General features: G+C 56.4%; 31 protein-coding genes, 1 pseudogene and 1 riboswitch. Of the genes and pseudogenes, 11 read left to right on the forward strand and 21 right to left on the reverse strand.

Annotated elements, in window-relative coordinates:
• The first annotated feature begins 300 nt into the window (after positions 1–300).
• Positions 301–645, forward strand: coding sequence for an MGMT family protein (locus DW082_RS04700; protein ID WP_228385786.1), 345 nt, complete (start codon positions 301–303; stop codon positions 643–645).
• Positions 646–789: 144 nt separating this feature from the next.
• Here DW082_RS04700 and DW082_RS04705 read toward each other — a convergent pair whose 3' ends face one another.
• From DW082_RS04705 to DW082_RS04760, 13 genes are all read right to left on the reverse strand, one after another.
• Positions 790–2,583: a family 78 glycoside hydrolase catalytic domain gene (locus DW082_RS04705; protein ID WP_259335509.1), complete on the reverse strand. Its 1,794-nt coding sequence runs from the start codon at positions 2,581–2,583 to the stop codon at positions 790–792.
• Positions 2,583–3,488 (reverse strand): alpha-L-rhamnosidase N-terminal domain-containing protein, encoded by a 906-nt coding sequence (locus DW082_RS14955; protein ID WP_259335510.1) that lies wholly within the window; start codon positions 3,486–3,488, stop codon positions 2,583–2,585. Before DW082_RS14955 ends, DW082_RS04705 begins: the two co-directional genes overlap by 1 nt.
• Before the next feature lie 36 nt (positions 3,489–3,524).
• Positions 3,525–4,496 carry a sugar phosphate isomerase/epimerase gene (locus tag DW082_RS04710; RefSeq protein WP_055204971.1) on the reverse strand — a complete coding sequence of 324 codons (972 nt, stop codon included), beginning with the start codon at positions 4,494–4,496 and terminating at the stop codon, positions 3,525–3,527.
• 215 nt (positions 4,497–4,711) lie between these two features.
• On the reverse strand, positions 4,712–6,010 hold the full coding sequence (locus tag DW082_RS04715; RefSeq protein WP_118457583.1) for a PAS domain-containing sensor histidine kinase: 1,299 nt from the start codon (positions 6,008–6,010) through the stop codon (positions 4,712–4,714).
• A 10-nt stretch (positions 6,011–6,020) separates the two neighbouring features.
• A complete protein-coding gene (locus DW082_RS04720; protein WP_055204975.1) occupies positions 6,021–7,379 on the reverse strand; it encodes a sigma-54 dependent transcriptional regulator in 1,359 nt (452 codons plus the stop codon).
• A gap of 85 nt (positions 7,380–7,464) precedes the next feature.
• Positions 7,465–8,946, reverse strand: coding sequence for a TolC family protein (locus tag DW082_RS04725; protein WP_055204977.1), 1,482 nt, complete (start codon positions 8,944–8,946; stop codon positions 7,465–7,467).
• A 123-nt stretch (positions 8,947–9,069) separates the two neighbouring features.
• Positions 9,070–10,329, reverse strand: coding sequence for an FtsX-like permease family protein (locus DW082_RS04730; RefSeq protein WP_118457585.1), 1,260 nt, complete (start codon positions 10,327–10,329; stop codon positions 9,070–9,072).
• Positions 10,330–10,363: 34 nt separating this feature from the next.
• Positions 10,364–11,596, reverse strand: coding sequence for an ABC transporter permease (locus DW082_RS04735; protein ID WP_259335511.1), 1,233 nt, complete (start codon positions 11,594–11,596; stop codon positions 10,364–10,366).
• Positions 11,597–11,613: 17 nt separating this feature from the next.
• Positions 11,614–12,282, reverse strand: a complete 669-nt coding sequence (locus DW082_RS04740; RefSeq protein ID WP_081032600.1) for an ABC transporter ATP-binding protein — start codon at positions 12,280–12,282, stop codon at positions 11,614–11,616.
• A 21-nt stretch (positions 12,283–12,303) separates the two neighbouring features.
• Complete coding sequence (locus tag DW082_RS04745) at positions 12,304–13,518, reverse strand: efflux RND transporter periplasmic adaptor subunit (protein ID WP_228385785.1); 1,215 nt, start codon at positions 13,516–13,518, stop codon at positions 12,304–12,306.
• A gap of 153 nt (positions 13,519–13,671) precedes the next feature.
• Positions 13,672–14,946 (reverse strand): MBL fold metallo-hydrolase, encoded by a 1,275-nt coding sequence (locus DW082_RS04750; protein ID WP_259335512.1) that lies wholly within the window; start codon positions 14,944–14,946, stop codon positions 13,672–13,674.
• A gap of 34 nt (positions 14,947–14,980) precedes the next feature.
• A complete protein-coding gene (locus tag DW082_RS04755) occupies positions 14,981–15,682 on the reverse strand; it encodes a hypothetical protein (protein WP_101572778.1) in 702 nt (233 codons plus the stop codon).
• A 49-nt stretch (positions 15,683–15,731) separates the two neighbouring features.
• Complete coding sequence (locus tag DW082_RS04760; protein ID WP_259335513.1) at positions 15,732–19,898, reverse strand: response regulator; 4,167 nt, start codon at positions 19,896–19,898, stop codon at positions 15,732–15,734.
• Positions 19,899–20,356: 458 nt separating this feature from the next.
• Between DW082_RS04760 and DW082_RS04765 the strand changes: the two genes are divergently transcribed.
• From DW082_RS04765 to DW082_RS04810, 10 genes and pseudogenes are all read left to right on the forward strand, one after another.
• On the forward strand, positions 20,357–20,788 hold the full coding sequence (locus tag DW082_RS04765; protein ID WP_118457589.1) for a hypothetical protein: 432 nt from the start codon (positions 20,357–20,359) through the stop codon (positions 20,786–20,788).
• A 10-nt stretch (positions 20,789–20,798) separates the two neighbouring features.
• Positions 20,799–21,449, forward strand: coding sequence for a hypothetical protein (locus DW082_RS04770; protein WP_118457590.1), 651 nt, complete (start codon positions 20,799–20,801; stop codon positions 21,447–21,449).
• Between the two features lie 89 nt (positions 21,450–21,538).
• Complete coding sequence (locus tag DW082_RS04775; protein WP_118457592.1) at positions 21,539–23,293, forward strand: O-antigen ligase family protein; 1,755 nt, start codon at positions 21,539–21,541, stop codon at positions 23,291–23,293.
• Between the two features lie 581 nt (positions 23,294–23,874).
• A riboswitch (cobalamin riboswitch) is annotated at positions 23,875–24,083 on the forward strand.
• Positions 24,084–24,182: 99 nt separating this feature from the next.
• A complete protein-coding gene (locus DW082_RS04780; protein WP_153498267.1) occupies positions 24,183–24,416 on the forward strand; it encodes a cysteine-rich CWC family protein in 234 nt (77 codons plus the stop codon).
• Positions 24,413–25,951, forward strand: coding sequence for an acetyl-CoA carboxylase biotin carboxylase subunit (gene accC / locus DW082_RS04785; protein ID WP_101572761.1), 1,539 nt, complete (start codon positions 24,413–24,415; stop codon positions 25,949–25,951). The genes DW082_RS04780 and accC overlap by 4 nt, the downstream gene beginning before the upstream one ends.
• A 10-nt stretch (positions 25,952–25,961) precedes the next feature.
• Positions 25,962–26,489 carry an acetyl-CoA carboxylase biotin carboxyl carrier protein subunit gene (locus DW082_RS04790; RefSeq protein WP_101572762.1) on the forward strand — a complete coding sequence of 176 codons (528 nt, stop codon included), beginning with the start codon at positions 25,962–25,964 and terminating at the stop codon, positions 26,487–26,489.
• Positions 26,482–28,014, forward strand: coding sequence for an acyl-CoA carboxylase subunit beta (locus DW082_RS04795; protein WP_118457594.1), 1,533 nt, complete (start codon positions 26,482–26,484; stop codon positions 28,012–28,014). Before DW082_RS04790 ends, DW082_RS04795 begins: the two co-directional genes overlap by 8 nt.
• Before the next feature lie 14 nt (positions 28,015–28,028).
• Positions 28,029–28,775, forward strand: a complete 747-nt coding sequence (locus DW082_RS04800) for a carbonic anhydrase family protein (RefSeq protein WP_101572766.1) — start codon at positions 28,029–28,031, stop codon at positions 28,773–28,775.
• 112 nt (positions 28,776–28,887) lie between these two features.
• Positions 28,888–29,271, forward strand: a pseudogene (locus DW082_RS04805) (YncE family protein); the annotation flags it as partial.
• 179 nt (positions 29,272–29,450) lie between these two features.
• The gene (locus tag DW082_RS04810; RefSeq protein ID WP_118457596.1) at positions 29,451–32,720 is read left to right on the forward strand and encodes a glycosyl hydrolase; all 3,270 of its coding nucleotides are present in this window, start codon (positions 29,451–29,453) and stop codon (positions 32,718–32,720) included.
• A gap of 158 nt (positions 32,721–32,878) precedes the next feature.
• Here DW082_RS04810 and DW082_RS04815 read toward each other — a convergent pair whose 3' ends face one another.
• From DW082_RS04815 to DW082_RS14265, 8 genes are all read right to left on the reverse strand, one after another.
• A complete protein-coding gene (locus tag DW082_RS04815; protein ID WP_055205007.1) occupies positions 32,879–35,440 on the reverse strand; it encodes a glycoside hydrolase family 3 protein in 2,562 nt (853 codons plus the stop codon).
• A 105-nt stretch (positions 35,441–35,545) separates the two neighbouring features.
• Positions 35,546–36,952 carry a D-xylose transporter XylE gene (xylE, locus tag DW082_RS04820; protein ID WP_118457598.1) on the reverse strand — a complete coding sequence of 469 codons (1,407 nt, stop codon included), beginning with the start codon at positions 36,950–36,952 and terminating at the stop codon, positions 35,546–35,548.
• Between the two features lie 73 nt (positions 36,953–37,025).
• On the reverse strand, positions 37,026–38,339 hold the full coding sequence (gene xylA, locus DW082_RS04825) for a xylose isomerase (RefSeq protein WP_216645973.1): 1,314 nt from the start codon (positions 38,337–38,339) through the stop codon (positions 37,026–37,028).
• A 38-nt stretch (positions 38,340–38,377) separates the two neighbouring features.
• Complete coding sequence (locus DW082_RS04830; protein ID WP_101572772.1) at positions 38,378–39,883, reverse strand: xylulokinase; 1,506 nt, start codon at positions 39,881–39,883, stop codon at positions 38,378–38,380.
• A gap of 13 nt (positions 39,884–39,896) precedes the next feature.
• Entirely contained in the window at positions 39,897–42,368 is a 2,472-nt protein-coding gene (locus tag DW082_RS04835; protein ID WP_118457600.1) for a glycosyl hydrolase family 95 catalytic domain-containing protein, read from the reverse strand.
• A gap of 57 nt (positions 42,369–42,425) precedes the next feature.
• Positions 42,426–43,172, reverse strand: coding sequence for an NrtR DNA-binding winged helix domain-containing protein (locus tag DW082_RS04840; RefSeq protein ID WP_055205003.1), 747 nt, complete (start codon positions 43,170–43,172; stop codon positions 42,426–42,428).
• A gap of 352 nt (positions 43,173–43,524) precedes the next feature.
• On the reverse strand, positions 43,525–44,832 hold the full coding sequence (locus DW082_RS04845) for an MGH1-like glycoside hydrolase domain-containing protein (RefSeq protein ID WP_182424092.1): 1,308 nt from the start codon (positions 44,830–44,832) through the stop codon (positions 43,525–43,527).
• 109 nt (positions 44,833–44,941) lie between these two features.
• A complete protein-coding gene (locus DW082_RS14265) occupies positions 44,942–45,325 on the reverse strand; it encodes a hypothetical protein (protein ID WP_147386965.1) in 384 nt (127 codons plus the stop codon).
• Between the last annotated feature and the right edge of the window lie 183 nt (positions 45,326–45,508).

Raw genomic sequence — 45,508 nt, forward strand, 5'->3', positions numbered from 1 at the left:
GGCGGCCGTCCGCAGGCGATCGCTTCCCTTTTCGTACGGACCGGTCTTCCGTCCCGACCTTCGTTCGCGTATGCCGTTCGCTGCGGGATGTGCGAATCGGGGTATATCGGAGCATTCCATCGGAAAAATGTTTGTATATTACCGTTCGGATGTGTATTTTTATGACGATTGATCTGATTTTGGAAAGTCATCGAGCGGTGTGCGTATCCGCCGCCCGGCGGTTTTCGGGGAATGTCGGTTCGAAGCGGTTCGCCGGAATTTTGAGGCGGCGAATCGCCGTCGATTGAACGATACGGAAAAATGATGCAGCAATCCGATTTCAGCGAGTTGAGGCAGGCGGTCTGTCAGATCGTCGCTGCGGTTCCCCGGGGACGGGCCACTTCCTACGGGGCCGTTGCGCGCGCTTTGGGCCGTCCCGGCTGGGCGCGGCTGGTCGGGCGTATCCTGGGAAGCTGCGGCGAAGCCCGCATTCCGGCCCACCGGGTCGTCGACAGCCAGGGACGGCTTTCGGGCAGTCATGCTTTCGGCAGCCCGTCCCGGATGCGTGAACTGCTCGAATCGGAGGGCGTGCAGGTCGCCGGCGACCGGATCGTCGGTTGGAGGAAGGTTTTCTGGGACCCCTGTAAAGAGATCGAAATGCCTTAAATGTCCGGTAACAGGTGCAATCTGCTTTGCCGGTCGCCCGGTGCGTAAAAAGTCCGGATCCCCGTTTTACCCTCAAGGTATACGGGAATCCGGAATCTTTCGGTCCGGCCGTTCGCCGTTTTCCGGCGCGATCTCCGGCCCGGCCTATTTTTTCAGTGTTGACCGGAAACGATAGTCCCCCGATCCCACTTCGAAGACGCCGCAGCCGTCCTGTTCTCCGAGGAACCGTACCGATGGCGCTTTCGCCGCGTTTTTACCGCTCTCGGTGATGCTTCCTACGCGCGAAGAGGGCACGTACACCGTAGCGACCGAATTGGCCGGAATCGTTACGTTCAGCGACAACACCCCGTTCTTTTTGCTCCAACCGCTGCGGATCATCCCTTTTACCGAGTTGAACTCTCCTTCGGCGAATTCCAAGTCGTCGACTACATAGGGGTGAATGGTGAACCGGTCGAAACCGGGATGTTCGGCGTCGGGCACGATTCCCAGCAGGTATTTGTAGAACCACGAGTCGATCGAACCCATCATCGGGTGGTTGTGCGAGTTCATCTCGTCGCCGGTGGCGTATTCCCATCGCTCCCACAGCGTCGTCGCGCCGTTCTGGAGCATGTATCCCCAACTGGGATAGGTCGTCTGGGTCGCGATTCGGTAGGCGGTTTCGGCGTGGCCGTAGCGCGTTAGCATCTCCATCAGGTATTTCGTGCACAGGTTTCCCGTCGTGAGGTGGTAGTCGTGTTTTTCGACGTCGTCGGCCAGATTTTTCACGACCCGCGGGATACGCGTTTCGTCGACGATACCCAGAAACAGCGCGAACGAATTGGCGGCTTGGTTATTGGCCGCATATCCGCCGGTCTGTTCGTTCCAGTATGTCCGGTTGAACGCTTCGGCCGTCCGTTCGGCGAGCTGCGCGTAGCGGGCTTTGTCGCTGTCGCGGCCGGTCAGTTCCGCCATTTTCGAAAGCATCGAGGCGCAGTAGTACAGGTAACCGGTCGACATCAACTGGCCCGGAGTGTCCCGCGATACGGCCGATCCGGGCGCTGCGGCGAACTGGGTCGGCGGCGACCAGTCGCCGTAATAGCTATAATCGACGATCCCGTCTTGGGTACGCGATGCGAGGTAATCGACCCATCCTTTCAGGCCGTCATAATGGTCGCGGATGATGTTCCGGTTGCCGTAATATTCGTACGATTTCCACGCGAGCAGCAGGTAGCTGGCCGATACCGGGTCGGCCGGCCGCGCTCCGAAGCGGTACGGGGCTACGCAGGTGATCGTCCCGTCTTCGTGTTGCGTATCGGCGATGTCGTCGATGAATTTGGCGTAGAAACGCGAGAAGTCGAAGTTGTACACCGCCTGTTCGATGCGGACGGTCAGGTCGTTCAGCCAGCCCATCCGTTCGTCGCGCTGCGGACAGTCGGTCGGCACGCCGTGCAGGTTGCTCGCTTCGGTGGCCACGACCATCCGGTGTATTCGGTTCAGCAGTTCGTTGCTGCAATGGAATTTCCCGACCGGAGCCACTGCATTGCGCACGATTTTTACCCGGATGTCCCCGACTTTCGGAGCGTGCGGCAGGCCTTCGACCTGGACGTAACGAAATCCGTGGTAGGTGAATTTAGGTTCCCAGGTTTCGACGCCTTCGCCCTTGAGGATGTAGGTGTCGGTCGCCTTCGCATTCCGCAGGTTCTCCTGGTTTACGAGTCCGTCGTCGTACAGCGTTTCGGCGAATTTCAACGTGATTTCGCGGCCCCGCTCCCCTTCGACGGTCAACGAAGCCCATCCGGCGAGGTTTTGTTCGGTATCGAAAACGTAGACTCCCGGCTTCGGTTCTGTGATGATCTTCGGGGTCAGCGTATCCACTACCCGGATGGGTTCCATTTTTTGCGACACCATTTTCCCGCCGGGCGAGTCGGCGATATGGGCCAGCCCCCAGTCCTTGTTCATCAGCCGGCCGGCACGAAGGGCTTGTAGATGTCGGGCGCTTCGAGGCGCGCGTCGTACAACTCGCCGTCGAAGACCGTCGAATAGACGGTCGGGCCGGTCGTTACGGCCCTCAGGTGGTTTGCCGTCAGCGTCGTTGCGCTGCCGTCCGTGTAGGCGATTTCCATCTGCATCCGCAGCTTCGGCATCCCGTACCAGCCCGGGGCGACGGCTACCAGCAGCACGTTCTCCTGCGACAGGTAGTCTTTTACGTCGTAGGAGGCGTAGTAGACCCGCTTGTCATAACTGCTCTGGGCCGGGTCCAGCACATGGTCGCCGACCTTGCGGTTGTTGATGTACATTTCGTAGTAACCCAACCCGGAGATATACAGCCGGGCTTTTTCGACCTCTTTCTGCTGGCAGAACGTTCCTTTGAAATAGATGATCCGGCCGGGTTTTCCGGGTACGTACGCGATCCAGTCCGATACCCAATCCTTTTCGTCGAGCAGTCCCATTTCGAACGATCCCGCCGCCGACCAGTCGCTTTGTCCTCCGTCGGTTGTCCAGACGCGTACTTTCCAGTAGTAGCGTTCCTTGCTCGAGAGTGCGGGGCCTTCGTAGCGGATGCCCGCCGATCGGGACGATTCGATTCGGCCGCTGTTCCAAACGCCGTTGTCCTGTGCCAGTTCTTCTTGCGACCGGGCGACGACGATCTGGTAAGCGGATTGTAATACGCCCCGCCGTTGCGATTCGGTGCGCCAGCTGAACTGCGGCGACCGGACGTCCAGTCCGATCGGGTCGGTCGCGTATTCGCAGCGCAGGCCTTCGATCCGCAGGTCGGCGGCCGGAGCTTGCCTGCCTGCCGCCTGCATCATTCCGAGGCATCCGGCCAGCAGCAGGCCGATGCCGTAAAGCAATTGTTTCTTCATTCGGTTATTCTTCAATCGTTTCGGATATTTTACCGTTTAGCCGAACAGCGCTTTGCGCATGAACCGAGAGGTCGCTACCGCGTCGTTCAGCTTTACCAGCCGGTCTATTTCGTCGAAATGATCGTCGACGATCGCTTCGAAACGCCTTACCCATTCGATGCTCTCGGCGATCGCGTCGACGGCGTTTTCGCGGTACGGGTACTGGTCCATCGACAGCCACCCGGCGTAGCCGGTTTTTTTCAGCCAGTAGATTAGGTCTACGTAAACGGTGCTGTGGACGCTGCCCACGATCATATCGTCGTCCCATGCGCCGTGGTTGTCGTTGAAATGCATGTGGAACAGCAGGTCGCCGGCCCGTTTGGCCAGTACGACCGCTTCGGCTACGTTTTCGCCGGCTACGAATCCGTGTCCGGTGTCGATCGTGACGCCGACGTTCGGACATTCGGTCTCTTTGGCCGCCAGGATCGTGTCGCTCATGCGGGCGTGAAACGAAAAATTGCGCGGCTCTTTGGGCTTGTATTCCAGCGCGAACTTCAGCGTCGGGAACTCTTTGGCCAGCCGGGCGGTTCCTTCTTTCAGCCACTCCCGTTTCTGGTCGTAGTCGGTGGTCAGCAGGTAATCGTAGCCGTCCTGCGCCATCCACATGTTCAGGATGCCGCAGTTCATTTCGAGGGCCACTTCGCTCATCTGGCGCAGGTAGTCCTGCGTTTTTTGCCGGACGGCCGGATCGGAACTGGTCAGCGTGCCTTTCCCGTATGCCTTGTCGCCGAAAACGTCCGGGATGATCGATACGCACTGTACGCCGTAATCGGCGAAGCGTTTTTTCATCTCTTTGACGTTGTCCGGGCCGATGTCCCATGTGCCGACCAGCTCGATTCCTTCCACATGCGGGATCTTAACCGCCTGCGACAGCATTTCGAGGGTCGAAGGATTGTCTTTGTAACTTTTGCAGAAACGGTCGCAGGTATTGCCCAGGTTGCCTAAAATTACCGAATACTTGTTTTTCATAGGTTTTAAATTTAGTAGTTTTTATAGGATCCGATGTACTTCGGTTGTAAAATCCGACCCGGAAAAAGGTCGCTCCGGGTCTTGTAAAATTATAAAATAGATGGAATAAAACCAAATCCCGTCCGGCGCGATTGACCGCGCCGCAAGATTTGCGACTGTCGGAGCCACCCGCTTCGTTCGCAGGGGGGGCTCCGGAGAGATGTGCGTCCGGGCGGTCAGACCGATATTTCGAATCGGGTGCACCCGTTTTGCGAGGTGAGGCTGAATGCCATGCGGTGGTTGTTCAGCACCTCGCGCACGAACATCAGGCCGATTCCCTGACCGGACGGTTTCGTTGTAAAAAAGGGCGTGAACAGTTGCTTCCGAATCTCTTCCGGGATTCCGGGGCCGTTGTCTTCGACCGTTACGGACGGAGGATCCGCAGTGGTGACGATTCGGATTCTGCCGTCGTGTCCGATCGCTTCGTAAGCGTTTTTTACGATATTGACCAGTACCTGTTCCAACTGGATGCCGTCCGCCCGGATGATCGTGTCCGGATCGGCGAGCGACAGCGACAGGGAGATGTTTCTTTTCCGGCATTCGATCCGGGTCAGGGCGTCGACCGACCGCACCAGTTCGTTCAGCGAAAGGTCGGCTCGCACGGGTTCGGGGATTCGTACGACGTCCGCCAGTTTACTGGTGAATCGGGCCAGGTTCCCGCAGCGCTCGAACGAGGCCGAAACCGCCGGAAGCACGTCCTGCCAGTCACTGTCTTGGGTTTGCCGCAGAATGTCGGAGACGACGTTCAGCGTGGCCCCGATCGCTCCGATCGAGTTGTTGACTTCGTGCGACATCATCCGTATGATCCGTTCGTAGGAGGCCTTTTCGATCCGCATCAGCTCGCGGGTCAATTCCTCGATCAGGATGAAAGGGTGGTCGAATCCCCTGTCTGCGAACGACGAACGGACGCAGCGGTAAATGGCTTGTCCGGGGATGTGCACGATCAGGTCGTCCCCCGATTCCAACCCGGCCAGGTCGGCGGCCAGTTTGAAATCGGATTCTCCGATCTTTTTCCCTTTGACCGTCTCGATATCGTTGATTTTCAGTAGTATAAGTCCCGCCGGATTGATCTCGGAAATGCGTTCGTCGAAGTCCAGGATGACGACGCCCTGCGGAGAGGCCCGGATCAACAGGTCGAGGAAGCGGTTGGTCTCGCGCACCTGCAACCGTTCGTTTTTCAGTTCGGTCATCATGCGGTTGAAAATTTCGATCAGCCGGTTGGCTTCGTCGTTGCCTACCAGGCGCAGCCGGTTCGAAAAATCCTGTTCGTTGAGCAGTTCCATTCCGTTCAGCAGGATATGGTAAGGCTTTATCAATCGCCGGTAAAGGGAGACGAACAGGATCAGGGACAACGCGGCAATCCCCTCCATCGTCCAAAACAGGGCAGGGTGCGTGTCGGAAAACAGGATTCCGGTCGTAATCAGCGATCCGAAGACCAGTGCGGCCAACAGCCAGAAAAGTCGTTTCGATTTCATGGCGACGGACTTATTCCGGCAGACGGATGCCGTATTTTTCCAGCCGGCGGTAAAGCGCCTGCCGGCTTAGTCCCAGCGCCGTCGCGATTTTGGTGTGGTTGTTCCCGAATTGTTCGGCGGCTTTGCGGATCATGTTTTTTTCGATTTCCTCCAGCGAATGCACCGAATCGAACGCGGCCGTTGCGGACGATATTTCGGAGTATTGGGCCTTGAAATCCCGATCGGTCAGGACGTTTTTGTCCGATACCAGGATCGTCCGGTCTACCAGGTTTTTCAGTTCGCGGATGTTGCCGGGGTAGGGAAGTTTTTGCAGGTAGTCGATCGCTTCGGCCGAAACTTCCACCGCACGGATGCCGTTCAGTTCCCGCTGAAGACCGACGAAGTGATCGACCAACAGCGGAATATCGTCCGGACGCTCCCGCAGGGCCGGCATACGGATCGTGATCAGGTTGATCCGGTAGAACAGGTCTTCGCGGAACGAGCCGTCGCGCACCATCTCCTGCAGGTTGCGGTTCGTGGCGCTGATGATTCGGGTATCCACCTGTTTTTGTCGGCTGTCGCCGAGCGGCTCGAAAGTCTGATCCTGCAATACCCGCAGCAGTTTTACCTGGCTGACCATGTCCAGCTCGCCGATCTCGTCGAGAAAAATGCTCCCTTTGTCGGCCGTTTCGAAGCGACCGGTACGGTCGTAAAAAGCATCGGTGAAAGCGCCTTTTTTATGGCCGAACATTTCGCTTTCGAACAAGGACTGGGAGATTCCGCCCAGGTTGACTTTGACGAAAGGCGACTTGCTGCGCTTGCTGTTCTGGTGGATCGCTTCGGCGATCAGCTCCTTGCCCGTGCCGCTTTCGCCGGTAATCAGTACGGGCGCCGTGGTGCGTGCGATGCGCGAAGCCGTGTCGAGCACTTGCGTCAGCAGCGGCGACCGGCCGATGATGCGTTCGCGTCGGAATACCGTCTTCGCAGTGCTTTCCGCCGGGCGGGCCTGTTCTTTACTCTCTTCGTTGACCTGGATCGCCGTTCGGATCGTATTCAGCAGTGCGAGGTTGTTCCAGGGTTTGGTTACGAAGTCGAAAGCCCCGGCCCGGATGCCCCGGACGGCCAGGCCGATCGATCCCCAGGCGGTAATCAGGATGACCGGGACGTCCGGACAGAAAACTCTTGTTTTCCGCAGCAGTTCGAGTCCTTCTTCCCCCGTCGTGGTTTTCGAGTAGTTCATGTCCATCAGGATCAGTTCGGGGCATTGCCCGCGCACGAAGCCGAGCGCTTCGTGCGGATTTTCCGCCGAAGCGACTTCGTAGCCGGCGCGTTTCAGCACCAGGGACAGTGAAGAACGGATGGTCGCGTCGTCGTCGCAAATCAGGATCATACGGTTGTTTCTCGATTAAAAATTCAGGTAAATATAATAATATTCGACGGAGTATCCGACCGAGGAACGCAATTTCCGGGTACCGTTACCCGGGGTCGTATTCCGCCGTCAGCGGCCGGCCGCCGATAAAATCGTACAGCGTGAGGCTGCGTATCTGGTAGTAATAACTCCAGAGCCAGTGCATTTGCTCGATGTAATTCAGCAGCGCCGCGTCTTTCGACGAACGCGCGTCGTTCAGGTTGAGGATGTCGATTTTTCCCTGCACGAAAGCCTCTACGGAGGTGTCGTACCGTTTTTGCGCGAGGTCGGCCCGCTCCCGAGCCAGTTGCAGTTGGCGGGGCTGGTTATTGAAGTACTGTACGCGCAGGAAAACGTTCTGGCTGAAATCCATTTTCTCTTTCTCGATCCGGGATTCGGTCACTTCTTTGTCGGCCCCGGCTACCAGGACTCTCCCTTTTCGCTTCCCCCAGTCCAGAATCGGGATGCTGACCCCCACCGAGATCACCTGGTCGTTGCGGCGGTTGTGCGAACTGTACGCCCGGTAGAAGGCGTCGGCCGTTCCCGACAAGCCGAACGAAGCGAACAGGTTGACGTTCCACCGGTCGGCTTTGGCCTGGCTGACGTTGCGCGACGCTTCGAGCATCCTTTTTTGGATGTTTTGCGTGAACGGGTTGTTTTGCAGGGCCAGTTCGACCACTTCGCGGTAGCGCAGGGTCGGGATACGTTCGGCGATGAACGACGGAACGACGGCCTGCAATACGACGCTTTCGTCGATTCCGAGGAACGAACGCAACTGGAACATCCGGGCTTCGAGCGATATCTGCGCGTCGGTCAGGGCGGACTGCGCGTTCAGCAGGGTCTGTTTCATCTGCATCAGGTCGATCTCCGACTGGCGGCCGATACGGTGCTGGGCTTCGGTGATTCCGTAGAGACGTTCCGCATTGTCCAGGTTCTGCACCGAAATGTCGAGGTTGGTCTGGCCGGCCAGCAGGTCGAAATAGTACTGGATCACCGTCAGCGTCACTTCTTCCCGGTCGCTGATGCGCTTCCGGGAAGCTTCCCGGTATTTCACCGGTTCGATCCGTTGCAGCCATTTGATACGGTTGAAGCCGAACAGGGGTTGTTCGAGCGTAATGGTTCCCGGGATCGACCGGTAGTGGGTGTAGTCCCCGTCCCCGTATTGGCGCAGCCGCTCGAAGCTGCTCCCTACGGTGATTTTTCCGCCTGTCCACGGGATGTTCTGCGTGACGGAAATCCCGGCGTCGATCCGGTTGTAATTGTTTTCGACGTAGTTCCAGCTTCCGTCTTCGTTCTGCCTCGTATTGAAGGATTTGGAGTAGTACGGAACGGTTCCGCTCAGGACGACTTCCGGCAGCAGTTCCGTCCGGTAAGTCCGGTAGGCCCAGTAAGCGGACAGGTATTCGCTTTCGGCAGCTTTGGCCTGAACCGAACGCTCTTTTCCCAACCGGATGGCTTCGGTCAGTTCGAGCCGTACCGTATCTTGCGCATGGACCCGGGCGAGGCAAAAGCCCAGAATCGGGACGATGATACTGTATATCCGTTTCATCTTTTTCCGAATAAATGTGTTTGTGTATTTTCCGGCCGGATTGTATGCGTTGCGCCTTCGCGGATTTCCGGCTTGGGGAATGGATCGTCCGCCGAGAAAACGCGGCGGACGATCCCGGTTGCGTTATTCTTCCCGCAGAACGTCTGCCGGCGGGACTTCGGACGCCTGTCGGGCGGGATACCATACGGCGAACACCGAGACGATCGCGAGGAATACGGACGTCGCCGCGAAATTGATCGCGTCCTGCTCGGCTCCGATACCCCATGCCGCACGGTTGGCGATCGGAATTCCGATCGCTTCGACCAGGTCTGTTTTCGACAGGTTCAGGCATACGGCCGTGCCGATTACGCAGGCCATGCTCAGCAACAGCAGGGTTTCGGAGACGATCATACGCCTCACCTTTCGTTTGGACGAACCCATCGCCACACGCAGGCCGATCTCGCTGCGGCGGGCCTGTACCCGGAACCAAAAGCTGCCCAGCAGTCCGAGGAATACGTTGATTACCAGAAATCCGATGATGGCGTATACGCCTTTCATGTGGTAAAACGTACTTTCGTCGCTCGCTTTTTTCTCGTTTTCGATCGGGGTGACCGACAGCAGGAAGTAGGGACCTATGGTGAATTGCTCGCGCATGTCGCGGGTAAACCTTTCCGCGAAATCCGTTTCGGCTTCGGGTCGTATCCGTACCATGATGTCCTGTGTGGGGTCGGCGCGTTCCGGGGTCAGCGGATGGAATACGAGCGACATCGGATTGCTTCCGTAACGGATGATTCTTACCGGTTTCGTGATTCCGGTCACATGCAGGGCGAACGACGAGTCGCCCCACGACGGAAGCACGGTATGTATTTCGGAGATCGGTTCGTGGAACTCCGTGTAAGATCCGAACAGCCTGCCTTTTGCATCGAACGGCGAGATGACCGCCGCTTTCGGATCGGTGCCGTCGAACAGCTTTCCCTGTTGCAGGTCGATCCTGAAAACGTTGAAAAAGTCGGATGTTACATGCACTTCCTGCGTATTGCATATTTTTCGTCCGCCGACCGTATCGGAATTGACTACGAATCCATTCTGCGCGTAACTGCCTCCGTAGGGAAGACTCCAGCTTCCGAATGCGACGGTTTCTATGCCGGGATAGCGTTCGATGCGTTCCTTTAAGGTCCGCAGCGTGGCGTACCGGTCGGTTTCGGGCAGGTCGGCCCGTTTGCTCAACTGAATGCGGTAGGTGTGCCGGACGTTGATTCCGTTTTCTGCATAGTAACTGCGGTACAGCGAGAAGCCGTAATCGCAGCAGAACCAGAGTATACAGAAGACGACCGTGTATTCGAGCAGTAGCCATGCGTTGCCCCGGCGTTCGTTCCAAATGATTTTGAAAATATGTCGTGTCATTTTCTGTTGTTTTGATGGAGTGAATCGACGATGTTCATCCGCGATGCCCGGTAAGCCGCGCGCCGGCCGAAATCAAATTCAGTACGAGGCATACGACGAAAATGGCCAGAAACGTGGTGCCGGAGACGAGGGCGTTCAGCGGAAGGCTGCCGTCGGCCGGGATGCCGAGCAGCCATTTGCGCATTCCGAAAACGATCCCGTAAGAGAGTCCAAGCCCGATGATCCCGCCGATCAGCGTGGTGATTAGGTTTTCGTACAGCACCTGGATCAGGATGACGTGCCGTTTGGCTCCGAACGCTTTGCGGATACCGATTTCAGCCATCCTTTTGCGGATGCGCGAGAGGCTGAATCCCGAAAGGTTCAGGGCGGGAACCAGCAGCATGACGGCGAACAGGAAAACGGTTCTGCGGCGCGTTTTCCGGGCGTAGTCGCTTATCTGTTCCGAAGTAGTTCCCCGGGCGCTGACTGTCGCCAGTGCCCGGTGGTCTCTGGGACCGGCAAAGTCCACGAATTTCGGCGATTTCTCGAAGTCGAGTTTCCGTTTGGCCTCGTTTACTTCTTCCCGTATTTTCGGGAAGTCGGCAGTGTTCCGCGCCAGCAGCATGACGTCGTAGTAACTTCGTTCGTAGCCGGGACTCGCAGTGTAGGGAATCCATACTTCGCTATAAGCCTCCTGGAACAGCGGAGATACGTTCCGTACGATGCCGGTTACCCGGTAGGAGTTGAAATCGATTTCGATGTTTTTCCCGATCGGATCCTCCCCTTTGAATAGCATTTTGGCCATGGTTTCCGACAGCACGGCTGTCCGGATTCCCGATTCGAAATCCTCCCGGGCATACGGTTTTCCTGCGGTGAACGTATGGGTATAGAGTTTCCAGTAATCGGCGTCAGTTCCCCGGACGGACTGGTACAGGGCATCTTTTGCCCCTTCTCTTTTTACGACGGCGACGTTATTGACTGTTGCGACGACCAGCTCCGGAGTTTTCATCGCGGGGACGATGTAGTTTTTCAGGGCGTCGTAGGGAAGGCCGCCGTAGCTCTGATAACTCTTGTTTCCTCCGCTGGTATCGCGTACCGCAAAGGAGACGAGGTACAGCGTGCGGTCTCGAAAGGCTTCCGGGGCGACCGAGGCGTTTTTGATTTGAAATGTTACGATCATCGTCATGATCATCATAATCGCGAGCGCCGTTCCCAGTATCGAGATGACGCTGATGAAGGGATTCTGTTTCAGCATCCCGACGGCTTGTCTGAAGTAGGTCTTGTACATAGTTCGCTCGTTTGGGGTTATTCAATGCGCCGTCCGTCGAAGAAGCGGACGATCCGCTGCGTCTTTCGGGCCATGTGCTCGTCGTGGGTCACCATGACGATGGTCGTCCCTTCCCGGTTGAGTTCGAACAGCAGGCGCATGATCTCTTCGCCCGTTTTGCTGTCGAGGTTGCCGGTCGGTTCGTCGGCCAGGATGATTTTCGGATTGCCGATTAGCGCCCGCGCGATCGCCACCCGTTGGCACTGTCCGCCCGAAAGCTGCGAAGGGAAGTGTTTCGTCCGGTGCGAGAGCCCCACTTTTTCGAGTACGGCCCTGGCCGTTTCCCGGCGCGATTTTTCGGTCGATTTGCGGTAGAGCAGAGGCAGTTCGACGTTGTCCAGCACGTTCAGCGAGTTGATCAGGTGAAAACTCTGGAAGACGAATCCCAGCGTTTTATTTCGGAACTCCGCCATTTCGGCGTCTTTCATCCGGCCCGTGGCGGCGCCGTCCACCGTGACGGCGCCTTCGGTCGGCACGTCGAGCAACCCGATGAGGTTGAGCATCGTACTCTTGCCGCAGCCCGAAGGCCCCATGACCGAGAGAAATTCGCCCGCTTTCACTTCGAGATTGACGTTTTCGAGCGCTACGGTTTCGACCTCTTTGGTCTGGTAGATTTTCGTGACCCCCTGCAAGTTGATAATTCCCATTTCGTGTTCGTTTTAGGTGAGTTAGTTTTTGCGTATTTTGAGCGTTTGTTTATCTTTATAGCGTTCCATGTCGGAGAGGATGACCCGGTCGCCTTCGTTCAGGCCGTCCGTGATTTCTACATATTCGTAACTGCTTTCGCCCAGCGATACTTCCCGTTTTTCGGCGCGTCCTTCCCGTACGATCCAAAGGTCGTAAAGTCCCGGCCCGTATTTGAAGAACGTACCGTTCGGGATGCGCAGCACGTTTTGCCGCAATCCGTATAGGACGTGGATGTCGACGCTGAGACCGCTCCGCAGGCCCGGGTGGTCGGCCTCGTCCGGAACGACCGTGAAATAGACGATGCCGTTGGTAACCGAAGGCGTGACCGTAACGACGGTTCCCCGGAGTTCGGTATCCCCGGTTTTGATGACAGCTTTCGCCCCGACGGACAGTTTTTCACGGTGTTGGTCTCCTATTTCGCAGTCGACCTTGAGGCGGGTCAGGTCGGAAACGACCGCGACCTGGGTTCCCTGGGGTACCTGCGATCCGATCTGCCGGTTAATGAAGGTCAGGGTCGCTTTTCGCGGCGACAGTATCCGGGCGTCTTTCAGCAGACGTGCTTTCTCTTCGAGCGTTTTGTCCAGGATGCCCAGTTCCAGTTCTTGCACGCGGAGTTCGGCTCGGGCGTTCTTGTGTTCGTTTTCGATCTTTTGTTCCAGTAGTTGTAGTTCGAGCTTCGTCTCTTCGTAGTTGAGTTCGGCGCGGCGGATCTTGTCCGGCGTGCCGGCGCCGATGCTGTCGAGGTACCGTTCGTCCTGTAGATCCGTATACAACTGTTTTGCCTGCATACTTTTTACCCGGCGCTGCATTTCCAGTTCGGAGATCGTGCCGTTCAGCCGGACGCGGGCCTGTTCCAGTTTGCTTTTCATCATCTCGCGTTCGTCCAGTTTCTGCCGGTATTCCGTTTCTACCGAGGCGAGTTCCAGTTTGAGGAGAGGGTCTCCTTCGTCTACCGAATCCCCCGGATTTTTATATACTTCCAGAATCCGGGTATTGATCGGGGTGACGATGATCTCCTCTTGCAGCGGCATCAGTTTGCCCGATGCGCTGACGCTGATCTCGATCGGGCCCCGGTCGACTTTTCGGATGAAAAGTTCGTTCTCATGCAGGTCGTTTCCCAGTACTCGGGACAGAATGAGCAGCGCGGCCGTCGCCGCGGTTCCCGTGACGGCGAGCCGCAGCAGTCGTTTCAGCATTTTTTGTTTTTTTACTTCGGCAGGTATTTCCCGATCCATATTCTGTCTTTTGTACGGGGTGTGACAGCAATAGGAATGCCTGGAATGTTGTGTTTTGTTAGTCAGTTTGTTGTCTTTTGTGCGGGTGTCCGGAAACGGACATAAGCGTCCGTTTTACATGATTTTTAGGACAAAAAGGCGCCGGGTAGGATGTTCCGGGGATGAGGTTGAGCCGATCTGTTTCGGAATCCCGGGGGAATCTTCCGTTCCGCATTGCGGCATACCTTGTAGATGGAGCAGGAAGGGTAAAGCGGGCCCCGGCTTCGAAAGACCGGGGCCCGCTTCGAAACCGGATGCCCGGTTCGCTCCGTCCTTACCACCATTTGCCGCTCGTGGCGACCGTATCGCGAAGACTCGTTTTTTCACCGATCCGGGGCGTGAGAAGTCGGTACGGCCGGCGGCCGATGCTTTGCGGATGTTGTCCAGCGGCTCGTGCCACGGGTGTTTGCACAACGCATACTTCGAGTTGTGCACCGTAAGTACGGTTCGGGGTTTCAGATCGTCGATCGCCCGGACCAGTTCGTCGGGCATCAGGTGGATGTAACGCCAATCCCGGTCGTATTGCCCGTTCTCCATGACGGCCAGGTCGATGCCGGGGAATTTTTCGCCTATCTCCGCGAAATGGGTGTCGTAGCCGCCGTCTCCCGACAGGTAAATCCGCTGCGGGCCGTCTATCATGAACGAGGCCCACAGCGTCCGATCCCTTTTTAGTATCCGGTTCGAATAGTGCCGGGCGGGCAGGCAGTGTATCGCGAGCCGGTCGTCCGCATACAGCGTGTCGTACCAGTCCATTTCGGCAATGCGCTCCGGCGGGAATCCCCAGTATTCGAAATGTTCGCCTACGCCCAGGGGGCAGACGACCTTTCCGACGCGGTTTTTCAGCCGTTTTACCGTGTTGTAGTCCAGGTGATCCCAGTGTTCGTGGGTGACGATCAGGAAGTCGACGTCGGGAATGTCGTCGGGCGTATAGACGTCCGTGCCTTTGAACGGCCGGAACATGAGCGACATCGGGGGACGGTTCGTCAGTACCGGATCGACGAGGAACCGCTTGCCGCCGCTCTGGATAAAATAGGACGAATGCCCGAACCATACGACCGTTTCTTCGTTCCGGTCGAGCCCGTGCAGGTCGGTTTTTACGGTCGGTAGGTCGTTTTCGGGTTTCAGATCGCGCCGTTTACCGAACAAGAAATGCCATATCCCGCTCAGGCCGCCTTTTTCCGCCGTCGTAATGGGCGTCGGGTGGATGTTATGGAATTTGCCGTCGCGGTAGTTCGGCGAACGCCCGATGCGTTCCAGTCGTTCGCCTCGCGGCGCCCGGCCGAAGGAGGGGTGGTTCAGTACGGCGGCGGTCGTTCCGGTCAGTACCGCGAGTATAATCAAGAAGATCATCGGTTTTTTCGTCGAATGGGAAATATTCGTTTAATTAGTACGGATCGTATACGACGCCTAAATTGCCGTCCAGGTCGTAACAGTAGAATTTTCCGTTCCGGATTACGTAGAATTCATCCGGGGAATCCGCCGCATGATATGTTTTGGCGCCGTTCCTCGTCCGAACTTCCAACTCCTGCAAGCTGTGGGAACCGTCCGCGAAAGCATTGTCGAGATAATGTCTGCCGCCTTGTTCGTAAACGGTATAAACGCTGGAAAACTGATCCCTGAAACGGCCCAGTACCGTTTTGTCGTCCGAGTCGGACGGCTGCTTGCGTCTGTCGGCCGTTTCGGTCTTTTGCTCCGGCTCGTTCAGGGAATCGACCGAAGAATCGGCCGGAGGCGCATCGGTTTCCTGTCCGTTTCGAGTCTCTTCCCCGGATTTCAGCCTGGTGACGACCGAGTCCCCGTTCATCGAAGTCGCCGCGTAAGAAGGGGCCGATCCGTATTCTTTGTATTCGATGAACAGAGCGGTGTATTTTACGTCGGTGTTTTTCCGGATATTCGACGCGATCAGGCTCAGCCGGGCGGCGTCGTACTGCTGCCCGTCGGTCAGTACCTCGTAAAAGATAAGATTTTCGTATGTTCTCGTGCTCGCCCTGTCTGTTTTATAGGCGGGGGTTTCCATCCTCGTGATGTCGCAGGATTGCAGCAGAAGTCCGGACAGGATGCTGAGACAGCATGTAATGTTTTTCATAGGCGAAACGGTGTTTTGTTTTTTTGCGGGCGGCCGGTCCCGCGTCGGTTTAGGGTTTATGACAGTATTTTCGCAGTACGGCCATGAGTTTCGTCTTGTCGATGGGTTTCAGGAGGTATTCGTTGCATCCGGCTTCGAGCGCTGCCAACTGATCCGTGTCGAAAGCGTGGGCCGTCAGGGCGACGATCGGGATCTCCGGATCGAATTTCCTGATTTCCGCGGTCGCCGTCAGCCCGTCCATCACGGGCATTCTCATATCCATCAGCACCAGGTCGGCCCGCCCGCTCCCGGCGATTTCCACGGCTTCCCGGCCGTTCTTCGCATGGATCAGGTCGAAGCGCTTCTCCAGCAGGGCCGAAACCAGCCGGTAATTGCTCGGAATATCCTCTGCGACCAGGATCGTTTTACGTTCGGGGATATCCGGCGTTTCGGTCAGGGAGTCCAATTGCTTCTCAAAAGGCTGGACTTCGGCATTGCAAGGCAACACGGCCCAGAAAAGCGATCCTTCGCCGTAGCGCGATTCGTACCCTACGTAGCCTCCCATCGATTCGGCGATCGCCTTGCAGATCGAAAGGCCCAGACCCGTTCCCTGGGCGAATTCGTCCAGCTTTTCGAAACGGTGGAATACTTTGTGCTTTTTATCTTCCGGGATTCCGATGCCGCTGTCTTTCACGTAGAGCCGGATGCCTTCGTCTTTCGATTCGTACCCCATCTCGATAAATCCTTTCCGGGTGTATTTGATCGCGTTGGTCACGTAGTTGGTCATGATTTGGGCGATACGGTTCTTGTCCAGCCTGACTTTACAGCCGGAGTAGGGGTTGCTTGCTATCAGCCGTACGCCGGGATTGGTCATGCGCTGTTTCATCGAGGTCACCATGTCGTCGAAATATTCCGACAGGTCGAAGTCCTCGTATTGCAGTTCGACCGATCCCGATTCGATTTTCGACAAATCCAGAATATCGTTGATCAGTTTCAGCAGCAGTTCGTTGTTGATATGGATGATTTTGATGTATTCCTCCTTCTCCTGCTGTTCGGTCGTTTCCATCAACAAGCCGGAGAATCCGACGATGGCGTTCAGCGGCGTACGGATCTCGTGGCTCATGTTGGCCAGAAAAGCCGATTTCAGTTTGTCGGACTGCTCAGCGAGCGCTTTGGCCTGTTTCAGTTCTTTGATCATCCGTTCGCGTTCGGTCACGTCGTCTATGCGGACTACGACTCCGTCGATCGTCCGGTCGCTTCTGAATACGGGAGTTGCGAATACTTCGACCGTATGTCCGTTGTCGAACGTGAATTTGGCCTGTTCCATCTGACGCGAGCGCATCGAAAGCTGCATGACGCAGTTTTCGCAGGGCGACGTGCGGCCGCGGGTGCTTTGGTAGCAGATCGTGCCTTTCCGGTAGGCTTTGTGCGACAGACTGGCCGAACACATCGAGATATTTTCCCATTGGACGATGTAATCCGTAGAGATGTACGCCAGGCCGGAGTTGGCGTTGTTGAGCACCATTTCGTTTTGTCGGATCAGGTGGTTCAATTCCTCGCGGTTCTTCAAAAGGGTCAATTCGGTCTGCTTGTGTTCCTCGATGTTGATCGTCATGCCGAACATATAGGTATATGGGATATCGTCGCGCAGGGTCGTTTCGAGCATGCCGCGCGTTTGCCACCATTCGTAAACGCCGCTGTTGCGGAGATCGGCCCGGTACTCCACGTTCCATTCGTCGGTCTCGTTACGGATCAGCCTCTGGATGGACTCCATAAAGAGTTTTCGTTCGTCCGGATGAATGAAACGTATGAATTTTTCGAGTGAATCGGAGTGTAAAATATCGCGTCCGAACTTGTCGGAACCTTCGCCGAAACTGATCTTGTCCTTCTCCGGTTCGTAGAACCAGGTGTACGCATTCATCGCCTCCATCGTGATGTTGAGCACTTTGGCGCGGCGTTCGAGGTCGTTCTGCAGGCTTTGATCCCAGCGGACGTTCAGCAGCAGGCGCCTGCCGTCGTCGTAAACGACGCTTTTGCGGACGAGCGTGTCGTAGACGCGTCCGTCTTTCAGTTCGATATGCTCCAATCCGAAATAGGGCTTGCCGGTGGCGAAGACCTCCTTGTCGGTCTTTTCGATACGGGCCACCTTGTCGGGATCCATCACGTCGTAAGTGGTCGTATCCTCGCTGGTGCCGAACAGGCGCTTGCTCTCGTCGTTGCAGAAAACGTAACGGAAATTGTCGTCGACGTCCTTGATGTGGATCGAGACGGGGATGCTGTTGAGGATGGTTTCCTGCAGTTGTTTCTTTTTTTGGAGTTCCGTATTGTTTTTGCGCGTGCCGATGAACTTCGTCGCCTTCCCTTCTCCGTCCTTCTGATAAGAGGAGCCGTTGATGGTGCAATATTGCCATTCGTCGGGGTATCCGGGAAGTTTGATCCGGACGTCGAACTTGAAAGAACAGGCTTCCCCCGCGCACATCTTTTGCAGGGTCTCCAGGGCGGGGGCTTCGTCTCCGGGATAGATGCAACTCAGGTAGTCGTCGATAGTGAGCGGTCGGGCATGATCGTAGCCGTTGAGCGGTTCGTTGTCGCTGAAAAAGAGTCTTTGCCGTACGTCGAACTCCCAGAGCATGATGTCGGCATCCTGCATTGCCAGCTCCATCTTGCGTTTGTTTTGGCGGAGTTCGTCGTCGGTATGTTCCTGTTCAGTCACGTCGCGGACGATGAAAACGTAATTTTCGATTCGTCCGGAAGCGTCGATCACGGGATGTCCGTCGCATTCGATCTGCAGGACGCCCTCCTGCGAAGTAGCGTAGAAGCCGGCGTCTTTCACCGCGTCGAAATGGTAAGCGAAGGTCGCATGGGTATTTATTCCTTTCGTCACGCCTTCTTTTATTTCGATGGGCAGGTTCGGATTGTCCTGGATGTTGATCCGCGAGAGGTCGAAATTTTCTTTGTCGAGCCCGAAGATCCGGTAATCGGTATCGTTCAGGAACAGAAGCCGCCCGTCCGTTCCGTAAACCTCGACGCCTACGGGCAGCGAGTCCAGAATGGTTTTGGTTTGCCGGTACAGGTTTTCATACTCGTTCCGCAGCGACACGCGTTCGGTGACGTTTTCGATTTTCAGTACGACGCCTTCCGCCGTTCCGTTGCCGGCGACGACCGGACTGGCCGTCATGTCGATCCATATCCGCGATTGAATCCTCTTTTCGATGCGCTGCACGGTTTTTTCCCGGAATGCCGCTTCGACGAATTTCCGGGTGTGCGAATTTTGCATCCGGTGTTCGTTTTTGTAGCACGGCTCGCCGACCTCGAAAAAGCGGGTGCCGTCGTCGAATTCGGGCGGCAGCACATGGGCGGTGTTTTCCCAGGCCACCCGGTAATCGGGCGTGATGTAGACGAAGCCGCAGGCGGCGTTGTTCATGATCAGCGCATTCTGTTTGAGCAGCTCCTCGCGGCCGTTTTTATCGGCCAGTTCCCGCGTAACGTCTTTCTGCGAGCCGACGATAACCGAAACTTTTCCGTCGGGCGCGTATTCCTGCGCCATGGCGTGTACGTTGATCCAGATTTGTTTGCCGTGGATGTCGGTGATCGGCAAAGTCGCTTCGGCCCGGTCGGTTTCCCGACCGGTTATTTTCCCGAACAGTTCGGATACCCGGTGGCGGTACTGCGGGTCGATCCGGGCGAGGAACTCGTCGTAAGTCAGGCGGTCTCCGATCACCTCGTTATCGTGTTTGGTCGAAATAATCCCTTTTTCCACGTCGAAACTCCAGGAAGTGAGCCCTCCGACCGTCATGGCCAGCGAAAGTTCGTTCCGGATCATGCGTTCGGTTTCCAGTTGTTTTTTGACGGCCGGGGTCGTGTTGCGCACATAAGAGATGACATGGTTTTCGCCGAGCGGGGCGACTCCCGATTCGATGTATTCGCCGTCCACTTCGTATTCGAATCGCCCGGGTTCTCCGGTCGCCAGCACCCGGTCGAAAATTTCGTTGAACTTCACGAACTGGTCGTGCAGCAGGGAGGATTCGTCGTTGATGTAATCCATGATATTGCTGCCTATGTACGACTCTATGCGGTATTTCTCGATGGATACGGAAGACGGATGGTAAACTTCGATGAGATTCTTGTTTCGGTCGTACAGAAAAGTCGTCAGCGGCAACGTTCCGAGAATGTACCGGTATAATTCCGCGGCTTGTTCGGCCGGGAGGGATTCGTTTAAGGGTTTGGAGATCTTCATGGCGCAGGGAGCTGAAAAAACGGTTTTGTCGGCACGGCTGCGGATCTGTTCTTCTGCGGGGGAAACAGATCCCTTCGCCCGGCTGCGAAATCGACGAGTCTATTCATTGGGCATGTTATCATGCCGTTACGTTTGTTTTTGTTATAATCCGAGCGTAAAGATAGTTTTTTAAAATAGACTTTTCAAAACCAGAATTTATTAAAAACATAAAAGAAGGAAAAGAAATATACTTATCCATATCAGTCAATATCCGTGAGAAAGTACAGAGATTTAATGATAAAAAGAAATTGTTATTTGCAAAACATCCCCAATTTGCTTCATTAACAGAAAATGCGAGAAATAATTATTTTCGAGTTTGTCTTCGGAATTCATTAAATGTAAATAAAAAACTATTGGAATTAGGCATTAATATAAATCACCCATTAACCAAAGGAGGTGTATCCGAAAATTATGGCAGTATGGACGATGTTTTGAAGTACCTCGCTAATTGGATGGAAAAAAGCGACTATGTAGAAATCGTTGTAATTAAATATGCTGATGGTACGATCGCCACATATGTCGATGACAGAAATACGGCTACGGAATTTCACTTACCTTTAGAAACAAAAAACAATGATGGCAAACGATATTTTCCTGCGGGAGGCAGTAATTCACCGGTTACTTATATAGCACACACACATAAAAGCGGCTCTGAGCCTCAGGGGAAAGACGAGTCGACAATTCGTGCCGGCATAACATCGGCTATTTATTATGATGGCGCTTTTCATGAATCGGTAATTAATGAAAAAAATAATATCAATCACCGTTTTTTCATGCTTTGTCATGTCAGGCGGTTTTGCTCAACAGAGCACATTATTTCGGAAAACGATCGAGAACAACAGCCGCGATGATACTGAATTTATGGAAAAAGGTTACGAAATGGCAATACCGAACGGCTCGTATAACTTCGACAGTAAAACGGACATCGAGATGCTTTTTTTCGGAGATCTCAATGCCAGGATCGAATATTTTCTGTCTCCTTCATTCGAAAGTCCGGACGGATTGCGAATTTTAAAGGATTCAACAAACAATGCGTATTTGCTGGAGGTAAAACGTATCGCGAACTGGAAAGAAGTAGAAAATCGACTGTCTGAAAAATATCCTTCGATAGGCATTCCGGGCGAGATATATTTCTCAACACCGGAAAACATACGAAAGTTAACCCGAGAGCATAACAACGCCATGTATCGCAAAAGAGAGAAAGAAAGGCTGAAACTCTATGCGGTCGAAACACAAACGTTTCCGATAAGTCATCGGTTCGCAGAAGCGTTGTATGCCGGGTTCGTCACGTCGATAGAAGGCTTTGCTATGAAAGGAAGACCGGCAATGACAGGCGACGGTTACAGTGTGACTTTCCGCTGCGTCGTCGATGACGATGTTTGGACATTGACTATCCAAAATCCTCGGGTGGAAAACATCCTCGAACTGTCCGATCTGTGCAAACGAATCATCGAAGACGCGGAAGCGGGCCGATTCGACGAATCGAAGTATATCGGATCGTTAGAGAATTAATGCGCTTGTCAAAAACCCGGACGAGCGGAGCGGTCGCCGAATCGCTCCGCTTGTTTTACACTTAAATTAATATCTAACCGGCAATCCGGATGAACGGCCACGGCATTTCAGAATACCCGGCGAAGACGCGAAAATACGGAGTCTTCACCCTGTCCTTTATCATCGTGATCGGGATGGGATTTTGCTACGTCGATCTGTTTACGGATGCCGGGTGGAAATCGAAATGGTACTGGCTTTATACCGCCGTATCCGTCTGCGGCCTATCGTTCTTTCTTACCGGAGCGGGGCGCCCGGAAACCGGGAAAACGTTCCGGATCGGGCTGCCGGACTGCCTGCTGGCGGCGCTCGTGCTGTACTGCCTGTCCAGGGCCGCCGCCGGGCAATTCGCGGAAGCTTTCCTGATGCGGTGCACCGCGTTCCTGCCGATCTACTGTCTGGCCGGCCGCGTAGTCCGGAACCGGTCGTTCGAACCGCTGTCGGCAGCGGTTGCGGCATCCGCACTGCTCCTGGCCCTGTACGGCATCGCGCAGTACGCAGGGCTGCTGCCGGCCGGAAAAACGTTCCGGGTAGTCGGAAATTTCGATAACCCGGCGGGTTACGCCTCGATGCTGGCGCTGAGCGTCCCTTTCATCCTGTATTTCGCCTTATCCGGCCGACGCCGGATGCGGTATGCGGTCGGCGTCGTCTGTGCAATCGTCGTCGGGGCGATCGTCTTGTCCGGTTCCCGCACCGGAATACTGGCCGTCGCAGCGACCGGTCTTCTGTACGCCGTAAGGCGGCGCAGCGACTTCCTTAGACGCACGACGGCCTGGAAGAAAATCGTACTGGCAGCAACGGCCGTTTCCGTCGCGGCCGGATTGTATTTCATAAAAAAAGAGTCGGCCGACGGACGGCTGCTCATCGGCCGATGCACCTGGGAGATGATCCGCGAAAAACCGCTGACCGGACACGGATACCGGTGTTTCGAAGCCGGGTACATGCTCCGGCAGGCGCGTTATTTCGAACGGAATCCCGAAAGCGGATTCGCTCCGCTGGCCGACAACGTAAAACACCCGTTCAACGAGTTTCTGCTGTTGACCGCAGAATTCGGAGCCGTCGCCCTGCTGCTGACGGCGCTGTGGATCGCAAGCCTGATCCGGGCTTATCGGAAAAACCCGAACGACGAATCGCACACGCTCGCGACGGCACTGTCGGCCGCGGCGGCGCTTTGCTGTTTTTCATACCCGCTCTCGTATCCGTTCACCGGGTCGATCGTCGCACTCGCGGCAGGCGGCCTGACGGCCCAGTCGCGCCGAAGTTGCGAACGGTTCCGCGCGCGGCGGGCTTCCGGAATCCTCGCCGCGCTGTCGTCCGCCGCGCTGCTGGGATTTACTGCGAAAGAAATGTATTACGAAAACCGATGGCACCGCGTGCAGAAAACCGCATCGTCCGATCGCCCGCCGCTGCCGGAATACGAGCGACTGTACCCGTTTTTGGATAAAAACGCTTATTTCCTCTACAATTACGCAGCGGAATTGAATGATGCGGGCGAAGCGGACAAAAGCCTCGAAGCGGCGACGGCCTGCGAAAAAATGCTGAACGACTACGACGTGCAGATGTTGAAAGCCGATGCCCACAAAAAGCGGCGCGATTTCCGCCGGGCGGAAGCCTGTTACCTGCTGGCGTCGCGAATGTGCCCCGGACGATTCATGCCGCTGTACGAACTGGTGAACGTATACGACAGCACGAACCGGCCGGACAGGGCGCAGGCTCTGGCGGCGGAGATCGCAGACAAACCCGTAAAAATACCGTCGGGACTCGTCTCCGCAATAAAAATAAAAATGCGGGAACGAGTCGGCGACTAATGCTAATTGCTGTTTCCTTCTTGTAGCCCCGCGCGCGCAGTCTCGAATGGCTCCGGAGTAGGCCGGAATGACAACAACATCAGAATCGGAGATACCGACGAGCTGTTCTACAGGAAAGACAAGAATGGATGGATTTCGCTGGGCAGGCAAAAGGCCCGGGATATCAAACTGACTTTCCACGACATACCGAACAAGGCCCTCTTTCTCTTACTGTATCTCAGCCCGGACAAGGAAATCGAATATTTACGGTCGACCGGGACGAGAAACAGATCTGGTAGTAATTCCGGAAAACGACCGCCCGGCAAACCGGATACGATCCGCAGGGAAAAAGCATTTTACGTTTCACGCGCGGATTCGTGCCGGCCGGAATCGATGAAAAATGCCGAAAGGCTCTCTCTCAGGAAATGTAAGTTATAATCAGGACGGCTCTCTCGCCCAAACCGGAAAATCGTTCTTTCATCGTCTTTACCCAGCGACATCCGTAGTTGACTGCAACACACAAACAACTAAATACAAAATATTTACAAAATAAAAAGAACGAAATTACAACGAAACAGTTGGAAGTAATGAAATAAATGTTTTAACTTTGACGGCGAATCGGTTCGCCTTTTTGCACTCAGAGAAAGGCGATAAAAGGGAACCGGGTGCGAATCCCGGACAGTCCCGCTGCTGTGAAACTCCGAACAACGTCCTGAAACGATCTGAATGGCCACTGGCGGCAAACGATAACGTCGGGAAGGCATCAGGACGGGAGTCAGTCAGAAGACCTGCCGGTTCAGGTGATGTTTTACCGTCCCGAGGGTTGGATGTTAAAACGTGGAAAGTTTAATCATTTTTTTTAATCCGGATCGTTCTGCTGAATGCAGACCGTTTGCGGTGTGTGATAACGATGGAAAAAGTTTGTCCTCGTTGCGGAACACGTTTTGCATGTTCCCTCGATGCTGTTATGGATTGCCTCTGCGCGGGCGTGGCTCTGGATGACGCCCAGCGTCGGTTCATAGCGGATAATTACGACGATTGCCTATGCAACGACTGCCTTCGCATACTCAGGGAGACCTTCTACTCGACAGGGATCAATCCCCGGTATGCTCCTATTGTAAAACCTAAATCATATAGCGAATGATCGAAAAAATCGTTATAGCCAACCGAGGAGAAATCGCCGTCAGAATCATCCGTTCCTGTCGCGAAATGGGAATCCGTTCGGTAGCTCTTTTCTCCGAAGCCGACCGCATGTCGAAACACGTCATGCTGGCCGACGAAGCGTATCCCATCGGCCCGGCTCCGTCGAAAGAAAGTTACCTCGACGTCGATAAAATCATCGAAACAGCTCTGAAATGCGGTGCGGACGCCGTCCATCCGGGATACGGTTTCCTATCGGAAAACGCCGGATTCGCACGAAAATGCGAAGTGGCGGGAATCACGTTCATCGGCCCGCGTGCGGAGACGATCGAACGGATGGGCGACAAGATCTCGGCCCGCCGGTCGATGACGGAAGCCGGCGTGCCCGTGGTGCCCGGCATCCAGCGCCAACTCGAATCGGCCACTGAAGCGGAACGGATCTGCCGAGAAATCGGCTTGCCGGTCATTCTGAAAGCGGCTTCCGGCGGCGGCGGCAAGGGTATGCGCCTGATCCGGTCGGAAAGCGAAATCGGCGAGGCGTACGCCGCCGCTAAATCGGAAGCTCTGTCGTCGTTCGGGGACGAAACAGTCTACATCGAAAAATACATCGAGGAACCGCACCACATCGAATTCCAGATACTGGGGGACGCGCACGGGAATATCGTCCATCTGTACGACCGGGAGTGTTCGGTACAGCGCCGCCACCAGAAAATCGTGGAAGAGAGTCCGTCGCCGTTCCTGACCGACGAACTGCGACAGGAAATGGGAAAGACCGCGGCGGCGGCGGCCCGGGCAGTCGGTTACGTCGGGGCGGGAACGATCGAATTTCTCGTGGACAAAAACCGCAACTTCTATTTCCTCGAAATGAACACCCGACTCCAGGTCGAACATCCCGTAACTGAAGAAGTGCTGGGCCTCGACCTGGTCAAAGAACAAATCTACATCGCCTCGGGCCGCCCGCTGCACCTGCGACAAACGGACATCGTCCAGCGGGGGCACTCCATCGAGTGCAGGATTTGCGCCGAGGATGCGGACAACGGCTTCATGCCTTCGCCGGGACTCGTCAAACAGGTTACCGAACCCAACGGGCTCGGAATCCGCATCGACAGTTACATTTACGAGGGTTACGAAATTCCTGTCTACTACGATCCGATGATCTCCAAACTGATCGTCCGGGCGACTACGCGCGAATACGCCGTCCAGCGTATGCGCGCGGCACTGGACGAATACAAAGTTACAGGCATCAAAACCAACATCTCTTACCTGAACGCCATCATGCATACGCCCGACTTCGTCCGGGGCGGCTACGACACGGCGTTTCTCGAAAAAAACGAAAAGATCATACACCGCTACTTACGGGAACCTTTCCCGGCCGGAGCGGATGACAGACTGGTCGAAGACCTGGTGCTGATCGCCGCACAGATCGACTATTTGGTCATGCAACAGGAAGGCGGAGGAAGTTCACCCGCGGCGACGGACACCGGCACGCTGAACCGTTGGCGCGAATTCGGCAAACGCAAAGGCGTAATGGGAATTTAAAACGAAACGTATGGAAATACATATCGGAGAACGGGTCGCCGAAGTGCAACTCGTCGAAAAAGAAGGGAATCAGGTACGCATCGCTGTAGACGGGCAGATGTACGACGTCGATATCGTGATTGCCGACAACGGGGTTTGTTCCGTCATCTTCAATGGACAGTCGTACAACATGGAGATCGTCCGTTCCGACAACGGCAAGCGATACAAAGTGAACCGGGGATTCAATTCGTACGATGTCGGGATCGTCGACGCCCAGGAGAAATATCTCCGTTCGCGCCGCAAAGACGACGGGCGCCAGGACGATACGATCACGGCGGCAATGCCAGGCAAGATCGTAAAAATAAACGTCGCCGCGGGCGACCGGGTAACCGACGGAGATACCCTGATCGTATTCGAAGCGATGAAAATGCAAAGCAACCTGAAGGTAGTCGGCGATTGCACCGTCCGCGAAGTGCTGGTCTGCGAAGGTGATCCGGTCGCTACGGGCCAACCGCTGATAAAACTCGATATTTTAACCAACGACCAAAACAATGAATAACGATAAGATCCTAAAAGATTTCCTCGCGAAAGACAAAGCCGCTGAACTCGGCGGCGGAACCCGAAAAATCGAAAAACAACATCAGGCCGGCCGAATGACCGCCCGCGAACGCATTGAGACGCTGCTCGACAAGGGCACCTTCGTGGAATTCGATAAATTCGTCACGCACCGCTGCACGAACTACCACATGCAGCAGGAGAAAATTCCGGGCGACGGGATCGTCTCCGGATACGGCAAGGTCGACGGGCGTCCGGTGTACGTCTACGCCTACGACTTCACGGTCTTCGGTGGATCGCTGAGCCTCACCAACGCCGGCAAGATCGTAAAAGTGCAGACGATGGCCCTCAAGAACGGGGCACCGATCATCGCGCTGAACGATTCCGGGGGCGCGCGCATTCAGGAGGGCGTCGACAGCCTGACCGGTTATGCCAACATTTTTTTCCAGAATACGATTGCATCGGGCGTCATCCCTCAGATCTCAGCAATCCTGGGCCCTTGCGCCGGAGGCGCATGTTACTCGCCGGCGCTGACCGACTTTATTTTCATGGTGAACGAAAAAAGCCACATGTTCGTCACGGGCCCCGACGTAGTGAAAGCCGTCACCCATGAAGAAGTTTCCAAGGAAGAACTCGGGGGCGCTTACACACACAACAGCAAAAGCGGCGTAGCGCACTTCCTGGGTAACTCAGAAGAAGAAGTGCTGATGGGCATCCGCGAGTTACTGAGTTTCCTGCCGTCCAATAACCTCGAAGACGCGCCGGCACGACCAGCCGTGGACGATGTCCGCCGGGAAGACGAACGCCTGACGGATCTGATCCCTTCCGACCCCAACGTACCTTACGACGTGAAAGAACTGATCGAATCGGTGGCCGACGACAACTATTTCTACGAAATCATGCCGCATTTCGCCAAGAACGTGGTGATCGGCTTCGTCCGCATGGGCGGGCGTACGGCGGGAATCGTAGCCAACCAGCCGGCATTTCTGGCCGGGGTGCTCGATATCGACGCATCGGACAAGGCGGCCCGGTTCATCCGTTTTTGCGACTGTTTCAACATCCCGATCATCACGCTGGAAGACGTCCCCGGGTTCCTTCCCGGCTGTACGCAGGAACACAACGGCATCATCCGCCACGGAGCGAAAATCGTTTACGCCTACGTCGAAGCCACCGTGCCGAAAATCACGCTCATTCTTCGCAAAGCTTATGGCGGAGCCTACATCGTCATGTCGAGCAAACAGACCGGTTCGGACGTGAACCTCGCCTACCCGATGGCCGAAATTGCCGTCATGGGTGCGCAGGGAGCGATCAACATTCTCTACCGCAACGCGGACGACGACCGGAAAGCGAAAGAGCTCGAAGAATATGCCGCGAATTTCGCCAATCCGTATCAGGCTGCCGAGAAAGGATATATAGACGAAATCATCCTTCCCCGCCAGACCCGTTTCAAACTGATCCAGGCCCTGGAAATGACCCAGAGCAAACTGAGAACCAATCCGCATAAAAAGCACGGCAACATGCCATTGTAGTTGCCAAAAGCCGAATGAACGGGAAAACAGACCACCCCGACAGAATACTTTCGGAAACACGTAACGGAGACTCCTGTCCGTTCGAAGACCGGAGTGAACCCGCGCACGGACATGTTTCGTCCCCCGCGGACCGCGACAACGAGGCCCTGGCTTCGGAAGAACAGGCGAAGCTGACGCCCGGTACAGTCGTCGAAATTTTAAAGCAGGGCAACAGGGATTTTGCCGGTGGAGCCCTAACGGTACGGAACAATACGAAAAGGATACGGGAAGCCGCCTTGTGGCAATATCCCAAAGCGGTTATCCTTTCCTGTATCGATTCCCGGATTCCGGTGGAAGACGTATTCCATCGCGGTATCGGAGAGCTGTTCGTGGTGCGGATTGCCGGCAATTATGTCAATGCGGATGTGTTGGGCTGCCTCGAATTCGCCTGCAAGGTATCGGGCGCGAAATTGATCGTCGTATTGGGTCACGAACACTGTGGCGCCATAAAATCGGTCATCGACCATGTCCAGCTCGGTCATGTCACCGCCATGTTGTCGAACCTGCAACCCGCCGTAGCCCGCGCCAACGAAACATTCCGGGGAGAAAAAAATGCATCCAATCCGGAGTATGTAAAAGAAGTGTGTATTCGCAATATACAACATGCGGTTCGAGGAATCCGCTCGGGAAGCGATATTCTGAAAAAAATGGAAGACAAAGGAGAAATCGGAATCGTCGGCGCCATCTACCACATGAAAACGGGAGCCGTTACTTTTTTATGAGATGTTGCGCCCGCGTGTTTATCGAACGTTTATCGCAGGAGCCTGTCGTCAACACATGCCGTACAGGCAACCCCGTCCGGGATTATCCGTTCCCTTTCCGTATCCGTAAAAAACGGACCGCGTTACCGACGTCCTCGACCTGCTGCCGAACAGCAACATGACCCTGTGCGGCGATTCGCTCTACGTTTACAGCACCGAATGGAGCTGGATCACCAACAAAAACACGATCACCTACGCCATCGTCGATACGAAAACCAAGCGGGTCGTTTCGCGCAATTTCATCCGGGACGGAACGGACAAAACGATTCAGATCCCTTACGGCGTAGCCGTCAATCTCGACACGCGGGAGATATTCGTAACCGATGCGAAAGATTACGTGACGCCCGGCACGCCGAATTGTTTCGATCCGGACGGAAAAAAGAAATGGTCCGTCACGACCGACGATATCCCCGCGCACATCGCATTCACCTACCAAAAATTACGGCCGCTCGAATAATCGCGCAACGATTGCGACCGGTGAAGCAATCGCGGGCACACCCGCCCGATCGGAAAACCCGCCAGCGATCGAACGGGCGGAACAGGAAAAGATTTTTGCAGACCGAATAGTATTTTTCCTTTTTTTTTAACGATCTTAGTCGTCTGACTTTACAAACCAACCGACTAACCGATCCGAACATGAACAGACTAAGCCCCAAACGGCGGTTGCTGTATGCCGCTTTTTTACTGTTTCCTTTTGCTTCCCTGACAGCGCAAGTACCTATCGTACCTCCGGCGGACGAGCTGAACAAGCCGTTCGGCGAAAGCGACGAAGAGGCTTTCGCGTCCCCCCCGAAAGTTTTTTATCCGGAAACATGGTTCCATTACATCGGGGGCAACGTATCCCCGAAAGGAATTACCGCCGACCTGGAAGCGATCGCGGCGGCCGGCTTTTCTGGAATACAACTGTTCCACGGACAGTTCGGCGGCGTTTGGCCCGGCACGGAATCGCAGATCGCCTGCCTCAGTCCGTTGTGGGACGATGCCGTCCGGCATACCGCAGAGGAGTGCAAGCGGCTGGGACTGCGCTTTACGATGCAAGGATGTCCCGGCTGGGCGATGGCGGGCGGCCCGTGGATCAAACCGGAACAGGCGATGCGCCATCTGGCATGGAGCCGGACGGACGCCACGTCCGGGGCCAGCAACGTAACGCTGCCCGTCCCGCAGCCGAGCGAAGAGGAGTGGCGGGATTACCGCGATGTGGCGGTCATCGCTTTCCCGACCCCGACGGACGACACCGGGAAACCGCTGGAACCGGAGGACGTCCGGAGCAACCGAGCAGGCGACTGGAAAAAATTCATAAAAGGAGAAGCCGACGCTCCGATGCAACTTTCGCCGGCGGGGGAAAACGATCCCAACTGGGTGGAAATCACATTCCCCGAAGAAACGGTCGTTCGGACGGTCGAATTCCCGTCGGTCAACAGCCTGACCCATGCCTGGTGCTACGAACCGGGAGTCGAACTGACCGTACAAGCGATCCTGCCGTCCGGCAGCGCCGAGGATATTCTGCACACTTACCTACCGCAGGGCAGCTGGCAGGACGACCGTCCCGTTTCGCTGGCCTGCACGGAAACGGAAGGAGTCCGGAAATACCGGATCGTTATCAGGAACGAACACGACATGACCCTGCAATCCCTCCGGCTGTTTTCGGCGGCCCGTAAGAACAACTGGGAATCGGAAGCCGGCTGGACGCTCCGCAGCATCGAGCGGAACGGACAATCGGCCGAACAATCTCCCGACACGTACGTGAAAATGTCCCGGATCATCGACCTGTCCGACAAACTGAACGAAGACGGCTCCCTCGATTGGAAAGCGCCCGAAGGAAAATGGACCGTCCTGCGGATCGGTCACGTAAATACCGGCATGAAGAATGGCCCCGCCCCGGCGGAAGGCACCGGATGGGAGTGCGACAAACTATCGACGGCCGGTTCCGACGCGCAGTTCGACGGATATATCGGCCGGCTCGCCAAATCCGGCGGCCCCCTGGCCGGCGGACTGCTCAACGGCGTGCTGTTCGACAGTTGGGAATGCAAAACCCAGACATGGACGCCGGAAATGGAAAAAGAATTCGTCGAACGCACGGGCTACGGCCTGCGAAAATGGATCCCGGCCCTGTTCGGTTACGTGATCGACACCCCGGAAGAGACCGCGCGCTTTCTGAACGACTGGCGGAGGGTCGTCGGCAACCTCTTCGCCGAAAACTTCTTCGGCAACATGGCGCGACGGGCCCGGGAACAAGGCCTGTCGATCTCGTACGAAACCGCCGCCGGCGATATTTTCCCGGCGGACATCCTCGAATATTACAAATATGCGGACGTCCCGATGTGCGAGTTCTGGCAACCGTTTTCCGAAGGGTACGTAGGCTCGCTGAACTTCAAGCCGATCAAACCGACGGCGTCGGCAGCCCGCCTGTACGGCAAACCTCGCGTCGCGGCGGAATCCTTCACCTCGTTCGCCCATACGTGGGACGAGCATTTCCAGATGCTCAAAGAAGTTGCGAACGTCAATACGACGGAAGGGGTCACCCACCTGATTTTCCACACTTACACCCACAATCCGCAGGTCGGCTTCCCGCCTCCCGGCACCTCTTTCTCCGGAGCGGGGATCGGAACGCCTTTCCTACGGGGACAGACCTGGTGGAAATACATGCCCGAATTTACGACTTACCTGGCGCGCTGCGGCTACCTGCTCGAACGGGGAAAACCCGTCTCCGACATCCTGTGGTACCTCGGAGACGAGATCGACCACAAGCCCGACCAGGAGATCCCCTTCCCGGCGGGATTCAAATACGACTACTGCAACACCGACATCCTGCTGAACCGCCTGAAGGTCGATAACGGCCGGATCGTTACGCCCGAGGGAATCGGATACCGCGTCCTGTGGCTGCCCGAAACCACCCGGATGCTGCCCGAGACCGCCGAAAAGCTGTATGCGCTCATAAACGACGGCGCGACCGTCATCGGAAACGCCCCGCAGGGTCCGGCCACGTTGATCGGCGGAAAGAAAGCCCGAAAACGGCTGGATACGGCCGCAGCGAAAATCTGGGGCAACTCCGCTCCCGGCATCCGCAACGTGGGAAAAGGCCGGATCGTCGCCGGCATATCGCTGGACGACGCGCTGAAACGACTGGCGATCGAACCGGACGTAAATGCGCCGGAAGTCCTGTGGCTGCACCGGACGACCGACCGGGCCGACTGGTATTACGTCTGCGCGCCCAAGGGAAAAGGTTTCCGGGGGACGGTGGACTTCCGGTGTAGCGGAAGGGTACAACTGTGGGATCCGGTAAGCGGAACCGTCCGCGACGTACCCGCCGAGCCGAAAGACGACCGGACGCGCGTCGGCATCGACCTGCCCGCGGCGGGTTCCTGCTTCGTCGTCTTCCGAAAGGACGGTTCGAAGACTCCCCGGATCGAAGCGCCAGAAGTCGTATCGACCCAAACCCTGACCGCCCCGTGGGAACTCAAATTCCCGGAAGGCTGGGGAGCGCCGGCTTCGGTCGAACTGGTCGATCTGAAACCGTGGAAAGACCTGGATATTTCCCCCGAGGGCAAAGCCTTCTCCGGAACGGCCGAATACAACTCCGCGTTCGAAATCGGGCCGGTAAAAAAAGACCGGCATTACATCCTCGACCTGGGAGACGTGGAGCGCATCGCCGAAGTCTATGTCAACGGAGAGTTCGTCCGCACGCTCTGGACGCCGCCTTACAGCCTGGATATAACGGACCGCGTCCGGGATGGTAAAAATTCGATCACGGTAAAGGTGACCAACACCTGGTTCAACCGGCTGGTATACGACGCCGCCCGGCCGGAGAGCGACCGCAAAACCTGGGTGCTGAAATGGCCGGATCAAAACGCCCCGTTGAAAGAGAGCGGATTGCTGGGCCCTGTGTCGATCCGTACCGTGCAATAAATCCGGGACGATAAAAGTAAAAAGCCATCGGGGTTTACCGATGGCTTTTTACTTTCAGGAAACTTTTCAGGTCGCGTGCGATCCGGACGAACAAAACCAGATACAGGAAAGCCGGCGGTACGAGGACTGCCGGCTTTTCCTATACTCAGCCAGGAAGGTCAGAAGCGGACTTTCGCACTCCGGCGGATATCCCGCGAGGAGTGACCGGCTTCGATCGTAAACTCGTCCGAATCGCGCACCCAGGCGCGGCGATCGGGATTCCAGTACGAGAAAGCGTCCTTATCGAGCGTAAAAGTCACTTCGCGGCTTTCGCCGGGCTTGAGGAAGACCTTGTCGAAGGCTTTCAGTTCGTGAACAGGACGCGTATAGCGGCAGTTTTTCTGTCCCACATAAATCTGAACCACTTCGGCCCCGTCGCGCGAACCGGTATTTTTCACATGCAACGTCACGACGCAGTTATCCCCGTCTTTTTTCACTTTCATCTTCGAATAATCGAAAGTCGTATAACTCAATCCGTAACCGAATTCGTACCGGGGCGTCACCCGTTTCGTATCGAAGTAACGGTAGCCGACCATCAGGCTGTCTTCGTAATTGACGTTGTCCACGTCCTGCGTCGCCAGTTCGTAAACCGGGGAATCCTCCAGCCGCTCCGGCCAACTGAACGTAAGCCGACCAGAAGGATCGGCGTCGCCGAAAAGGATATCGGCCATCGCGGTTCCCCCTTCCATACCGGGGAAAAACATATCCAGCACCGCCGGCACGCGGTCGATCCACGGCAGGTCGATCGGAGCCCCGTGCATCAGCACGACGATCGTCTTGCCGTTGATCGCCGAAACCTGACGGATCAGTTCGGTCTGCCCCTGCGGGAACTGCATCGACGTCCGGTCGCGCCCTTCGCAATCGAGGTTGTGGTCGGTGCCCCCTACGAAAACGATCGCATCGGCATCGGCCAACTGCTCTCTATACGGGGCGATCTGCCCGGCAATGATATCGGCATCGCTCGGCATGGCCCATTCCAAGCGCAGCGAAGGATTGTCTTTGGCCCAATAATTCATCTCCGTAGCGTTTTTTCGACCGTCGGGCGACTGCGAATAGTCGATCCGGACGTCGTAGGTCTTGCCCGCCTCGAAAAAGAACATCGCCGTATTGCGCTGCGGGACGCCCGCTTCTGCGTTGCGTACCGCCTGGGCCCCCATATCGCTGACCCACAGTTCGGCATGGTCGTCGGTAATCAAGCGCAGGGTATAGTTTCCGGTAACGGGAGCTTTGAGCTTACCTTCGACGGTAGCATGCACGTATCCGGGCTCGATTTTTCCCGGGACGGGCGATGCGTTGAACCAGGTGAAATCGACGACCGGCTCGATACGTTCCTGCTGCACGTCGCCGCTGCCCTGTTTGCGGTAAACGGCCGTAACGCCGTTGCGTCCGTCCTTGCCGACCCAGCACTCGTTCGGGATCGGCTGGAATTCCGAATCCCCGGTCAGCGGCAGGTAGGCCAAGTCGGCCTTGCCGGCCAGTTTGGCTTCCAGACCCTTGAGCGGCGTAGTCTCGTACACGGCCTGAGCGCCCGAACTTCCGCCGAGTCCCAGCACGCAGAAACGCTGGGCGCAATTGGGACCGATCAGCACGACCTTCTTCGTCTTGTCGATATCGAGCGGCAGCAAACCGCCGTCGTTTTTCAGCAGCACCATACTCTCTGCGGCAGCCCGGCGGGCCACCTGCTGATTCTCCGGCGTATTGAGCGCAGCGCCCGCCTTCATATCCTTGTGATCGAGCATACCAGTTTTCCACTTCACCCAAAGGATGCGGCGCACCATCTCGTCGAGCACCGACTGCGGCACATCGCCGCGGGCTACGGCGTCCATCAACGGTTTTCCGAATTTGATCGTCTCGAAATCGCCCCACGGCATATCGATATCCAGTCCGGCCAGAGCCGCTTTCTCGGTAGAACGGGAGTGGCAGAAATCGGTAAGCACCAGTCCCTTGAAACCCCATTCGCCCTTCAGCACATCGTTGAGCAGCCACCTGCTGTCGCTGCACAGGTCGCCGTTCAGTCCGTTGGCCGCCGTCATGCACCCCCACGGGTCGCCCTCTTCGACCGCTATTTCGAAACCGCGCAGGTAAATTTCGCGCAGCGTCCGCTCGTCTACGTTGCTCATGTACCAATTGCGATTCAGGTCGCGGCCGTTCGCCGCGAAGTGCTTGATGCAGGCCGAAACGCCTTCGCTCTGTATCCCGCGCACCTGTGCGGCGGCGAGCTTCCCGCTGAGGAAAGGATCTTCGGTCAGGTATTCGAAAAAGCGCCCGCCCAGCGGATCGCGGTTGATGTTGAACGCAGGGCCGAATACCATGGATATGCCGTTGGCCCGGCTCTCGCTGCCGATCACGCGTCCGGTCTCTTCGACCAGCGCGGGATTCCACGTAGCGGCCAACCCCAACCCGGACGGAAATACCGTCACCGCACCGGCGCGTATGCCCCGGGGACCGTCGGCCGCGTACATGGGCAGAATCCCCAGCCGCGGAACGCCCGGCAGCACCACCTCGCCGAACTTGTCTCCGCCGAAACACAACCGCACCTTCTCTTCGGGCGTCATCCGCTCGATCGCATTCTGAATCCGCTCCTCGATCGGAATGTTCGGATCGGCGATCACTTCCGGCTGGGCGGACAACGTCCCCCCGCAGCACAGCAGCAAGCCGATCCCGCATAACAATTTCTTCATTTTCCGTATTTTATTTTAAACGACTTAATCTCCGTTTCGCCGGCTGTTCCCTCCGCCGCGATGAAACGGCATTGCTGCGGACAAGACGTTCCGCCGGCAGAACGACTATTTTTTAAACAACTTCTCCATCTCCTCCAGCGACTTTCCTTTCGTTTCGGGGACAAATTTAACCATAAAAAACGCAGAGGCCAACCCCATCAGCGCATAAATCCAGTAAGCGAACCCGTGGTGGAAATGCTCGATCAGGTAGCTCGATTTGTCCATCATCGGGAAAGTCCAGGACACCACGTAATTGGCGACCCACTGCGCGGCAACGGCCAACGCCATGGCCTGACCACGGATCCGGTTGGGAAAAATCTCGGACAGCAGCACCCAGCAGACCGGCCCCCACGACATGGCGAACGAAGCCGTATAACACAGCATGGCGGCCAGCGAAAGCCATCCCATATGCTGCGTATAGAAGGTGAGTCCGAGCGTGACCATACTGACGGCCATACCCAGACTGCCGATAATCATCAACGGTTTGCGACCGAAACGATCGACCGTAAATATGGCCAACACCGTAAAAGACAGGTTAATCACGCCTACGATAATCGTCTGGGCCAGGGCCGCGTTGGTACCCATGCCCATATTCCGGAAAATCTCCGGAGCGTAGTACAGCACCACGTTGATCCCCACGAACTGCTGGAATACGGAGAGCAGGACGCCGATCACGATCACGGCGGCGCCGTAACTGAACAGCTTCGAGCGGACGGAACCCGCGAGCGACCTGCGAATGTCCCGCACCTCGGCATCCGTATCCGTCGCGGGATCCACGCGGCGCAGGATCGCCGCGGCTCTTCGATCCTGTCCTTTCATCACCAACCACCGCGGACTCTCGGGAACGCAGAAAATCAGCAGCAGCAGGCAGGAAGCCGGAATCACCTCGGACAGGAACATCAACCGCCAACCGGTCGTCGTAAGCCACTGCTCGTTCCCGCTCAGTGCAATGCCGTAATTGACGAAGTAGACTACCAGCATTCCGAAAATAATGGCGAACTGGTTCCACGAAACCAGGCTGCCCCGCCGGCCGGCCGGCGCCATTTCGGCAATGTACATCGGCGACAGCATCGAAGCCAGCCCCACCCCGATACCGCCGATGATCCGGTAGACGATGAAATGGGGCAGGAACTCGTGCGGATCGCCGTCGCCGAATCCCATTTCGGGATAGGCCGACCCGACGGCTGAAACGATAAAAAGGACGGCGGCCGCCATCAGGCTCCGCTTACGCCCCAGCCGGGTAGCCATCACTCCGCCGATCAATCCGCCGATCACACAGCCGATCAGGGCGCTCGACACGGCGAAACCGAGCAGAGAACTGGCCGCCGTTTCGTCCAAGCCGAGCGGTACGACGAAATTGAGATCGAGGTATTTCACCGTCCCCGAAATCACCGCCGTATCGTACCCGAACAACAATCCGCCCAAGGTAGCCACCAGCGTCAGAAATATCAGATAACCGTTGCTTTTATTCATTTTCTTTTCAGGTTCATTTTGGACGAAAGGCGGGAGTGCAACGGAAAATTCGCTGCGCTCCCGCCTCACGGCATTAGATATACATCGAAAGCAGTTGCTCGTATTTTTCCTGTTTCCCGCTGACGGTCGCGGGTTCTCCGGCCGCAGCGGCCAGATCGCGCAACGCCTCAAGGGTCAGCTTTCCCTGTTCGAATTCGGCGCCTTTGCCGCTGTCGAACGAAGCGTAGCGCTGCTTGCGCCACTGTTCGAGCGGCGAATCGCGCAGGATCGTATCGGCGATCAACAAAGCCCGGGCGAAGGTGTCCATCCCGGCGATGTGGGCGATGAAAAGGTCTTCCGCGTCGGTCGAATTGCGGCGGGTCTTGGCGTCGAAATTCACGCCTCCCGAACCGAATCCGCCGTTGCGTAGGATCACGAGCATCGCCTCGACGGTCTCCTGCAGGTTGATCGGAAACTGGTCGGTGTCCCAACCGTTCTGCGCGTCGCCCCGGTTGGCGTCGATACTGCCCAACATCCCCGCATCGGCCGCACACTGCAGTTCGTGCTCGAAGGTGTGACCGGCCAGCGTGGCGTGGTTGACTTCGATATTCACCTTGAAGTCCTTGTCCAGGCCGTAGTGACGCAGGAAGCCGATCACGGTTTCGGTATCGTAATCGTACTGGTGTTTGGTCGGTTCCATCGGCTTGGGCTCGACGAGGAACGTCCCCTGAAACCCGTTTTTACGAGCGTAGTCGCGGGCCAGGGTCAGCATCGTCGCCAGGTGCTCCTTCTCCCGTTTCATATCCGTATTGAGCAGAGACATATACCCTTCGCGACCTCCCCAGAACACGTAATTTTCGCCTCCGAGGGCGATGGTCGCGTCGATCGCGTTTTTGATCTGCACGGCCGCGCGCGAAACCGCCGCGAAGTCGGGATTGGTCGCCGCGCCGTTCATGTACCGACCGTTACCGAACACATTGGCCGTCCCCCACAGCAACTTTACGCCGGTCTCCCGCTGCTTCTGCCCGGCATACTCCACGACAGCCTGCAAATTCTTCTCGTATTCGGCTACGGAGCCGCCTTCGCGGACGAGATCGACATCGTGAAAGCAATAGTACGGAGCGCCGATTTTCACGAAGAAATCGAAAGCCGAATCCATCTTGACCTTCGCCTGCTCCACCGGATCGGCGATACCGTCCCACGGGAAACGATGGGTGCCGCCTCCGAACTGATCGCTGCCGTCGGCGCAGAACGAATGCCAGTAAGCGATCGCGAAACGAAGGTATTCTTTCATGGTCTTGCCCGCCACGACCCGGTTCTCGTCGTACCAGCGAAACGCCAGCGGATTTTTCGAATCGGGCCCTTCGTACCCGATCTTGCCGAATTTTGAAAACATGGATTCCATCATCGTTTGATTCGATTTAGTATTGTTTTTAAAGATAAATTTCAAACTGAAGTTCCGTGCGACGCGCGGCCGAGCCGGTTTTCCAGTTCGGCTTTCCAGCGCGCGTATCCCCGTTCCAACACATCCCTGTCCGCAGGATCGGGACGCACTTCGTCGATCTTGCGGAGCGACGCGAACGTCTCTTCCCGGGAAGCGTACAGTCCGGCGCCGAGAGCCGCGCCCCGGGCGGCGCCCAAAGCCCCGTCGGTATTGTACAATTCGATGTCGGCGCCGCACAGGGTAGCCAACGTCTGCCGGAACACGGGACTGAGGAACAGATTCGCATACCCGGCCCGGATCACCCGGAGCCGCAACCCGGTCTCCCGCATGACGTCCATCCCGTAGCGGAACGCAAAAGCTATCCCCTCCTGCGCGGCGCGGAGCAGGTGGAAACGATCGTGCCGGTTGAGATCCAGCCCGATCGCTTCGGCCCCCGTATAACGGTTTCCGAGCATACGCTCCGCCCCGTTGCCGAAAGGCAGCATCAACACGCCTTCGCTACCGACCGGAATCTCCGCGCACCGCCGGTTCACTTCCGGATAACTCATATCCGGGACCGTCGTTTTCTTGACCCAGGCGTTCAGGATACCCGTACCGTTGATACAAAGCAGAACGCCGTAGCGCGGCCGCCGCGGCTCGTGATTCACATGCAGAAACGTATTGACCCGCGAAAACCGGTCCGGCCGGGGAACGTCGGTCACACCGTAAACCACGCCGGAAGTGCCTCCCGTAGCTGCCACCTCCCCCGGATCGAGCACGTTCAGCGAAAAAGCGTTGTTCGGTTGATCGCCCGCACGGTAAGAGACCGGCGTACCCGCTTCCAGGCCGAGATCGGCCGCGGCGGCCGCGTCCACCCGAGCCTGTATGCCGATGGACGGATGCGCCTGAGGAATCGTCCTCGGGTCGATCCCGTAATAACCGGCGACGAAACCGGCCGGCTTATTCTCAGTGAAGTCCCACAAAATCTGCTCGGACAGTCCGCTGCGGGTCGTAGACATTTCTCCCGTCAACCGGTACAGCACGTAATCGCCGGGCAGCATGAAACGATGCACTCCGGCAAAAACTTCCGGCTCGTTCTCCCGCACCCAGGCCAGTTTGGAGGCCGTAAAATTTCCGGGCGAATTCAACAGGCGTTCCAGACAGCGATCGTGTCCGAGCGCGTCGAACGCTCGATCCCCGATCTCCACAGCCCGGCTGTCGCACCAAATAATGGATTTTCGCAACGGCTCGCCCGCCTCGTCGAGGCACACGAGTCCGTGCATCTGGTACGTGATTCCGATCGCTTTCACGGTGCCGGCCCCTCCGGCCCGCGCGACGAGCGTCCGCACCCCTTCCCGCACGTAATTCCACCACATCCGGGGATCCTGCTCGGCCCATCCCGGCTGCGGCGCGTCGATCGGCATTTCAGCCGAAGGCAGCGTCACGGCCCCGGCACACTCGCCGGTCGCCACGTCGAGCAGCGAAACCTTGACCGAAGAGCTGCCGACGTCAATACCTAATGTTTTCATCCCGTTCGTACTATTATTCCGCAAACGACAGGGTGTAGACACGCCCCGTCTCGGTTTCTATATCGTATGTATATTTCGTCGGCAACGCCACCGGATGCAACGGCGCGCCGGGAGCGATCACCGGCGGATTGATCCGCTGAAGGGCGAACAGCGGATTCGGATTTTCGCCTTCGGCAGCGCGGAAACCGCCCCCTTTGCAAGAGCGCAGCGCCGAAGACGAGCGCACGCGGCAGTTCCCCCCGATCGTGGAGCGGATCACGGCCCGCGTCAGCCGGCCGCCGTCCCACTCCATCCGCACGATCTCGAAACCGCCCCGGGCCCGCAGGCCGCACACCCGTCCGCTCCGCCATACGTCGGGAAGCGCCGGCAACAGGTCGATCACCCCGTCGTGGCTTTGCAGCAGCATCTCGGCGATGCCGGCCGTACAGCCGAAATTTCCGTCGATCTGGAACGGGGGATGCGCATCGAACAGATTGGGATAGGTTCCGCCCGATTCGAAAGATTCGCCCTCCGGCGAGATCTGGTCGGTAATCAGCTTGTAGGCATGATTTCCGTCCAGAAAACGGGCCCACAGGCAAACCTTCCAGCCCATCGACCATCCGGTCGAAGCGTCGCCCCGGTGAATCAACGAAGTGCGGGCCGCATCGAAAAGATCGGGAGTCGTATAGGCCGAGATCTGGCGTCCGGGATAGAGCCCCCACAGGTGGGAAACATGCCGGTGACGATCTTCGGGATTGTCCCAGTCCTGCTGCCACTCCTGCAACTGTCCCCAACTACCCACCTGCATGGGAGCGAGCCGGGAACGCTTTTCCCGAAGCTCGCCGGCAAGATCCGCATCGCAGCCGAGGGTTTCCGCCGCTGCGATCGTATTGGAGAACAGGTCGAAGACCATCTGGTTGTCCATCGTCGCGCCGCTGACGACGGCATGGTGGATTCCCGCCTTCGCCGGAGTGTTCTCGGGAGAAATCGACGGCACGCAGACCAGCCAGCCGTGCTCGGGCTCCTCGGTCAGAAAATCGAGGAAAAACTCGCAGGCCCCTTTCATAACGGGATATACCTCCGCCAGGTAGACCGTATCGCCGCTGAACAGGTAACGATCCCACAAATGCTGGCAGAACCAGGCGTTCGACGTAGGCCACATCCCGCTGAGCGGGGTATCGACCATTCCGCTGATGCGCCAGATATCCGTATTGTGATGGGCCGTCCAACCCCGGGCGCCGTACATTCCGGAAGCCGCCTGACGCCCCGTAACGCTCAGGTCGCGGATCAGGTCGATCAGCGGGCCGTGCAGCTCGGACAGGTTGGTCGCTTCGGCGGGCCAGTAATTCATTTCGGTATTGATGTTGATCGTGTATTTGCTGTCCCAGGCAGGAAACGTCTGGTGGTTCCAAATGCCCTGCAACGTGGCCGCCTGTCCTCCGGGCTGCGACGAACAGATCAACAGGTAGCGGCCGAACTGGAAGTACAGCGACACCAATTGGGGATCGAAATGCGTGGCAAACTCGCGAACCCGCGCGTCGGTCGTCTTGGCGGCCTGGGCATTGGCGCCCAAATCGAGCGAAACCCGTTCGATCCACGGACGGTAAGCGGCGATGTGATCCGCCCGCAACCGCTTGTAAGACTTCTTTTTGGCCTGAGTCAAATAAGCCTCGGCCCGGGAGACCGGATCGCCGGAAATATCTTTGTAATCGTTGAAATTGGTTGCGATCGAAACCAGGATCGTAACCGCATCGGCTCCGGTCACCGTAATTCCGGCGCTGTCGGCGACCGTCGTTCCACCCTCCGGAGAAATCTCCGCGACCGTACGGTACTCCACCTGGCCGGGGATCGTTTCATGGCCGTCGGTTCTGCCGTCGATCAGCAGCCGGTCGTTCCCCTGCGTGGTTACCCGGTAGTTCTGCATCGGGGTAGCGAACGAAATCCGGAACGAAATCCGGCGCCGTTCGGAAGCCGTCAGCCGCACGACCGCCACCTGATCGGAAAAGGAAGTAAACATCTCCCGCTTATAACGTATCCCATCGACGGCGTAGCCGACCGTAGCCGTGGCCGTAGCCAGATCCAGATCCCGGTAAAAATCCGAAACGTTCCGATGCCCCGGAAAGTCCAGCAACAGCGAACCGGCCGTCTGATACGGCATACCGTGCGAGGCGTGCAAAGAGAAATTCTCGTCGCACAGGTCGAAAGCCTCTTTGTAGCGTCCTTCGAAAATCAGCCGTCGCACTTCGGGCAACGCTTCCCGGGCGGCCGGATTGACGTTGTTGTGCGGACCTCCGGCCCAGATCGTCTCTTCGTTGAGCTGCAGCTCCTCGCGTCCGCAGCCCCCGTATACCATAACGCCCAGACGGCCGTTGCCCAGCGGAAGCGCCTCTTCCCAGCGGGCAGCGGGCCGGTCGTACCAAAGGGACAGCGTCCCGGGATTCGGGCCGGCCGCCAGCTTTCCGCAGAAGCAGGTCGCACCCAATAAAAACAAACAAACGTATTTCATCGCAGTCGACATTTATTTAAGTATCAAAACAGGTTATGCAAAACGTCGTTCCGGGAGCTAAAGCTGCCAGTTGATAAAGTTGAGCCGGAATTTCTGCCGGACGTCTTTCCGGTACTTCTGCTTATCGAACGTGTAATACGCAGCCGGCTTGTGAGATACGTTTTTCTCTTTCTCGCCGGTTTCGCGGATGTAGCCGGACGACAACACTTTCTTACGAAAATTCCGGTTGTCGATCTCGATCCCCAAGATAGCCTCGTACAGCATCTGCAACTGACGCAGCGTAAACCGGCTCGACAGCAGTTCGAACGCGATCGGCTCGGTCAACAACTGTCGGTTGAGCATCTCCAAGGCCTGCGCGAGGATCGTCTTATGATCCATAGCCAGCCGGTTGACCGATTCGACGTCGAACCACCGCGCGCCTTTGTCCGCCGCGCAGGCGATCAGCCGGCCGTCCAGCTTGACCAGCGAATAGTAGGCCACCGTGACCACGCGGGTCGTATTCACGCGATAGTATTCGTTCAACCAACGCAGTTCGTCTCCCGAAACCCGATCCGGCCGGGAAAACACATGAAGCTGGCGCAGGTAGATATCGCGCGTGGACGTGTATTCGGCCAGCGTACGGTAAGCCGAAGTACGCAGATCTTCGTTCTCGAAGATCAGGTTGCCCGGCAACTTGTAATCGACGATCTTTTCGCCTCGGCCATCGACGAACTCTCGTTCGACGAGCAGCACTTTGAGCGAATGACCGTCGAAACCGAAAATAACGCAATCCACCGACAGGGAATGATTCGTTTGCGGAGACATGGCTTCGTTTTTAATGACCGGCGAGGAGGTCAAAGTGTAATCTATACGCTATCTATACAAAAATAGCAACCCGCAATCACAAATCCAAACTTATCGTACACAATACGGTAACAGAACCGTTCACACACAACAAGAATCTAATTATCAACAAATAATAGCGAAGGCGTCTGCACATTGCAATACGTTTAGGGGATGCCGACTCCGTTATTTATCCCGCCGGATACGCCGAAAAACGCAGCGACCGAACCGCGATTGCGGTTCGGTCGCTGCGCCGGCTCCACGTCAGAATCCCGGCAAACCTCCGGAACGCGGCTTTGGCAACCCGGCGCTTCCGGCATCGAAACGATTTCCGTTAATAGCCGCCCGGCGACAGTTGCGTACTGATCGGGCGCGGATTGTCCGAAGCCGGGAATTCCAGACCGAAAAGCTCTTTTCCCAACGGCCGGAGCGAAGAGCCGTCCAACTTGCTCGGATCGTACCCCGTTTCACACTCGAAAGGCATCAGGTAAGCCAGCGCCGACCACCCCCAGAAACGTTTCAGGCCGAGTCCTTCGCCGCTCTCGCCGTTGTAGAATTCCCGCGTCACCTCGTTGCGCCGATAGACCAGCTCGACGGTCTTGCGAGCCAGTTCGCGGGCGATGTCCGCGTACCCGTAGTCGATCAGTCCGTGCATAATCATATAGTTGGTCGGAATCCACGTCGAACCCCGCCAATTGCAGCCCCAATCGCGGATATCCCCCTGCACGTAGTCGGGTTCGGTCTTGGCGTAACAGGCTATCGGAAACTCGATCCAGAACTCTTCGGGATTGGTCAGGTGCTCCTTGACCAGCCGTTCGGCGCGGCGCGGGGAGACGATGCCCGCCCACAACGGCAGGAATCCGGCCGCGGATTTCACCTTCACCAGTTCCCCCGTATGTTCGTCGCGGTCGTAATAAAATCCGTCCCGCTCGTCCCAAAAAACCGTATTGATCTTATCGGCCAGCAAAGCGGCGCGCACGCCGAGTTCCCCGGCCTTCTCCGTCTTACCCAGCCGTTCGGCGATCAGTTGCATCGCCTTCAGTTCGCGGTAAACATAACAGGCAAGATCGACTCCCTCGTAACGGAAATCGTCCAACTTGCCCGCCCGACTGATCTGGTTGTCCATGCCGCTGTGATCGGAACTGTTCCAGACCGGCAGTCCGTTCCGGTCGAAATCGCAGTACCGCGTCCAGTAGTCGATGCTCAGCATCAACTGATCGAAATACGAAATCCCTTTGAATGCGGGTCCGATCTGCACCCTCCCCCGGTCGCCTTTCTCTTCGAGCCACGTATAATCTCCGGTCTGCCGCGAACCCAGTTCGGCGATCTGCGCCAGAAACGGTTTGAAATGCTGACGTTCGCGCTTCTCGATCAGCGTGCGGGCGATGAACCCGTTGACGCACTGTTGGTTCAGAAAACTTTTCAGGTTCGTAAAACAGTAATCCGAAATTCCGAAATAGCTCATATAGAGATTCTCGAAATAGAGATCCCAATCGTACATCTCGTGGTACGCATATCCGGTCAGCAACTTCCGGTTGTCGGGTTCGTACAGCACGATGCCTTTGTCGGCTATGTCGCGGTTCACCTCGTCGATCCGCGCCGCAAATTTCCGCGCGTCGTCGATCTTATACTCCCGAACCACCTTTTTTACCAGTTCTTGACCGGACTGACTCCGTCCCCGTAAAGATACGGTACAGCAAACGAATAACAAACAAACGAATCGGAACGTTCTCATTTCTTCTGAAATTTTATTATAACAAGACGGCAAAACGGTTTCGCCGGAAAAAACGAATCATTCCGGAAACCTCGCAATCGTTGCAATTTCCGGAAAACACCGGCCGGATCATCCGTTTGGGAAACAAAAATCGAATCGTCCGTCCGATAAATCGCAACAATTTTACAAAAATTATTTTATTAATTTCGTCTTTGAAAATATTTAACGTTTGTTGAAAATCCGCTCCGGCAATGATGTACTCTTCCAATTCTGGTGAGTTCAATAAGGCGGGATCCAAATCGTCTTTTTCAGAATAATCGTAATCTTGTTTTTGACACCCTGGAAATGAAACGATACCGACAGTGCAAAGAGTAGCGAACAAACCGGACAATGCCGTCTTTACGAGTAAATGTTTTTTCATAACGATAAGTTTAGGAAATAGTTAATGAAATACGAAATCGCAATCGTTATGATCGAATAATTTCAAATATAAAAAAACTTTAACGTAAAACAATGCCGTCTTGTTTTTTATGGCTTGAAATTGAAATCTTAGCTATTTCATTAAATGAAAAAACGGGGGCTCCGTCTTTTGCAATATGCCTGC

Source organism: Alistipes sp. AF48-12, from assembly GCF_003477565.1.
Classification (GTDB): Bacteria; Bacteroidota; Bacteroidia; order Bacteroidales; family Rikenellaceae; genus Alistipes_A; species Alistipes_A hominis.

Bases quoted from the DNA above. Each gene is read 5' to 3' on its own strand.
- DW082_RS04700 (WP_228385786.1), top strand. From the start codon at position 301: ATGATGCAGCAATCCGATTTCAGCGAGTTGAGGCAGGCGGTCTGTCAG.
- DW082_RS04705 (WP_259335509.1), bottom strand. From the start codon at position 2,583: ATGAACAAGGACTGGGGGCTGGCCCATATCGCCGACTCGCCCGGCGGG.
- DW082_RS14955 (WP_259335510.1), bottom strand. From the start codon at position 3,488: ATGAAGAAACAATTGCTTTACGGCATCGGCCTGCTGCTGGCCGGATGC.
- DW082_RS04710 (WP_055204971.1), bottom strand. From the start codon at position 4,496: ATGAAAAACAAGTATTCGGTAATTTTAGGCAACCTGGGCAATACCTGC.
- DW082_RS04715 (WP_118457583.1), bottom strand. From the start codon at position 6,010: ATGAAATCGAAACGACTTTTCTGGCTGTTGGCCGCACTGGTCTTCGGA.
- DW082_RS04720 (WP_055204975.1), bottom strand. From the start codon at position 7,379: ATGATCCTGATTTGCGACGACGACGCGACCATCCGTTCTTCACTGTCC.
- DW082_RS04725 (WP_055204977.1), bottom strand. From the start codon at position 8,946: ATGAAACGGATATACAGTATCATCGTCCCGATTCTGGGCTTTTGCCTC.
- DW082_RS04730 (WP_118457585.1), bottom strand. From the start codon at position 10,329: ATGACACGACATATTTTCAAAATCATTTGGAACGAACGCCGGGGCAAC.
- DW082_RS04735 (WP_259335511.1), bottom strand. From the start codon at position 11,596: ATGTACAAGACCTACTTCAGACAAGCCGTCGGGATGCTGAAACAGAAT.
- DW082_RS04740 (WP_081032600.1), bottom strand. From the start codon at position 12,282: ATGGGAATTATCAACTTGCAGGGGGTCACGAAAATCTACCAGACCAAA.
- DW082_RS04745 (WP_228385785.1), bottom strand. From the start codon at position 13,518: ATGCTGAAACGACTGCTGCGGCTCGCCGTCACGGGAACCGCGGCGACG.
- DW082_RS04750 (WP_259335512.1), bottom strand. From the start codon at position 14,946: ATGATCTTCTTGATTATACTCGCGGTACTGACCGGAACGACCGCCGCC.
- DW082_RS04755 (WP_101572778.1), bottom strand. From the start codon at position 15,682: ATGAAAAACATTACATGCTGTCTCAGCATCCTGTCCGGACTTCTGCTG.
- DW082_RS04760 (WP_259335513.1), bottom strand. From the start codon at position 19,898: ATGAAGATCTCCAAACCCTTAAACGAATCCCTCCCGGCCGAACAAGCC.
- DW082_RS04765 (WP_118457589.1), top strand. From the start codon at position 20,357: ATGGACGATGTTTTGAAGTACCTCGCTAATTGGATGGAAAAAAGCGAC.
- DW082_RS04770 (WP_118457590.1), top strand. From the start codon at position 20,799: ATGGAAAAAGGTTACGAAATGGCAATACCGAACGGCTCGTATAACTTC.
- DW082_RS04775 (WP_118457592.1), top strand. From the start codon at position 21,539: ATGAACGGCCACGGCATTTCAGAATACCCGGCGAAGACGCGAAAATAC.
- DW082_RS04780 (WP_153498267.1), top strand. From the start codon at position 24,183: ATGGAAAAAGTTTGTCCTCGTTGCGGAACACGTTTTGCATGTTCCCTC.
- accC (WP_101572761.1), top strand. From the start codon at position 24,413: ATGATCGAAAAAATCGTTATAGCCAACCGAGGAGAAATCGCCGTCAGA.
- DW082_RS04790 (WP_101572762.1), top strand. From the start codon at position 25,962: ATGGAAATACATATCGGAGAACGGGTCGCCGAAGTGCAACTCGTCGAA.
- DW082_RS04795 (WP_118457594.1), top strand. From the start codon at position 26,482: ATGAATAACGATAAGATCCTAAAAGATTTCCTCGCGAAAGACAAAGCC.
- DW082_RS04800 (WP_101572766.1), top strand. From the start codon at position 28,029: ATGAACGGGAAAACAGACCACCCCGACAGAATACTTTCGGAAACACGT.
- DW082_RS04810 (WP_118457596.1), top strand. From the start codon at position 29,451: ATGAACAGACTAAGCCCCAAACGGCGGTTGCTGTATGCCGCTTTTTTA.
- DW082_RS04815 (WP_055205007.1), bottom strand. From the start codon at position 35,440: ATGAAGAAATTGTTATGCGGGATCGGCTTGCTGCTGTGCTGCGGGGGG.
- xylE (WP_118457598.1), bottom strand. From the start codon at position 36,952: ATGAATAAAAGCAACGGTTATCTGATATTTCTGACGCTGGTGGCTACC.
- xylA (WP_216645973.1), bottom strand. From the start codon at position 38,339: ATGATGGAATCCATGTTTTCAAAATTCGGCAAGATCGGGTACGAAGGG.
- DW082_RS04830 (WP_101572772.1), bottom strand. From the start codon at position 39,883: ATGAAAACATTAGGTATTGACGTCGGCAGCTCTTCGGTCAAGGTTTCG.
- DW082_RS04835 (WP_118457600.1), bottom strand. From the start codon at position 42,368: ATGAAATACGTTTGTTTGTTTTTATTGGGTGCGACCTGCTTCTGCGGA.
- DW082_RS04840 (WP_055205003.1), bottom strand. From the start codon at position 43,172: ATGTCTCCGCAAACGAATCATTCCCTGTCGGTGGATTGCGTTATTTTC.
- DW082_RS14265 (WP_147386965.1), bottom strand. From the start codon at position 45,325: ATGAAAAAACATTTACTCGTAAAGACGGCATTGTCCGGTTTGTTCGCT.